The organism is Gloeomargarita sp. SRBZ-1_bins_9 (assembly GCA_039794565.1).
Classification (GTDB): domain Bacteria; phylum Cyanobacteriota; class Cyanobacteriia; order Gloeomargaritales; family Gloeomargaritaceae; genus Gloeomargarita.
Map to the genome: position 1 here is coordinate 112774 of JAUQVX010000004.1, position 57671 is coordinate 170444.

52 protein-coding genes, 1 tRNA gene, 1 pseudogene and 1 riboswitch (2 of these 55 only partly in view) are annotated in these 57671 nt (G+C 59.9%); of the genes and pseudogenes, 33 read left to right on the forward strand and 21 right to left on the reverse strand.

Features of this window, described 5'->3' with window-relative positions; genetic code table 11:
• Both Q6L55_05870 and Q6L55_05875 read right to left on the reverse strand, forming a co-directional pair.
• Window positions 1-619 carry the 5' portion of a hypothetical protein gene (locus Q6L55_05870; GenBank protein ID MEN9258241.1) on the reverse strand. Its footprint begins 296 nt before the window's first position, so the window shows 619 of its 915 coding nt (coding positions 1-619); its start codon is at window positions 617-619; its stop codon lies beyond the left edge, outside the window.
• 44 nt (window positions 620-663) lie between these two features.
• The gene (locus Q6L55_05875) at window positions 664-1947 is read right to left on the reverse strand and encodes a hypothetical protein (protein MEN9258242.1); all 1284 of its coding nucleotides are present in this window, start codon (window positions 1945-1947) and stop codon (window positions 664-666) included.
• Between the two features lie 171 nt (window positions 1948-2118).
• On the opposite strand from Q6L55_05875, the gene Q6L55_05880 reads away from it, so the two are divergent.
• A complete protein-coding gene (locus Q6L55_05880; GenBank protein MEN9258243.1) occupies window positions 2119-2832 on the forward strand; it encodes a hypothetical protein in 714 nt (237 codons plus the stop codon).
• A gap of 2 nt (window positions 2833-2834) precedes the next feature.
• On the opposite strand, the gene Q6L55_05885 is transcribed toward Q6L55_05880, so the two are convergent.
• Window positions 2835-4640, reverse strand: coding sequence for a pyruvate kinase (locus Q6L55_05885; GenBank protein ID MEN9258244.1), 1806 nt, complete (start codon window positions 4638-4640; stop codon window positions 2835-2837).
• Window positions 4641-4742: 102 nt separating this feature from the next.
• Between Q6L55_05885 and Q6L55_05890 the strand changes: the two genes are divergently transcribed.
• Window positions 4743-5126, forward strand: coding sequence for a hypothetical protein (locus Q6L55_05890; protein ID MEN9258245.1), 384 nt, complete (start codon window positions 4743-4745; stop codon window positions 5124-5126).
• Here the strand turns inward: Q6L55_05890 and Q6L55_05895 are convergent.
• Genes Q6L55_05895 through hisD form a run of 3 tightly spaced genes read right to left on the reverse strand, consistent with a single transcriptional unit; the run spans window position 5121 to window position 8342 of the window.
• A complete protein-coding gene (locus tag Q6L55_05895) occupies window positions 5121-6662 on the reverse strand; it encodes an AAA family ATPase (GenBank protein MEN9258246.1) in 1542 nt (513 codons plus the stop codon). The two genes, Q6L55_05890 and Q6L55_05895, sit on opposite strands and share 6 nt — an antisense overlap.
• Entirely contained in the window at window positions 6655-7053 is a 399-nt protein-coding gene (locus Q6L55_05900) for a universal stress protein (GenBank protein MEN9258247.1), read from the reverse strand. The genes Q6L55_05895 and Q6L55_05900 overlap by 8 nt, the downstream gene beginning before the upstream one ends.
• Window positions 7047-8342 carry a histidinol dehydrogenase gene (gene hisD / locus Q6L55_05905; GenBank protein MEN9258248.1) on the reverse strand — a complete coding sequence of 432 codons (1296 nt, stop codon included), beginning with the start codon at window positions 8340-8342 and terminating at the stop codon, window positions 7047-7049. Before hisD ends, Q6L55_05900 begins: the two co-directional genes overlap by 7 nt.
• A 219-nt stretch (window positions 8343-8561) precedes the next feature.
• Between hisD and rpsT the strand changes: the two genes are divergently transcribed.
• From rpsT to murG, 6 genes and pseudogenes are all read left to right on the forward strand, one after another.
• Entirely contained in the window at window positions 8562-8858 is a 297-nt protein-coding gene (gene rpsT / locus Q6L55_05910; protein MEN9258249.1) for a 30S ribosomal protein S20, read from the forward strand.
• Between the two features lies 1 nt (window position 8859).
• Window positions 8860-9651, forward strand: coding sequence for a TatD family hydrolase (locus Q6L55_05915; GenBank protein MEN9258250.1), 792 nt, complete (start codon window positions 8860-8862; stop codon window positions 9649-9651).
• Between the two features lie 28 nt (window positions 9652-9679).
• Window positions 9680-12970 carry a DNA-directed RNA polymerase subunit beta gene (rpoB, locus tag Q6L55_05920; GenBank protein MEN9258251.1) on the forward strand — a complete coding sequence of 1097 codons (3291 nt, stop codon included), beginning with the start codon at window positions 9680-9682 and terminating at the stop codon, window positions 12968-12970.
• A 23-nt stretch (window positions 12971-12993) separates the two neighbouring features.
• Window positions 12994-18813, forward strand: a pseudogene (locus tag Q6L55_05925) (DNA-directed RNA polymerase subunit beta').
• 1 nt (window position 18814) lies between these two features.
• Window positions 18815-19798: an NAD-dependent epimerase/dehydratase family protein gene (locus Q6L55_05930; protein ID MEN9258252.1), complete on the forward strand. Its 984-nt coding sequence runs from the start codon at window positions 18815-18817 to the stop codon at window positions 19796-19798.
• Between the two features lies 1 nt (window position 19799).
• Window positions 19800-20855 carry an undecaprenyldiphospho-muramoylpentapeptide beta-N-acetylglucosaminyltransferase gene (murG, locus tag Q6L55_05935; GenBank protein ID MEN9258253.1) on the forward strand — a complete coding sequence of 352 codons (1056 nt, stop codon included), beginning with the start codon at window positions 19800-19802 and terminating at the stop codon, window positions 20853-20855.
• Here the strand turns inward: murG and Q6L55_05940 are convergent.
• Entirely contained in the window at window positions 20852-22564 is a 1713-nt protein-coding gene (locus tag Q6L55_05940) for a DNA polymerase III subunit gamma/tau (protein ID MEN9258254.1), read from the reverse strand. The two genes, murG and Q6L55_05940, sit on opposite strands and share 4 nt — an antisense overlap.
• Window positions 22565-22599: 35 nt before the next feature.
• On the reverse strand, window positions 22600-23529 hold the full coding sequence (locus tag Q6L55_05945; protein MEN9258255.1) for a DMT family transporter: 930 nt from the start codon (window positions 23527-23529) through the stop codon (window positions 22600-22602).
• A gap of 92 nt (window positions 23530-23621) precedes the next feature.
• Window positions 23622-23771: riboswitch (cobalamin riboswitch) on the forward strand.
• A gap of 105 nt (window positions 23772-23876) precedes the next feature.
• On the opposite strand from Q6L55_05945, the gene Q6L55_05950 reads away from it, so the two are divergent.
• From Q6L55_05950 to ureC, 6 genes are all read left to right on the forward strand, one after another.
• Entirely contained in the window at window positions 23877-24551 is a 675-nt protein-coding gene (locus Q6L55_05950; GenBank protein ID MEN9258256.1) for an energy-coupling factor ABC transporter permease, read from the forward strand.
• A 23-nt stretch (window positions 24552-24574) separates the two neighbouring features.
• Window positions 24575-24856 carry an energy-coupling factor ABC transporter substrate-binding protein gene (locus tag Q6L55_05955; GenBank protein MEN9258257.1) on the forward strand — a complete coding sequence of 94 codons (282 nt, stop codon included), beginning with the start codon at window positions 24575-24577 and terminating at the stop codon, window positions 24854-24856.
• A complete protein-coding gene (gene cbiQ, locus Q6L55_05960; GenBank protein MEN9258258.1) occupies window positions 24857-25648 on the forward strand; it encodes a cobalt ECF transporter T component CbiQ in 792 nt (263 codons plus the stop codon).
• 89 nt (window positions 25649-25737) lie between these two features.
• The gene (gene ureA / locus Q6L55_05965; GenBank protein ID MEN9258259.1) at window positions 25738-26043 is read left to right on the forward strand and encodes an urease subunit gamma; all 306 of its coding nucleotides are present in this window, start codon (window positions 25738-25740) and stop codon (window positions 26041-26043) included.
• Between the two features lie 4 nt (window positions 26044-26047).
• Window positions 26048-26353 carry an urease subunit beta gene (locus Q6L55_05970; protein ID MEN9258260.1) on the forward strand — a complete coding sequence of 102 codons (306 nt, stop codon included), beginning with the start codon at window positions 26048-26050 and terminating at the stop codon, window positions 26351-26353.
• Window positions 26350-28056: an urease subunit alpha gene (gene ureC, locus Q6L55_05975; protein ID MEN9258261.1), complete on the forward strand. Its 1707-nt coding sequence runs from the start codon at window positions 26350-26352 to the stop codon at window positions 28054-28056. The genes Q6L55_05970 and ureC overlap by 4 nt, the downstream gene beginning before the upstream one ends.
• Here ureC and Q6L55_05980 read toward each other — a convergent pair.
• The 3 genes from Q6L55_05980 to ureE are packed head-to-tail and all read right to left on the reverse strand — an operon-like array spanning window position 28024 to window position 30001.
• The gene (locus tag Q6L55_05980) at window positions 28024-28878 is read right to left on the reverse strand and encodes an urease accessory protein UreD (protein ID MEN9258262.1); all 855 of its coding nucleotides are present in this window, start codon (window positions 28876-28878) and stop codon (window positions 28024-28026) included. The genes ureC and Q6L55_05980 overlap by 33 nt on opposite strands.
• Before the next feature lie 2 nt (window positions 28879-28880).
• On the reverse strand, window positions 28881-29543 hold the full coding sequence (locus Q6L55_05985) for an urease accessory protein UreF (GenBank protein MEN9258263.1): 663 nt from the start codon (window positions 29541-29543) through the stop codon (window positions 28881-28883).
• A 5-nt stretch (window positions 29544-29548) separates the two neighbouring features.
• The gene (gene ureE / locus Q6L55_05990) at window positions 29549-30001 is read right to left on the reverse strand and encodes an urease accessory protein UreE (GenBank protein MEN9258264.1); all 453 of its coding nucleotides are present in this window, start codon (window positions 29999-30001) and stop codon (window positions 29549-29551) included.
• 51 nt (window positions 30002-30052) lie between these two features.
• Between ureE and ureG the strand changes: the two genes are divergently transcribed.
• The 8 genes from ureG (at window position 30053) to Q6L55_06030 (ending at window position 37094) form a co-directional block, all read left to right on the forward strand.
• Window positions 30053-30667: an urease accessory protein UreG gene (gene ureG, locus Q6L55_05995; protein ID MEN9258265.1), complete on the forward strand. Its 615-nt coding sequence runs from the start codon at window positions 30053-30055 to the stop codon at window positions 30665-30667.
• A gap of 117 nt (window positions 30668-30784) precedes the next feature.
• On the forward strand, window positions 30785-32044 hold the full coding sequence (gene urtA, locus Q6L55_06000) for an urea ABC transporter substrate-binding protein (GenBank protein MEN9258266.1): 1260 nt from the start codon (window positions 30785-30787) through the stop codon (window positions 32042-32044).
• Window positions 32044-33180 carry a hypothetical protein gene (locus tag Q6L55_06005; GenBank protein MEN9258267.1) on the forward strand — a complete coding sequence of 379 codons (1137 nt, stop codon included), beginning with the start codon at window positions 32044-32046 and terminating at the stop codon, window positions 33178-33180. Before urtA ends, Q6L55_06005 begins: the two co-directional genes overlap by 1 nt.
• A 4-nt stretch (window positions 33181-33184) precedes the next feature.
• Window positions 33185-34342 carry an urea ABC transporter permease subunit UrtC gene (gene urtC / locus Q6L55_06010; protein ID MEN9258268.1) on the forward strand — a complete coding sequence of 386 codons (1158 nt, stop codon included), beginning with the start codon at window positions 33185-33187 and terminating at the stop codon, window positions 34340-34342.
• Complete coding sequence (urtD, locus tag Q6L55_06015) at window positions 34308-35066, forward strand: urea ABC transporter ATP-binding protein UrtD (GenBank protein MEN9258269.1); 759 nt, start codon at window positions 34308-34310, stop codon at window positions 35064-35066. Before urtC ends, urtD begins: the two co-directional genes overlap by 35 nt.
• Window positions 35050-35751: an urea ABC transporter ATP-binding subunit UrtE gene (gene urtE, locus Q6L55_06020; protein MEN9258270.1), complete on the forward strand. Its 702-nt coding sequence runs from the start codon at window positions 35050-35052 to the stop codon at window positions 35749-35751. Before urtD ends, urtE begins: the two co-directional genes overlap by 17 nt.
• 37 nt (window positions 35752-35788) lie before the next feature.
• Window positions 35789-36634, forward strand: a complete 846-nt coding sequence (locus Q6L55_06025; protein ID MEN9258271.1) for an ABC transporter ATP-binding protein — start codon at window positions 35789-35791, stop codon at window positions 36632-36634.
• Window positions 36624-37094 carry a hypothetical protein gene (locus Q6L55_06030; GenBank protein MEN9258272.1) on the forward strand — a complete coding sequence of 157 codons (471 nt, stop codon included), beginning with the start codon at window positions 36624-36626 and terminating at the stop codon, window positions 37092-37094. The genes Q6L55_06025 and Q6L55_06030 overlap by 11 nt, the downstream gene beginning before the upstream one ends.
• Before the next feature lie 14 nt (window positions 37095-37108).
• Here the strand turns inward: Q6L55_06030 and Q6L55_06035 are convergent, their stop codons facing one another.
• The 7 genes from Q6L55_06035 to Q6L55_06065 form a co-directional block, all read right to left on the reverse strand.
• Entirely contained in the window at window positions 37109-38287 is a 1179-nt protein-coding gene (locus tag Q6L55_06035; protein ID MEN9258273.1) for a substrate-binding domain-containing protein, read from the reverse strand.
• Between the two features lie 41 nt (window positions 38288-38328).
• Window positions 38329-39042 carry a hypothetical protein gene (locus Q6L55_06040; GenBank protein MEN9258274.1) on the reverse strand — a complete coding sequence of 238 codons (714 nt, stop codon included), beginning with the start codon at window positions 39040-39042 and terminating at the stop codon, window positions 38329-38331.
• Between the two features lie 288 nt (window positions 39043-39330).
• A tRNA-Lys gene (locus tag Q6L55_06045) sits at window positions 39331-39402 on the reverse strand.
• 45 nt (window positions 39403-39447) lie between these two features.
• The gene (locus Q6L55_06050; GenBank protein ID MEN9258275.1) at window positions 39448-40062 is read right to left on the reverse strand and encodes a rhomboid family intramembrane serine protease; all 615 of its coding nucleotides are present in this window, start codon (window positions 40060-40062) and stop codon (window positions 39448-39450) included.
• Between the two features lie 54 nt (window positions 40063-40116).
• Entirely contained in the window at window positions 40117-41133 is a 1017-nt protein-coding gene (locus Q6L55_06055) for an ABC transporter ATP-binding protein (protein ID MEN9258276.1), read from the reverse strand.
• Window positions 41121-41777 (reverse strand): SEC59/DGK1/VTE5 family protein, encoded by a 657-nt coding sequence (locus tag Q6L55_06060; protein MEN9258277.1) that lies wholly within the window; start codon window positions 41775-41777, stop codon window positions 41121-41123. The genes Q6L55_06055 and Q6L55_06060 overlap by 13 nt, the downstream gene beginning before the upstream one ends.
• A complete protein-coding gene (locus tag Q6L55_06065; GenBank protein MEN9258278.1) occupies window positions 41768-41980 on the reverse strand; it encodes an NAD(P)H-quinone oxidoreductase subunit O in 213 nt (70 codons plus the stop codon). Before Q6L55_06065 ends, Q6L55_06060 begins: the two co-directional genes overlap by 10 nt.
• A 117-nt stretch (window positions 41981-42097) precedes the next feature.
• Between Q6L55_06065 and Q6L55_06070 the strand changes: the two genes are divergently transcribed.
• Genes Q6L55_06070 through Q6L55_06090 form a run of 5 tightly spaced genes read left to right on the forward strand, consistent with a single transcriptional unit; the run spans window position 42098 to window position 49759 of the window.
• Complete coding sequence (locus tag Q6L55_06070; GenBank protein ID MEN9258279.1) at window positions 42098-45238, forward strand: EAL domain-containing protein; 3141 nt, start codon at window positions 42098-42100, stop codon at window positions 45236-45238.
• Window positions 45239-45273: 35 nt separating this feature from the next.
• Entirely contained in the window at window positions 45274-46659 is a 1386-nt protein-coding gene (locus tag Q6L55_06075) for a UDP-glucose/GDP-mannose dehydrogenase family protein (protein MEN9258280.1), read from the forward strand.
• Window positions 46659-47600 (forward strand): SDR family oxidoreductase, encoded by a 942-nt coding sequence (locus Q6L55_06080; protein ID MEN9258281.1) that lies wholly within the window; start codon window positions 46659-46661, stop codon window positions 47598-47600. Before Q6L55_06075 ends, Q6L55_06080 begins: the two co-directional genes overlap by 1 nt.
• Entirely contained in the window at window positions 47588-48565 is a 978-nt protein-coding gene (galE, locus tag Q6L55_06085) for a UDP-glucose 4-epimerase GalE (GenBank protein MEN9258282.1), read from the forward strand. The genes Q6L55_06080 and galE overlap by 13 nt, the downstream gene beginning before the upstream one ends.
• 57 nt (window positions 48566-48622) lie before the next feature.
• Window positions 48623-49759 (forward strand): pentapeptide repeat-containing protein, encoded by a 1137-nt coding sequence (locus tag Q6L55_06090; protein ID MEN9258283.1) that lies wholly within the window; start codon window positions 48623-48625, stop codon window positions 49757-49759.
• On the opposite strand, the gene Q6L55_06095 is transcribed toward Q6L55_06090, so the two are convergent.
• Window positions 49756-51429, reverse strand: coding sequence for an AarF/ABC1/UbiB kinase family protein (locus Q6L55_06095; protein MEN9258284.1), 1674 nt, complete (start codon window positions 51427-51429; stop codon window positions 49756-49758). The two genes, Q6L55_06090 and Q6L55_06095, sit on opposite strands and share 4 nt — an antisense overlap.
• A gap of 19 nt (window positions 51430-51448) precedes the next feature.
• The gene (locus tag Q6L55_06100; protein ID MEN9258285.1) at window positions 51449-51754 is read right to left on the reverse strand and encodes a hypothetical protein; all 306 of its coding nucleotides are present in this window, start codon (window positions 51752-51754) and stop codon (window positions 51449-51451) included.
• A gap of 103 nt (window positions 51755-51857) precedes the next feature.
• On the opposite strand from Q6L55_06100, the gene Q6L55_06105 reads away from it, so the two are divergent.
• The 6 genes from Q6L55_06105 (at window position 51858) to Q6L55_06130 (ending at window position 56713) form a co-directional block, all read left to right on the forward strand.
• Window positions 51858-53729, forward strand: coding sequence for an AMP-binding protein (locus Q6L55_06105; GenBank protein ID MEN9258286.1), 1872 nt, complete (start codon window positions 51858-51860; stop codon window positions 53727-53729).
• A 67-nt stretch (window positions 53730-53796) separates the two neighbouring features.
• Window positions 53797-54966: a GuaB3 family IMP dehydrogenase-related protein gene (locus Q6L55_06110; protein ID MEN9258287.1), complete on the forward strand. Its 1170-nt coding sequence runs from the start codon at window positions 53797-53799 to the stop codon at window positions 54964-54966.
• 257 nt (window positions 54967-55223) lie between these two features.
• Window positions 55224-55547 carry a thioredoxin gene (gene trxA, locus Q6L55_06115; protein MEN9258288.1) on the forward strand — a complete coding sequence of 108 codons (324 nt, stop codon included), beginning with the start codon at window positions 55224-55226 and terminating at the stop codon, window positions 55545-55547.
• Window positions 55548-55562: 15 nt separating this feature from the next.
• On the forward strand, window positions 55563-55799 hold the full coding sequence (gene rpmB, locus Q6L55_06120; protein MEN9258289.1) for a 50S ribosomal protein L28: 237 nt from the start codon (window positions 55563-55565) through the stop codon (window positions 55797-55799).
• Window positions 55796-56287, forward strand: a complete 492-nt coding sequence (gene ispF, locus Q6L55_06125) for a 2-C-methyl-D-erythritol 2,4-cyclodiphosphate synthase (protein ID MEN9258290.1) — start codon at window positions 55796-55798, stop codon at window positions 56285-56287. The genes rpmB and ispF overlap by 4 nt, the downstream gene beginning before the upstream one ends.
• A 129-nt stretch (window positions 56288-56416) precedes the next feature.
• The gene (locus tag Q6L55_06130) at window positions 56417-56713 is read left to right on the forward strand and encodes an HU family DNA-binding protein (GenBank protein MEN9258291.1); all 297 of its coding nucleotides are present in this window, start codon (window positions 56417-56419) and stop codon (window positions 56711-56713) included.
• A 10-nt stretch (window positions 56714-56723) separates the two neighbouring features.
• Here Q6L55_06130 and recJ read toward each other — a convergent pair whose 3' ends face one another.
• Window positions 56724-57671: the final stretch of a single-stranded-DNA-specific exonuclease RecJ gene (recJ, locus tag Q6L55_06135; protein MEN9258292.1), read on the reverse strand. It continues 1308 nt past the right edge of the window; only the last 948 of its 2256 coding nucleotides appear in the window; its start codon lies beyond the right edge, outside the window — the gene reads right to left on this strand; the stop codon is at window positions 56724-56726.

A 57671-nucleotide genomic window follows, 5' to 3' on the forward strand; every position in this document is an offset into this window, starting at 1 on the left:
CTTCCCCTTGGCCTGCCAGCAGCCGTCCGCCAACCAGCAGAGCCGGCCCCAAAGTCATCCCCCCCAAAATGGCGGAACCCAGCGCCATGCCACCACCACCGGCTGCCAAAGCGCCACCACCCAACCACGCCAGGGTCGCACTAGTCGCCGCTGCCCCACTCAGAGAACTGATAGCCGCCCCTGTGCTGGCTGTGCCTATTAATGAAGCCAGGGTAAAGGTGCCCCCTGCAGCAGCGGCAGCCGTACTGACCATGGACCCTAACATGGAGCCAGTTTGGATAACTTGGGCAATTGCTTCAGCCATCTCATCCCACCGGAGCGGCGCAGCTGACGGGCCAGTGATTGGCAGTCCCTGGAGAGTCTGTAGGTCCCGCACGGCCACCTGTTGTTGCAACCGTTTCGCCAAAGCCACAAACCGCTCCACCGTGTCCAGCAGTAGCGCCCGTGTATCCTCTGCACACCGGACCAGTTCCCCCTGTTTTTGCCGATACTGCTTCTCCGCCGCTTCTCTGCAGGCCTGGGCCTCCTCCAGTTTTTGCCAACCCGCCCATGCCTTAGCGGCTCCTTCTAAAGCCGTCCCTAGCGTCACCATCCCCATCACAACCGGCACCAGCACCATCAGGCCATCCCCCTTCGCGCCAACGTCCCCCCCCTAATTTACTATTAGGAAGTTTCAAGCGATGGTTCGCCGGCCAACAACTGCTCAAACTCCTGTTGCAACAAACTCTTTTCCGTGGTGTAAACCACCTGCTCTTCCGCGACAGCCGTCTGGGCAATGGCGAATTGGCGAGCAGCCGCCAACTTTTGTTGCACAGGGGGTTCGTGGAGCAAGCGCGTGCGAGCTTGGCGTATCTGGTTACGGCGACGGATGCGCTGATTAACCCACTGCAACCACAGATAGCGCCCCGCAGGAATCGCCAAGAACAAAATGGCATAGCCCAACAGAAAGCTATAGATGCCCTGGATAAACCCCAGAAAACCCGTCGTTTGAGCTTGCACCACCGGGTCCGCCAACAAAGAACCCAGCACCAGCGAACCCCCCAAATACAACCCCCCCAAACTGGCGGACAAAACATTCGCCCCCAAACCCGCCTCATTGAAGGGCCAATGCTTTTCTTCCAGATAGGGCGCCACGTCCCGTTTGGGGCGTTTAGCAGCCACCCGCTGCAAATCGGGAAAGCGATATACCAGTCCCCCCTGGGGCGTCACCTCAGGATAGCCATTGAATTTGGCCAATACCGGCAGCATGTAATCCTCCGACTCCAAAGCCTCCGGGGACACCTCATCCAAATAAGGCAAAATCTGCTCCCCCACCACCACCCCATCCTGGTTGCGAATCACCTGGGCAATCAAGCGCCAGCGCCGCTCCTCTAAATCCCCATTGGGGTTGCCATCGCCAAACAAAAAGGCAAACACATTTTCCAGGAAGCCCCGCCGGTTTTCCGATGATGACTGAGCGCGCCGGGGTTGGTAGTCATAACTCAGCCAGAACACATCAAAGGGACTGAACCAGAATCCACCCCCAAAACTCATGCCACCGCCATAACTTTCACCCCGGCGACCGTCCCCATCGCGGCCACCACTGCTGCTAATAACCACCAGAGCCACGCCGATGGCAATCAACACCAAGACGATGGAAACCACCAACACAATCCCAAAGGAAATGCGAATCAGGTAAAAGACCAATCGCCAGACTTGTTGCAGGATTCCCCGCACCCGCGCCGCCAAGGACCGCTGCAATAAGATAACCCGCAAATTGGGGCTAAATTTGTAGAGAATCTCCCCGCTTTCGGAAACCACCAAGTGGCCCAGGGTCAAACTGGCTAAATTCGCCAATTCCCGGTTGACAATCGGTAAAGCCAAACCCGTTTCCGCTGCCACATCCGCCACCGTCACCTGGTGATGGAGGTTTTCAACAGCAGCAATGACCCGGGGATCAGGCAGCATCCGTATCATCGTCAAACCCTTCGTTATTTTAACAAATCGGTCCCGGATAGCCCTGGCGACCCTTTGATTTATCCCGAGGGAACCCCCATCGCCGAAGGACGTCTATAGCCGACCAATGACTCCATGGTGGTTTTGCATATGTTGGTATCCAGGCCCCCTAAACCCCCCTTTTTGACCCTCCTGCGTCCCTGGTTAGCTCTGTTGGGGTGGGGACTGATGGGTTTACCGGTGGGGGCGCAAACGGAAGTGCCCGTGGCAATTATCTCCCACCAGATGCGCCGGACCAGTACCGGTTCCATCCTAGTAGTGGGCGAAGTCCGCAATACTTACCCGCAACCCCTGTGTTTTGTACAGGTGGACATTCAGTACCGGGATGCCCAGGGGAGACCGGTGGGGGTGGACCGGTTGACCGCCAAAGAAGCGGGGGTCATGGCCCTCGACCAGGTGATGGCATCCCGTGGCGTGATTCCCCCAGGAGAAACGTCCCCCTTTGTCCGCATCCGAGATGGCCGCAAAATCCAGGGACCCGTCCAGTCCGCCCGCCTGACCGCTAAGGGGTTACGCCTGCGGGGGTCCGTCAATGGGGCGGCCACCATAACCAACCTGCAAATCCAGCGCCAGGGCAACGACTTCCGCCTCCGGGGCACCTACAACGCCACCGGTCGCGCCCCCAACAAAAATCCCGAAGTCATCGCCGCTGGTTACGACGCCCAAGGCCAAATCCAAGTGGTGTCCACCTTAGCCCTGACCGACGACGGCACCTGGCGTGGTCAACCGCTAAAGCAACTGCGCCCCGGTCAACGCCAACCCTTTGATTTCACCCTGAGCAACCCAACTGGCAACGTGACCCAGGTCAAGGTATTTCCCTCCTTTGCCTGCGAATGACCCTAAAGCTGGGCCACCGCCAGAGAACGTAAGCGCGCCCGTTTTTTTGCCTGGTGGGCCGCCATCCGCTCCAGTACATCCACCAAAAAACGGGTTGCCTCCACAATGTAGGGACCCTTGTTGAGCATCACGCACTCAGCCCGCTCGCTCATCACCGCATCCGAGACCTCCGCCCGGGACGGCATCCCCGTTTTGGCCATGGACTCCAGCACCTGAGTCGCCCAGATGACCGGCACATGGGCCGCCTCGCACAGCCAAAGAATTTCCTCCTGCACCTCCGCCAGGCGCTCAAACCCCACCTCCACCGCCAAATCCCCCCGCGCCACCATCACCCCCACCGGCGGTCGCTCCAGACTTGCCAGCAGTAACCACGGCAGGTTCTCGAAGGCCTGGGCATTTTCGATCTTAAGGATGATACCCACGTGGTCCGCCTGCAAACGGGTAAGTTCTTGGGTCAAGGCCTGGACATCCGCCGGCTTGCGCACAAAGGATAACCCCACCAGGTCAATATGGGGCGCCAAAATGGCCAAATTTTCTCGGTCCTGGTCCGTCAGCGCCGGCAACGACAACTCCGTATCCGGTAGATTGATCCCCTTTTCCGGCTTAAGCGCATCGCCGCCCGGGCGCGTGGTGGTGATCTCTAGCCGCAGGCGTTGCCCCTCCTTGGCCAACACCCGCCCCCCCACCTTACCGTCGTCAAACCAAATCCGCTGCCCCGGTTGCACCGCCGCCAACGCCTCCCCCAACGTACAGGGCACCACCGGGGGACGAGCCGTTGGGTCTGCCCTGTCCGTCTCCGGCACCAGGAGCAATTCATCCCCCACCTGCACCGGAATCCCTTCGTAGCGGGGGGGCAAAAAGCCGATTTCCGCCGTGGCCGCCACCGGTTGCCCCTGATGCCAAAGCCGGAGGGACAACCCCGTTTCCAGGTAAACCGTCCGTTGACTGGCGACCTGGAGAGCCTCCGCCTCCTTGGCCACCACCACCAGAGACCGCCGCCGTCCCGCCGCATCCTCCAAGGCAATGGCATCCCCCACCTGGGCCTGGGCCACCAAATCCCCCTTGACGGGCACCACCGTACCGGCTAGGGTAGCCGCATCCGCCCCTTCCGCCACCAACCAAAACCGCGCCGGCGCCAGCACCCGACCCCGCAAATCCCGCTTAGGACGCAGCTTCAGCACCGGCACCCCCGGCCAGGTCCCCGTGCGCAACTTCGGACCAGCCATATCCGCGCATATCCTACAGGGGCGACCGATTTGCCGTTGGGCCTGGCGCAAATGCTCAATCATCCGCAACCAAACCGCCGGTTCATCGTGGGCGCAGTTAATGCGCATAATGTCCATCCCCTCCGCTAAAAGTTGCGCCACCAGGGCCGGTTGCGTAGCTGCTTCCGTCGGCATGGTGACCATGATGTGCCGATGGCGACCGGCAGGCAATTCCCCAAATAACTCCCGGCTGTGGTCCCGCAACAGACGCTGACCCTCCTGGAAATTCACCGGCGGCGTCACCCCCTCCCCCCGATACACCCGGCCCGCCAGACAATGCAAAGCCCGCAAAACCTGTTCCAGCGTGTGGAGCGTATGGGCTTCACAGCGTCCCAGGGAACTCAACCCCAACGCCGCCAGCTCATCTTGCAAAGGCCGGACATCGTGCTGGCGCAGAGCCAAATAATGCAAAAGATTGCGGGCGCTAGGTTGATAGGACGGTGCCACTCGAGCCACCACATCCCGGTAGGTCGTTTCCAAATGCAGAGCGTGGTCCCGCAGTTGGGTCACCTGGTCAATTAAATCGGCCAAAGACGCAGCCATGATTCACTGAACACCATTGCCTTATTCGTTCATTATAGCCCGCCAAATTCGCCTTCCCGCCCCATAAAATTAACAATAAATTTGGTTTTGTGAGTGACTACCATGTCCACAGGAATAGAAACGTTGGTCCAGGGCGTGACAGCCCTCACCATGCTAGGATTAATCGGCCGACCGGGGTTACCGGGACAACCCTTGATGGAGATGTATTTAGCGCTGGCGGGGCGAAAATTGCCACCAGGACTGGAGCTGGGCGCCCTGTATATTGTGTTGTTTTGGTGGTCCCATAATCTGGCGGGTATTCCCCTGGCCTATGGCTTAGGTTTTCGTTTGCTGCCGACCTGGGTTCCCCTATCTTTTGGTGCGTGCTGGGGGGTGACCGTCATCAGTTTTTTTGCCTGGACCTTGGTTTGGTTTACAGTGGGCTATCGCCTTGCCTTCAATGAAGCAGTGAAAAACGGTTATCGTCCCCCGGCGCGCCGTTTATAACCCCTGCAATTGCCGCTGCCAAACCGCCGGCGATTGTCTGGTATCTACCGAGCGCACATAGACCTGCTCCTGTTGGGTAAACGGTTCCCATTCCGCCAGTTGTTGGGGCAACAAATCCGCCGTGGCATCGGCAATATCCCCTGTCCGTTGTTGCAATCGCTCCCGCAGAATTTCCACCGGCGCGTGGGTATGAATAATATACACATCCACCGGCAAGTCTTTGACTGCCTCTAACACTTCCCCCCGGGAGCGCACCCAGTCGTACTTAGCATCCAAGACCACCGACTGGCCCTGGCGCAGCAATTCCACCCCCAAGCGCAATAACTCGCCATAGGTACGTGCCGACATCTCCGACGTGTATATCTCCGGCCCCCCCCGCTGGTACAGGGGCACACCGGCCAAGTGTTTGCGCACCGCATCCGAACGGATGTGAATCGCCCCATAGGTCTGGCCCAGATAGCGCCCCACCGTAGATTTCCCCGACCCCGATAACCCCGTCATCAAAAACAACTTCGGTCGGGTGGGCTGGCTGTAGCCGTAGGCCGCTTGGTAGTAGTCCATGGCCCAGTTTTTCGCCGCTTCCTGTAGGGATGGGGGTGCGCCCGAGTCACTGGCCAAAAAAGAATTCACCTTCGCCCGGACATAGGCCCGCACACTGCAATAAAAAGGCAGCAACCGCACCGCCAGATAATCCCCCGTCTGTTCCACATAGCGGTTCAAGAAAGCATAGGCCAAATCCCGTCGTCCGCGAAACTGCAAATCCATCACCAAAAACGCCACGTCGTAGATCACATCCGTCAGGCGAAATTCATCGTTAAATTCAATGCAGTCAAACACACAAGTCTGCCCCTGGAAAAAACAAATGTTACCTAGGTGCAAATCCCCATGACACTCCCGGATTTTCCCCTGCTGCTGCCGCTCAACAAACCAGTCAGCGTGATCTTGGAGATAGCGGTCTGTAAACGCCTTGGTGGCCTGAAATAGCGGCTCCAAACCCCAACGTTTCACATAGGGCAGCGTGGCCTGATAATTGCCCTCCACCACCCCTTGGATCACCGGGAGTGACCCAAAAGCGGTGATGTAGGCGTTGGTCGCCGCCATCTGATGGAACTGGGCAATTTGGTCCCCTAGTTTCTCTAGGTCCTGCACCGTCAACCGCCCCTGTTCAAAACAGCGCAGCCACAGGTCATCCTGGTCAAACTGACGCATCTTCACCGCATAGTCTATGACCGTGCCGCCGTCGCCCAAATGGTACCGCCCCTGGGCATCAACCGTGATGGGGACCACCTCCAGATAAAGCTGGGGGGCTAGCCGTTGGTTTAACCGCACCTCCTCCTGGCAAAAATGGCGGCGTTTTTCCAGGGTAGTGAAATCCAAAAACCCAAAATTCACCGGCTTTTTCACCTTATAGGCGTAATTCCCTGTCAAAACCACCCAGGAAATGTGGGTTTGCTGCACCTGGATGTCCCGCACCGGGTGGGGATAAAAATCCGGCTGCTGCAGCCGCTGGATCAAGGGGGAAAACGACTCAGCCATGCACCACCAGCACTGAACAGGGGGCGTCGGCCACCACCTGGGCGCTCACCGACCGCTGCAAAATCCGCTCCACCCCCGTCAACCCCCGACTGCCCACCACAATAAGTTGGGCACCGCAGCGGGCTGCCCACCGCACGATTTCACTGGCCGGGTCGCCCACCAGCATTTCCACACTACAAGGGCAAGGGACAACCTGTCGACATTGGTCCAAATAGGTGGTTAAATCCGGTTGGGGCTGGGGGACATCCGCAGGCCGGTCCGGGTCCGGGGGCGGTTGGACATACACCAGATGGACCTGACCGTTGGGGTCCAGGCGCAACCACTGCAACCGCTTGATCACCGCCCTGGCGATTTCCGAACCGTCCACCGCCACCACCACCGTCTTTAGCATTCCGCCTGCAACCGCACCCGCACCGACTCGGCGTGGGAATGAAGCCCCTCCGTCTCCGCTAAGACTATCACAGCTTCGCCCAGTTGCCGTAGGGCCTCCGCCGACGCACAGACAAGACTGCTGGCTTTGAGAAACGTTTCCACCCCCAGGGCTGAACTGTAGCGGGCCGCGCCGCCGGTAGGCAGAGTGTGATTGGGACCGGCCAGGTAATCCCCCAGGGCCTCCGGCGTATGGTGCCCCAAGAAAATGGCCCCCGCATGGCGAATCTGGGGCAACAAATCCCAGGGTTCCGCCACCGCCAACTCCAAATGCTCCGGCGCAAATTCGTTAGCCAAACTCGCCGCCTGCTCCAACGACTCCACCACCACCACCAACCCATAATGGGCGATGGACTTTTCCGTCAACAGACGCCGGGGATGGTGCTCCAGTTGCTCCGCCACCGCCTGCACCACCTGCCGGGCCAAATCAGCATCGGGCGTAAGCAAAATAGCGGCCGCCATCGGGTCGTGTTCCGCTTGGGCCAGTAAATCCGCCGCCACGTGCTGGGGTTGGGCCGTGCTGTCGGCGATGATCAGCACTTCTGATGGCCCTGCCAGGCTGTCAATCCCCACCCGGCCATAGACCTCTTTTTTCGCCAGCGTGACGTAAATGTTGCCCGGACCGGTGATCACATCCACCGCCGGGATGGTCTCCGTGCCAAAAGCCAGCGCCCCAATCGCCTGCGCCCCGCCGATGCGATAGATTTCCTGCACACCGCACTCCTGGGCCGCCACCAGCACCGCCGGATTGACGCTTTTGTCCGGTCCGGGGGGTGTGACCATGGCAATCCGGGAAACCCCCGCCACCTTGGCCGGAATACAGTTCATCAATACCGTACTGGGATAGGCCGCCCGCCCGCCGGGGATATAAATACCGGCCCGCTCCACTGCTGTGTACCGCTTGCCCAGGACCATGCCATCCGGAGCAAAATGCACCCAGGTCTGGGGTACCCGCTGCCGGTGAAATTCCGTAATCCGCTGGTGGGCTAAACGGATGGCCGCCAATAACTCCGGCGAGACCTGCTGGTAGGCCGCATCCAACTCCGAACCGGAGACCAGAAATTCGCCTGGGGTCAGGTCCACCTGGTCAAACTGGCGCGTGTAGTCCACTAGGGCCTGGTCGCCCCGTCGTCGCACTTGGGCCAGAATCTCCCGCACCTGCTCCGCCTGCACCTGGGTGTCCGCCAAGCGTTGACTGATGCGCCCCAATTCGGCTCGGGCTTCGCCCCCGTGGGTGACAACACGTAACATATCGGGCTGACCCCCGCTGCTGCTCTTTTCCCTGTTGTAGCTCAAATGGCCCGCAAAACAGCGGCCTTGGTTAAGTCCTGTTAAAAACTGTCCCAGATCATGCCTTGGCCCTTGACAACCTAGGGTGGTATCGCTTATGTTAATAAAGCGCTTTCGTGCTCCTGACCATGACTGCTAGTGTCATGGCTAGGGGAAGGGGTTGTTAGTGGGGTAACGGGTGTGGCTAACACCAAGTCGGCCATCAAGCGGATCAAAATTGCGGAACGGAATCGCCTGCGCAATAAGGCCTATAAGTCGGCTGTCAAGACCTTGATGAAAAAGTGTTTGTTGGCGATCCAAGCGGGGGATGTGCAGGCGGGGGAGCTGGCGATGCGGGCTGCCTACAGCAAGATTGACAAGGCGGTCAAGCGGGGGGTCCTTCATGCTAACAATGGTGCCCGTAAGAAGGCGCGCTTGGCCCGCCACTTAAAACGGTTGTTGGCGCAACAATCAGAGCAAGCTGCTGCTTCGGCCTAGTATGCCGCCCTTGGTTGATACCCATGTTCACTTGAACTTCCCGGAGCTTGCCGGTGAGTTACTCCCCTTACGGGCGCGCTGGCAGCAGGCGGGGGTGGTGGGGCTGGTGCACTCCTGTGTAACGCCGGAGGAGTTTGGGGCCATTCAGGCGCTAGTGCAGGAGTTACCGGAGTTGGTCTGTGCGGTGGGGTTGCATCCTTTGGAGGCGCACCGGTGGAGTGTCCAGGTGGGACGGGCCATCGAACAGGCCATTTGCTGGGGGGACCGGGTGGTGGCGGTGGGGGAAACGGGGCTGGACTTTTACAAGGCCACGAACCGCCAGGAGCAGGAGCGGGCGTTTTGGGAGCAGTTGTTGCTGGCTCAGGGCCATGACCTGGCGGTGATCATCCACTGTCGGGAGGCGGCGGCGCCGATGCGGGAGTTGCTGGGGCGGTTTTGGGCTTGCCATGGCCCAGTGCGGGGGGTGATGCACTGTTGGAGTGGAACACCGGAGGAGATGCAGTGGTTTTTGGAGCTGGGGTTGTTGATCAGTTTCAGCGGCATTGTCACCTTCAAGAATGCCCGGGCGGTGCAGGCTTGTGTGCCCCTGGTGCCGGCGGACCGCTTGCTGGTGGAGACGGATTGTCCTTTCTTGGCGCCGGTGCCCTACCGGGGTCAGCGCAATGAACCGGCCTACGTCCTGCCAGTGGCAGAAAAGGTGGCGGCCCTGCGGGGTGAATCCCTGGCGCGGGTAGCCCACCAGACGACCGATAACGCCAGTGGGCTGTTTCGGTTACCGGTTGCGGTGGCATAAGGTGGCATAAAAGGTTGTTTCGGGGGAGATGGTGATGAGCGCAAATATGTTCCTGCTGCCGGATTTGATCGAAATCCAACGGGCTAGCTTTCGCTGGTTTTTGGAGGAGGGGCTGATTGAAGAGCTAAAAAACTTCTCGCCTATTACGGATTACACGGGTAAGATTGAGCTGCATTTTCTCGGGGAGCAGTACAAGCTCAAGCGCCCCAAATATGACCCGGAGGAGGCCAAACGCCGGGATGCGTCCTACGCGGTGCAGGTCTATGTGCCGGCCCAATTGCTGAATAAAGAAACGGGGGAAATTATTACCCAGGAGGTGTTCATCGGCGACTTGCCTTTGATGACGGACCGGGGCACGTTTATTATCAATGGGGCGGAGCGGGTGATCGTCAACCAAATCGTCCGCAGCCCGGGGATTTACTACAAGGAGGATAAGGATAAAAATAACCGCCGCACCTACAGCGCCAGCTTGATTCCCAGCCGGGGGGCCTGGCTGAAATTTGAAACGGACAAAAACGACCTGATGTGGGTGCGGATTGATAAGACCCGTAAGTTATCGCTGATGGTGCTCCTGAAGGCGATGGGGTTGTCGGATAGCGAGATTTTTGACAACCTGCGGTATCCCGACTACCTGCGCAAGACGATGGAAAAGGAGGGCAACCCCACGGAGGAGGAGGCGCTGCTGGAGCTGTACCGCAAGTTGCGTCCCGGGGAACCGCCGACGGCTAGTGGGGGGGAACAGTTGCTCTATGCTCGCTTTTTCGACCCGAAGCGCTACGACCTGGGGAAAGTGGGGCGCTACAAGCTCAATAAGAAATTGGAGTTGGCGGTGCCGGAGGATATCCGGGTGCTGACCAAAGACGATATTCTCAAGGCGGTGAACTATCTCATCAACCTGGAGCATGGGATTGGGGAGATCGATGACATTGACCACTTGGGTAACCGGCGGGTGCGCTCGGTGGGAGAGCTGCTGCAAAACCAGGTGCGGGTGGGCCTGAATCGCCTGGAGCGGATTATCAAAGACCGGATGACGACGGCGGAAAGTGAGCGCCTGACGCCGGTGAACCTGGTGAACCCTAAACCCCTGGTGGCGGCAATTAAGGAGTTTTTCGGCTCGTCCCAACTGTCCCAGTTCATGGACCAGACCAATCCCCTGGCGGAGTTGACCCACAAGCGGCGTATCAGTGCCCTGGGGCCGGGGGGCTTGAGTCGGGAACGGGCGGGGTTTGCGGTGCGGGATATTCACCCGTCCCACTATGGCCGGATTTGCCCCATCGAGACGCCGGAGGGTCCCAACGCGGGGTTGATCGGTTCCCTGGCAACCTACGCCCGGGTGAACCAGTATGGGTTTATCGAGACGCCCTTTTACCGGGTGGAGCATGGGCGCATTCGGCGGGATTTGCCTCCGGTGTACATGACGGCGGACCAGGAGGATGAGCGACGGGTGGCGCCGGCGGATATTCGGGCCGATGCGGATGGGAATATTCTGGACCCGATAGTGACGGTGCGCTACAACCGGGCGGTGACCCAGTGCGAGCGCCATGAGGTGGAATTCGTGGCGGTGTCGCCGGTGCAGGTGGTGTCGGTGGCCACATCGCTGATTCCTTTTCTGGAGCACGACGATGCCAACCGGGCCTTGATGGGGTCGAATATGCAGCGCCAGGCGGTGCCCCTGCTCAAACCGGAGCGGCCTTTGGTAGGAACAGGGCTGGAGGCCCAGGCGGCTCGGGACTCGGGGATGGTCGTCGTCAGCCGCACGGACGGGCAAGTGACCTACGTGGATGCGGAGCGGATCCGGGTGCGCACCCCCCAGGGGCAGGAGATTGAATACGAGTTGCAAAAGTACCAGCGCTCCAACCAGGACACCTGCATTAACCAACGGCCCCTGGTGTATGTGGGGGATAGGGTGCAGCGGGGACAGGTGCTGGCGGATGGGGCGGCCACGGAGGGGGGCGAGCTGGCCCTGGGACGGAACGTGCTGGTGGCCTACATGCCCTGGGAGGGCTACAACTACGAGGACGCCATCTTGATTTCCGAGCGCCTGGTGGCGGAGGACGTGTACACCACCATCCACGTGGAGAAGTACGAAATCGAGGCGCGCCAGACGAAATTGGGGCCGGAGGAAATCACCCGGGAAGTTCCCAACGTAGGGGAGGATGCCCTGGCCCAGTTGGACGAAAACGGCATTATCCGGGTGGGCGCCTGGGTGGAAGCGGGGGACATCCTAGTGGGCAAAGTTACCCCCAAAGGGGAGTCGGACCAACCGCCGGAGGAAAAACTCCTACGGGCTATCTTCGGGGAGAAGGCGCGGGATGTGCGGGATAACTCCCTGCGGGTGCCCAACGGGGAAAAGGGCCGCGTGGTGGGGGTGCAGGTCTTTAACAAAGACTTTAAGGACGAGCTGCCCCCGGGGGTGAATATGGTGGTGCGGGTCTATGTGGCCCAGAAGCGCAAGATTCAGGTGGGGGATAAGATGGCGGGGCGCCACGGCAATAAGGGGATCATCTCCCGGATTTTGCCCCGGCAAGACATGCCCTACCTGCCGGATGGGACCCCCATTGACATCGTGCTCAATCCCCTGGGGGTGCCGTCGCGGATGAACGTGGGTCAGGTGTTTGAATGCATGCTGGGGATGGCGGGGCTACACCTGGGGGTGCGGTTTAAGCTGGTGCCCTTTGACGAGATGTACGGCCCGGAGGCCTCCAAGCGGCTGGTGCACCAGAAGTTAAAAGAAGCGGCCCAAAAGACGGGCAAGTCCTGGTTGTTTAACCCGGAACACCCGGGCAAGGTGAAGTTGATCGACGGGCGCACGGGGGAACCCTTCGACCGGCCGGTGACGGTGGGCTGCGCCTATATGCTCAAGCTGGTGCACCTGGTGGACGACAAGATTCACGCCCGCTCCACGGGTCCCTACTCCCTGGTGACGCAGCAGCCCTTGGGGGGGAAAGCCCAGCAGGGGGGCCAGCGCTTTGGGGAGATGGAGGTGTGGGCGTTGGAGGCCTTTGGGGCAGCCCATATCCTGCAGGAGCTGCTCACGGTCAAGTCGGACGACACCCGCGGGCGCAACGAAGCCCTCAACGCCATTGTCAAGGGGCGACCGATTCCCGAGCCGGGTACGCCGGAGTCCTTCAAGGTGTTGATGCGGGAGTTGCAGTCCCTGTGTATTGACATTGCCGCCTACAAAAACATCGAGGACGAGGAGACGGGGGAAACCCGAGTGGTGGAGGTGGATTTGATGAGTGACCCGCCTAGCTCCCGCCGCATTCCCCCCCGCCCGACGGCCTACGAGTCCCTGGGCCAAGACGACGATGAGACCTGATGCCATTGCCTGGAGGTGAACCCATGACACGCGGCGATTCCCATCATTTTGATTTCGTCAAAATTGGCATTGCCTCCCCGGAGCGGATTCGCCAGTGGGGGGAGCGCACCCTGCCCAACGGTCAGGTGGTGGGGGAGGTCACCAAACCGGAAACGATTAATTACCGCACCCTGAAACCGGAGATGGACGGGCTGTTTTGCGAGCGCATCTTCGGCCCGGTGAAGGACTGGGAGTGCCACTGCGGTAAGTACAAGCGGGTGCGCTACCGGGGCATTGTCTGTGAGCGTTGCGGGGTGGAGGTGACGGAATCCCGGGTGCGGCGGCATCGCATGGGCTATATCAAGCTGGCGGCGCCGGTGACCCATGTGTGGTACCTCAAGGGCATCCCCAGCTATATCTCCATCCTGTTGGACATGCCCCTGCGGGATGTGGAGCAGATCGTGTACTTCAATGCCTATGTGGTGCTCAACCCCGGCAATGCGGAGAACCTAACCTACAAGCAATTGCTGACGGAGGACCAACGGCTGGAGATCGAGGAGGAACTCTATCGGGAAGATAGCACCCTGCACGGGGTGGAGATTGGCTTTGGGGCGGAGGCCATCAAGCGCCTGTTGCAGGATTTGGACCGGGAGCAGGACGGGCGGCGGGGGCTGGAAATTGAGGCGGAAAACCTGCGCCAGGAAATTGCCGTCGCCAAGGGTCAGCGCAAACCCAAGCTGATCAAGCGGCTGCGGGTGATTGACAGCTTCATTGCCACCGGCGCCAAACCGGAGTGGATGGTGCTGGATGTGATTCCCGTGATCCCGCCGGAGTTGCGACCGATGGTGCAATTAGACGGGGGCCGTTTTGCCACGTCGGACCTGAACGACCTGTACCGCCGGGTCATTAACCGCAACAACCGCCTGGCGCGTTTGCAAGAAATCATGGCCCCGGAAATCATCATCCGCAACGAAAAACGCATGTTGCAGGAGGCGGTGGATGCCCTGATCGACAACGGGCGGCGGGGTCGGACGGTGGTGGGTCCCAACAACCGCCCCCTGAAATCCCTGTCGGACATCATTGAGGGGAAACAGGGGCGCTTCCGGCAAAACCTGTTGGGGAAACGGGTGGACTACTCGGGGCGGTCGGTGATCGTGGTGGGGCCGAAGCTAAAACTGTATCAGTGCGGCCTGCCCCGGGAGATGGCCATCGAGCTATTCCAGCCCTTTGTCATTCACCGGCTGATCCACCTGGGGATCGTCAATAACATCAAGGCGGCCAAGAAGAAAATCCAGCGGGAGGACCCGGAGGTGTGGGAGATTCTCCAGGAGGTGATTCAGGGTCACCCCATCCTGCTCAACCGGGCGCCGACGCTGCACCGTTTGGGGATTCAGGCCTTTGAACCCATCCTGGTGGAGGGGCGGGCGATCCAGTTGCACCCCCTGGTGTGTCCGGCCTTTAACGCCGACTTCGACGGGGACCAAATGGCGGTGCATGTGCCCCTATCCTTGGAGGCCCAGGCGGAGGCGCGGATTCTGATGCTGGCGTCGGGGAATTTGCTTTCGCCGGCGACGGGGCAGCCCATTGTCGCACCCAGCCAGGATATGGTGTTGGGGGCCTACTACCTTACGGCGGAAAACCCCCAGCCCCAAAAGGGTACCGGTCGGCATTTTGCCAACATGAACGATGTCATCCTAGCCTACGAGCAGAAGCAGGTGGATTTACACGCCTGGATTTGGTTGCGCTATGACGGGGAGGTGGAAATGGAACCGCCGGACAAGAAAAAGGGTATCGGTGAAGAAACCCTGATCCGCACGGAAACCATCAACCGCAGCGACGGCCTGGTGGAAACCTGGGAAATTTACGGCCAGAAGCGCCGGGGCGACCGGATCCACGAGACCCGCAAGATTCGCCGCACCAGCAATGGCTACTCAGTGCAGTACATTCACACCACTCCAGGCCGGGTGATTTTCAACAAAACGATTCAGGATGCGCTCGCCAGTCACATCTAGCACGGAGGTTTGACCATGAATCAGCCCGTACCCCGTCCCCTGTTTCGCAACAAGGTCATTGGCAAAAACCAGTTGAAGGAGCTGATTGGCTGGGCCTACAGTCGTTACGGCACTGCCCGCACAGCCATCATGGCCGATGCCATCAAGGAAATGGGGTTCCGCTACGCCACCCAGGCGGGGGTGTCCATCAGCATTGACGACCTGCGGGTGCCCCCCACCAAGCAAGCGCTGTTGCAACAGGCGGAGGAGGCCATCCAGCAGGCCAAGGAGCGCTACGACCGAGGGGAAATTACCAAGGTGGAGCAGTTTCAAAAGGTGATTGACACCTGGAACGCCACCACTGAGACCCTGAAAGACGATATGATGCGCCACTTTGAGGAAACGGACCCCCTGAACTCGGTGTACATGATGGCCACGTCGGGGGCGCGGGGGAATGTTTCCCAGGTGCGGCAGTTGGTGGGGATGCGGGGGTTGATGGCCGACCCCAACGGGGAAATCATCGAGCAGCCCATCAAGGCCAATTTCCGCGAGGGGTTGACGGTCACGGACTACATCATCTCGTCCTATGGCGCCCGCAAGGGGTTGGTGGATACGGCCCTGCGCACGGCGGACTCGGGGTATCTGACCCGGCGGTTGGTGGACGTGGCCCAGGATTTGATCATCCGGGAGGTGGACTGCGGCACGGAGCGGGGTATCTGGCTGCGGGCGCTGGAGGTGGGGGAAAAACAAATTCCCCTGCAGGAGCGGCTGCTGGGGCGGGTGGCGGCGCGCGATGTGGTGCATCCCCAGACCGGAGAGGTGCTGGTGGCCCGCAACCAGGGCATCAACGCGGAACTGGCCAAGGCAATCGTCCAAGCCGGGATCACGGAGGTGATGGTACGGTCCCCCTTGACCTGCGAGGCCAGCCATTCCATTTGTCAAAAGTGCTACGGGTGGAGCCTGGCCCACGGGCAGATGGTGGACTTGGGGGAAGCGATTGGTATTATTGCTGCCCAGTCCATCGGCGAACCGGGGACCCAGTTGACGATGCGTACCTTCCACACCGGGGGCGTGTTTACGGGGGATGTAGCAGAGGTGGTGAAAGCGCCGGTGGCCGGACGGGTGGAGTTGCCGGCGGAGGTGCCAGCCCGTCCCTACCGCACCCGCCACGGGGATGAGGCCCTGCTGCTGGAGGGGGATGTGACGGTGCGGGTGGTTGGGGAGACGGAGACCCGGGAGTTACCCCTGGCCAAGGGCACGATCCTGCTGGCGTCGCCGGGGGCCACCGTGAAAGCAGGCCAAGCGGTCGCGGAAAAGCCCACCACCAGTCGAGTGCGCCGCACCACCGAGAAAGCCACCAAGGATGTGTCCGCCGATATTCCGGGGGAAATTTACTGCGTGGATTTGGCCACCGAGGACAAGCAGGACCGGCAGGGGGGCGGCGATGGAGCGACGATCCGCATGGTGCAGCGCTCGGGCCTGATCTGGGTGCTGGCCGGGGAGGTCTATAACCTGCCGCCGGGGGCGCAACCGGTGGTGCAACCGGGCCAAGTGATCGAGGCGGAAACGGTGCTATCCCAAATGGACCTGGTGAGTGAACATGGGGGTTTGGTGCGCCTCAGCCTAGGGGAAAACCACCGGGGCAGCCGGGAAATTAAGATTATTACGGCGTCGGTGCTGCTGGACCAAGCCAAGGTGGTCAAGGAAACCAAGCAGGGCAGCGAGCACTATGTGTTGGAGACCCGCACCGGCCAGCGGTTTGCCCTGAAGGTCAGCCCCGGCAGTAAGGTGGCCAATGGGGCGGTGGTGGCGGAATTGGAGGACAACCGCTATCGCACCCAGACCGGTGGGTTGGTGCGCTACAGTGCCGGCTTGGAGACGGTGCGCCGGGGTCGGGCCAAGCAGGGGTACGAGGTGGTGCGGGGCGGCACGTTGCTCTGGATCCCTGAGGAAACCCATGAAGTCAACAAGGACATTTCCCTCTTGCTGGTACAACCCGGCGAGTACGTAGAACCGGGTACGGAGGTGGTCAAGGATGTCTTTTGCCAGAACGCTGGCGTGGTGGAGGTGGTGGAGAAAAACGACATCCTGCGGGAGGTGATCATCAAGCCGGGGCAGGTGTTTCTGGTGGACGACCCCAACCTGGCCATCCAACGGGACCAGACCTTCGCCCATCCGGGGGAAACGGTGCTGCCGGGCTTAACGGTCAACGAACTGACCTACCTGGAGTATGTGGAAAATACGCCCCAAGGTCCCATCCTGCTGTTGCGGCCGGTGGTGGAGTACACCATCCCCGATGAGCCGCCGGTGCCCAGTCAAGAGGCCACCCACCAGGCCGGCGCCGGGATTCGCCTGCGGGCGGTCCAGCGGTTGAGCTACAAGGATGGGGAGCGGGTCAAGGCCAAGGACGGGGTGGAACTGTTGCGCACCCAATTGGTGTTGGAAATCGGCGAGAATGCCCCCCAACTGGCCGCCGACATTGAATTTGTCCCCGACAGCCGTGATCCCTCCATCAACCGGTTGCAGTTGGTGATCCTGGAAACGCTGGTGGTGCGGGCCGATGAAGAAGCCGACCAGTTACAAGGGCGCACCTACACCCAAATCCTGGTGCAGGATGGGGAAAAAATTGGCCCGGGAGCGGCGGTGGCCCGCACGGTGATGCTCAGCCGTACGCCGGGGTACGTAGGGCGGATTGTCCAGGAGAGCGGTTCTACCCGCAAGCTGGTGGTGGTGACGGCGGAGGACCAGTTTGCGGTTGCCCTCCACGGCCAGACTCCCCGGGTGCAGGTGGGACAAATGGTGCGGGCAGGGGACGAACTGGCCCCAGGTATCACCACTCCCGAATCGGGGCAGGTGTTGCGGCTGGACAACGACCAGGTGACCTTACGGCTGGCCCGGCCCTATCTGGTGTCGGCGGGGGCGACGGTGCATGTGGCCCACGGTGACTTGGTGCAGCGCAACGAACGCCTGTTCACCCTGGTATTTGAGCGGGTGAAAAACAGCGACATCATCCAGGGGTTGCCGCGGATTGAGGAATTGCTGGAGGCCCGCAAGCCCAAGGATGCCTGCTGTCTGGCCCGGCGACCGGGGGTGGTATCGGTGACCCGCAACGAGGACGAGACCTTTACCCTGAAACTGACGGCCCAGGATGGCAGCGTCACGGAAATCCGCACCGAGCCGGGGCAAAACCTGCTGGTCAGCGATGGGGAAGCGGTGGAAGCCGGACAACCCCTGACCGATGGGCCGGTGGACCCCCACGACCTGTTGGAGTTGTTCTACGAACTCTACCGGGAGACGGAATCCCCCTACGAGGCCTGTCGCCGCAGCTTGGAAAAGGTACAGACCTACCTGGTTAACGAGGTGCAGGGGGTGTACCGCAACCAGGGGATTGAAATTGCCGACAAGCACATTGAAGTCATCGTGCGCCAGATGACCTCCAAGGTGGTCATTGAAGATGGGGGCGATACGATGCGCTTGCCCGGCGAGATGATGACCCTGCGGGAAATCGAAAGCCTGAACAATACCGTACCCGGTGCGCCTGCTCAATACCGGCCCAAGCTGATGGGGATTACCAAGGCAGCCCTAAACACCGACAGCTTCATCTCGGCGGCCAGTTTCCAGGAGACTACTAAAGTCCTAACGGAGGCGGCCATCGAGGGGCGGGTGGACTACCTGCGGGGTCTCAAAGAAAACGTGATCATCGGGCGGCTGATTCCGGCGGGTACGGGCTTTTTTGCCGAGACGGCCAGCGCCTATCGCCCCCGGGCGGTGGAGTTGCCCGATGCCCAGGAGGATGCCCACGTGCTCAAGGAGGACATGGTGGATGATTCCACCGACCCCCGCCAGGTGCTGATGGATAGCGACGACGCGTAACTTGGCGCAGGTCTTTGTCACCGGGGCTACGGGGTTTGTGGGGGCGAATCTGGTGCGCCTGCTCCTGGCCCAAGGACATCGGGTGCGGGTCCTGGTGCGCCCCCAAAGTCACGCGGCCAGCCTGGAGGGTTTGCCGGTAGAGCAGGTCGTGGGAGACCTGTTCAGTCCTGAGCTGCCGGACTACCTGGCCGGATGTGAGGGGTTGTTCCATGTGGCGGCCCATTATTCCCTGTGGCGGCGGGACCGGGAGCTGCTCTACCGGGTGAATGTGCTGGGGACGCGGCAGGTGTTGGCAGCGGCGCGCCAGGCAGGGGTGCCCCGGGTGGTCTATACCAGTTCGGTGGCGGCCATGGGAGTGGGCAAACGGGGCGAAGTGGTGGACGAAACCCACCAAAGTCCAGTAGGGCAGCTGGTGGGCCACTACAAAAAGTCCAAGTACTGGGCGGAGCAGGAGGCCTTCCAGGCGGTGGCCCAAGGGCAAGACGTGGTAATTGTCAACCCAACCACCCCCATCGGCCCCTGGGACAGCAAACCCACCCCCACCGGTGAGATCATCCTGCGGTTTTTGCGCCGCCAGATGCCGGCCTATGTGAATACGGGGTTAAACTTCATTCCCGTGCAGGATGTGGCCTGGGGACATCTTTTGGCCTGGCAGAGGGGGCAAACCGGACGCCGTTACATCCTGGGACACACCAACTTGTCTTTGCGGGCGTTTTTCCAGCGATTGGCGCGGGTGACCGGTCTGCCTGCTCCCCGTTTTTCCATCCCCTTAGCAATTCCCCTGGCGGCGGCCTGGCTGGATGAAATGGTGCTGAGCCGTTTAGGGAAAACTCCCAGTTTGGCATTCGACAGCGTGCGCATGGCCGGGCAGACCATGTACTACGACTCCCGGCGGGCGATCCAGGAGCTGGGGTTGCCCCAGTCGGATTTGGACCAGGCGCTCCGGGAGGCGGTAAACTGGTTTCGGCAGCACGGTAAGGTGTGAGATGCCCAAAATCCTGGTGGCGGCCAGTGGCACGGGGGGGCATATTTTCCCGGCGTTGGCGGTGGCCCAGGCGTTGCCCCCGGATTGGCAAGTGGAGTGGTTGGGGGTGCCCGACCGCCTGGAGAACGAATGGGTACCGGCCCATTACCCCCTGCATCGGGTGCAACTGTCGGGTTGGCCCCAGGGATGGTCTTGGCAAACGGCGCGGGTGCTGGCAGAGTTGGCGCAGGCGACCTGGCAGGTCCGGCAATTGTTGCGCCAGGGGGGATTTGACCGGGTGTTCACTACAGGGGGTTACATTGCGGCACCAGCGATTGCGGCAGCTCGGTCCCTGGGGCTTCCCGTCATCCTCCATGAATCCAATGCCTTGCCCGGTAAGGTTACGCGCTGGCTGGGGCGCTGGTGTACGGTGGTGGCCTTGGGGTTCGCCCCCGCCCAAAAATATCTCCCCCATTGCCGGACGGTGGTGGTAGGAACCCCGGCCCGCCCCGATTTTTGGGCGACTCCCCCTGCGCCGGTGACCGCGGTGCCTCCGGAAGCGTTGGTGGTGCTGGTGACCGGTGGCAGCCAGGGAGCGGTGAGTTTGAACCGGGTGGTACGGGCCTGTGTCCCGGCGTGGCTGGAACGGGGCTGGTGGGTGGTGCACCAAACGGGGGACCAGGACCCGGAGCAAGGCCAGTGGCCGCACCCCCGTTATATAGAACGGGCGTTTTTCCCGGATATGGCGACCTGGATGGCGCGGGCGCAACTGGTGATAGCACGGGCCGGAGCTGGTACCCTAACGGAATTGGCGCTCCTGGGAAAACCGGCTATTCTGGTGCCTTACCCTTGGGCGGCCGATGACCATCAACGCCACAACGCCGCCATCTTTGCCCAGCAGGGGGCCGCCGTAGTCATCCCCCAAGCGGAACTGACGCCCGAGGTCCTTGCCCAGACGGTCGCCCAGTTGGCAGCGCAACCGGAACGGTTGGCCCGGATGAGCCAGCAGATGCGCCAGTTGGCCGTACCCGATAGCGCCCAACGGGTTACCCAACTGTTACGGACGTTGCAGGTTTAAAAATCGTCCTCCTCATCACCGCTCGGGTCAATCACTTCGCCGTTGAAAAAGTCGGCCAGGCGTTGGGCGGCTAAACGCACCTGGTCCGGGGGCACGGCGACTGAAGCGCTCGGCGGTGGTGATCCAGGGGAGTCAATGGCCGGTGGGGCGGGGGGAGCAACCGCAGGGGAACAGGGCGACGTCGGCGATGGTGGCGGGCTGACCAACCGTACCTGAACAGGTCGGTGCAACACCCGCTTGAAGGCCGCTTGCAGGTCCTTGAGTTTGCCCTCGGCGATTTTTAATAGGGGTTCAGGATGCACCGCCACCTGGGCCTGGGTGTCGTTCAGGGCCACCAGCCGCCCATTTTGCTCAAACAAGGCCCGGGTCGCCTTGAGCCGGATTCCCGCCACCACCTGAGACCAAAGAGCTGCCAGGTCAACCGTATCCCCAGAAGCGCTAGGGATCCCAGCGGAGGGTGTCCCTACTTTCTCCCCATCTGTGGCCGGTGGAGGGGATGGTTCCTTGGGGATTGCTGGGGCTGCCGCAGGGGGCATAACCGTCTTGGGCTGCTCGGGTTCGGCCATTTTGGGACGCAGGGGCACGACCTGGGAAGACTCCCCTTGCGGTAACCCTAGACCCTGGGCGCGCTGCCACCACCCCAGCAGGATCACCTCCAGCCACAAATGGGGTTGCGAGGTTTGCCGCAGTTGGGGTTCACTCTGGCGGAGATAGTCCTGGGCCTGCAACAGGGCTTCCACCCCCAGGCGTTGGCTCCAGTCCCGCAGAGCAGACCAGGTATCCCCCATCAGACTGGTCAAGTGGGCTTGTTCGGGCGCGGTGCAGGCAATCAGGGCATCCCGCACCAAGCCCACCAACTGCTGGTACAGGGGCAACGGTTCCCACCCCCGATCGATCAACGCCCGTCCCCGCTCCAGCACCGTCACCAGGTTGTCCCCGTAGATGGCCTGCATCAGGTCGAATAAATCCCGCTCCGGCACCCGTCCGGCCAACTGCCACACCTGTTCCGGCTGAATCGGTGGGGGCAACAGGCTCAACTGGTCCAGCAAACTCTCCGCATCCCGCATCCCCCCCTGGGCCAGTTGGGTCACCACCGCTAGGGCTGCCGGTGTAATGGCAATTCCTTCCCGCTCGGCAATCTGCTGTAAATGGGCTTGCATCTCCGCTGCGGGAATGCGCCGGAAATCAAAACGTTGACAGCGGGATAGGATGGTGGCCGGTACGCGCTGGGGGTCGGTGGTGGCCAGGACAAATACCACCCGTTCTGGGGGTTCCTCCAGGGTTTTGAGCAGGGCATTGAAGGCGGCCCCTGACAACATGTGGCATTCATCAATAATGAAAACCTTGTAGCGCGCTTGCAGGGGAGCCAGTTGCGCCCGGTCAATCATCTCCCGTACGTTGTCCACCCCCGTATGGCTGGCGGCGTCAATTTCGATGATGTCGAGGGCATTACCCTGGCTGATGGCCCGACAGAGGGCACACACCCCACAGGGTTCCGGCGTGGGGACATCGCTACCCAGGCAGTTGAGGGCCTTAGCCAAAATCCGGGCGGAGGAGGTTTTCCCGGTCCCCCTTGGTCCGCTGAACAGGTAGGCTGGGGCGATGCGACCCGTGCGCACAGCATTGGTCAGGGCGGTGCGAATCGCATCCTGACCCACCAATTGTGCAAAGGTTTGGGGGCGGTACTTCTGGTACAGGGGGATATACACGCCTCTTTACAGCCGACCCGCTACCTTCCAGTATCTCAAGGCCGGGATTCCGCGGACACCGGAACAGGGACAGGTTCCGCTACCGGTGTTGGCTGCAACCGGTGTCGCTGGTTAATCAAGGTGATGCTCACCAGCGTTAAAATCACGCCCACCCACTGCCACGTCGTGAGTTGTTCCCCCAGAAACAAAGCCCCAAAGGTTAAGGCAAACACCGGCGTTAGGAAAGTCAGCGCGCTGAGACTGGTGAGATTCCCCTTGGCCGCCAGATAGAAAAACAACCCATAGGAAGCCGCACTCCCCAACACGGTGGTGTAGGCCAGCCCCAGCCAATCCCAGCCGGTCAAGTGCTGCCAGACCGGTCCCTCCTGCATCACTGACAGCACCAACAGCGGTACACCCCCCAGCACCATGTGCCAGCCCGTCGCCACCAAGGGGTCCGCCCAACGACTCAACCAGCGCATCATCACCGTGCCCACGGCCATCGCCAACGCCGCCAGTAACATCCACCATTCCCCATGACCCCACCAGTTGACCCCCTGCAGCCATTCCTGGGGCGACAGGGCAATCAGGGCAATGCCCGTGACCCCCAACACTAACCCGATCCAACCCCACAGCCCAATCACCTCGCCATAGAGTAGCCAGGCCAGCAGGGCCACCGCCAAGGGCTGGGAATCAATCATCACCGAACCCAAACCCGCCTGGGTACGCGCCAAGCCGGTGACCAAAAACCCTTGAAACAGGGCGCCATCCACCAGAGCAAACAGGAGAATGCCTAGCCAAGCCAGCCATGTCCGGGGCTGAGGTCGCCCTAAAACTAGGGCTGCCGTTAGCACCAAAACCCCCGCCGGTATCAGCCGAAAGGCCCCCACAAACCACGGCCCCGTTTCCGGCAGCAGGGCCTTCATCACAATCATCGCCGTGCCCCAGAAGAAAAACGGACTGACCAACCCCAACAAACGCAGCATGGCCGTGAAGATCATTTACGGTTTGTTGGCTCTATGGTAACGCAATGTGAATTTTCGCAACGGGATGGAGTGGGGGAACGGGGAGTGCTATGCTGAGGGATCATGGCATCGGTTCTGGTGGGGGCCAGCCATCAGACGCAAGGGGGAAAGTCCGGTGCAAATCCGGCGCTGTCCCGCAACTGTGATGCCCATCCCCTAAGGATGGCTCAGTCAGGATGCCCGCCGATGCGTTTCACCAACCAGTCTGCGAGGTACGGACAATGGTGCGTTGGACAAGATTGCGTCTAGTATTAGCCGCCGCTGTGGGTTTGGGTCTGGTCCTGAGTCAGGCCTTGCCAGCCCAAGCAATGCATATTGCGGAAGGGTTTTTGCCAACCCGGTGGGTGCTGCTGTGGTGGCTGGTATTTTTGCCCTTTTTCCTAGTGGGGTTGCGTGCTTTAGGGCAGGTCACCCAGCGGGCGCCGGAAACCAAATTGCTGCTGGCGTTGGCCGGGGCGTTCACGTTTGTGCTGTCGGCGCTGAAGTTGCCTTCGGTGACTGGGAGTTGCTCTCACCCCACCGGCACGGGTTTGGGGGCGGTTCTGTTTGGCCCTGGCGTCATGACGGTGCTGGGTAGTTTGGTGCTGTTGTTTCAGGCTCTGTTGTTAGCCCATGGGGGGTTGACAACCCTGGGCGCTAATGGATTTTCCATGGCGGTGGTGGGGCCGTGGGTGGCCTATGCCGTTTTTTACTTGGTCTGGAAAGGGACGGGACGGCAAGGGATAGCGGTGTTTTTGGCCGCAGCCCTGGGGAATTTGGCGACGTACGTGGTGACGTCGATGCAACTGGCGCTGGCGTTTCCGGCAGAGGTGGGTGGATTTGGTGCAGCATTGGCCAAATTTGCCGCAATTTTTGCCGTGACCCAGATTCCTTTGGCCATTAGCGAGGGTTTTTTGACGGCCCTGGTATGGAATTGGCTGCAAACCTATGGCCGGGAAGAGCTGGCGGTGCTGCGGCTGGTGCCGGAGGAGGGGGCGTCATGAGTGGTTCTCCATCGGCTAAGTCGATGCCCTGGCGGGTCAATGGGTTACTGTTGCTGGGGGTCGTAGCCCTGACGGTTATGCCCCTGCTGCTGCGGCGCGACGCGGCGTTTGAGGGGGCCGATGCCCAAGCACCCCAGGCGGTCAAGGAACTGAGGCCTGATTACGAACCCTGGGTGCAACCGCTATTTGAGCCGGCCAGTGGTGAAATTGAATCCCTGTTGTTTGCGCTGCAGGCCGGGTTGGGGGCGGGGGTACTGGGCTACGTGCTCGGGCGATACCACGGTCGCAGCCAGAAGCAGCGCTAAGTGCATCATTACCTGGAGAGCTACGCCTACCGCAATGCCCTGCGGTCGGTGTCTCCCACAGCCAAGGCGGGGTTGGCCTTAGGGTTACTGGTGCTGGCGTTGGTGGCCCAACCCCTGACCCAGGGGATTATCGTCGTGTGGTTGGCGCGGTGGACTGTGAGTCATGCCCGAATTCCTTGGCGGGTGTATGGGGGATGGCTGGGGGTACTCGTGCTGTTTTGGCTGCTGAGCCTGCCGGCACTGGTGATTCAGGTGGTCCCTCCGCTGGTCGCCTTCCCCGTAGAGGATGTCTGGCTGGTTGTTGATGTGGGCGATTGGCAGGTCTTTCTCAGCCACCGGGGGGTTTACACCGCTTTGACCACAGGGTTACGCTCCCTGGCCTGTAGCAGTTGCTTACTCTTCCTGTTGTTTACCACCCCCTTTAGTGACCTGCTCCAGGTGCTGCGCTGCTGCCGGTTACCCCCCCTCCTGCTGGATGTGCTGCTATTGATGTATCGCTTGATCTTTCTCCTTTTGGGGGAGGTTGCCATAATGTACACAGCTCAACAGGCACGGGGGGGCTACCGGAACTGGCCTCAGGCATTGGTGAGTTTGGGGCTGCTAACCGGGCAACTGTGGCTGCGCACGCTACGCCGTTACGAACAACTGGCCCTGGGATTGGCGGCGCGGGGTTGGCAGGGCCATGGGCGCGTATCTTTACCAGTGACCTCGCACCTGCCCCGGCGGTATGTTGTCGAAGCCCTCGTAGGCGGGTTGGGACTCCTGGCACTCGAAGGGGTACTCCGCCAGTGAATACCGCGTTTCCTGAGAAAAGTCCGTATCAATTGCTACAGCAATCTCACAGGGTAGCACTGGATATTGGACTGGGTGAGAGGGAGGCCATGCACCTGACACCCCAGGAGAAGGACAAGTTGTTAATTTTTACGGCGGCCCTGGTGGCGGAGCGGCGCAAGCAACGGGGCCTCAAACTCAACTATCCTGAGGCGGTTGCCCTGATTACGGCAGCGATTCTGGAGGGGGCGCGGGAGGGGAAAACGGTAGCCCAACTTATGCACGAAGGCACCCAAATCCTAAAAAAATCCGAGGTCATGGAGGGGGTGGCCGAGATGATTCCGGAGGTGCAAGTGGAGGCCACCTTCCCCGATGGCACCAAACTGGTCACCGTTCACCAACCCATTCGCGATTAGTCCTATGATTCCTGGTGAAATCATTACCCCTGATGAGGAGATTGAACTCAATGCTGGTAAACCCACCCTCACCATTACCGTGTCCAACCGAGGCGACCGCCCCATCCAAGTGGGTTCCCACTATCACTTCTACGAAGTAAATGGCTTTCTGGAATTTGACCGGGAACCTACCAAAGGAATGCGGTTAGATATTCCTGCCGGAACGGCTATTCGTTTTGAACCCGGGGACACCAAGCAAGTTAGATTAATTCCCTACGGCGGCAGCCGGGAAGTCTACGGCTTCAACGCCCGGGTGGAGGGCAAGTTATGAGCTATCGCATGAGCCGCCGCGCCTATGCCCAAACCTACGGCCCTACCGTGGGTGACCGAGTTCGACTGGCGGATACCGAGCTATTTATCGAGGTGGAAAAAGACTTCACCCTCTACGGGGAAGAGGTGAAATTCGGTGGGGGCAAGGTCATCCGCGATGGCATGGGTCAGTCCCCCATTGCCCGGGGAGCAGGGGCCGTGGATACGGTGATCACCAACGCCCTCATCCTGGACTGGTGGGGTATTGTCAAAGCCGATGTGGGCATCAAAGACGGTAAGATTGCTGCCATTGGCAAAGCCGGCAATCCCTACACCCAGGATGGGGTGACGATCATTATTGGGCCGGGAACAGAAATTATTGCCGGTGAGGGCCTGATCCTGACGGCGGGGGGCATTGACACCCACATTCACTTTATTTGTCCCCAGCAGATCGAGGTGGCCTTGGCCGCGGGCGTCACCACCCTGATTGGCGGCGGCACCGGACCTGCCACCGGCACTTGCGCCACCACCTGCACACCCGGACCCTGGCATATTCATCGCATGCTCGAGGCCGCCGAGGGCTTTCCCGTCAACTTAGGTTTCTTGGGCAAGGGCAACAGCGCCAAACCGGAAGGCCTACGGGAGCAAATCCGCGCCGGCGCCATTGGTCTCAAGCTCCACGAAGACTGGGGAACGACACCAGCAGCCATTGATGTCTGTCTGAGTGTGGCCGAGGAATTCGACGTGCAGGTAGCTATCCATACCGATACTTTAAATGAATCCGGTTTTGTGGAGGACACCATTCGTGCCTTCAAAGGGCGAGTCATTCACACCTACCATACAGAGGGAGCCGGTGGTGGCCATGCCCCCGACATCATCAAAGTCTGCGGCGAGCCGAATGTTTTACCCTCCTCCACCAATCCCACCCGCCCCTACACCGTCAACACCCTAGAGGAGCACCTGGACATGTTGATGGTGTGCCATCACCTAGACCCCAATATTCCTGAAGACGTGGCCTTTGCCGAATCTCGCATCCGCCGGGAGACCATCGCCGCCGAAGACATCCTACACGACATGGGCGCCCTGAGCATACTTTCTTCCGACTCCCAGGCCATGGGGCGGGTGGGGGAGGTCATTATTCGCACCTGGCAGACGGCTCACAAGATGAAATGCCAGCGCGGCCCCCTACCCGAAGACGACAAGGCGGACAACTTTCGCGTGCGCCGCTACATCGCCAAATACACCATTAACCCTGCCATTGCCCATGGCATTGCCCGCTACGTAGGGTCGGTGGAGGTGGGCAAATTTGCCGACTTGTGTCTATGGAAACCTGCCTTTTTTGGTGTCAAACCAGAGATGGTGCTCAAGGCCGGTGCAATCGTTTGGAGCCAAATGGGAGATGCCAACGCCAGCATTCCCACGCCAGAGCCGATCCACATGCGCCCCATGTTTGCCAGCTTTGGTCGCTGCACCTACAGCACGTCTTTCACCTTCGTATCCAAAGTGGCCCTTGAGGAAGGCATCCCCCAGCAGTTGGGGTTGCAAAAGCGGGTATTGCCGGTGGAAAACATTCGCCGTCTCAGCAAGAAAGACCTCAAGCTCAACGATGCCCTTCCCCACATCGAAGTGGACCCAGAAACCTACATAGTGCGGGCCAATGGCGAGGTGCTCCTGTGTGAGCCGGCCCCGGTTTTACCCATGGCCCAACGCTACTTCCTGTTCTAGCTGCCACACCCGCGGCAGACAGGGGGGTCGCTGGGCGTACAGAGGGCGCAAAAGGTGCCACAGCGTGAGAAACCAGCGCCGACACTCCGCCGTGGAGGGTCCGCGATAGCGCCCCACCAGCCCCCCCATCAGTCGGGTCAACCCCATCTCACCAGTCCCCGGCGGCAAGGCAGCCCGTAGGCGCTCAATCAGCTCCGGACTCACCTCCTGGCCCACCAACCAAAACGTCCCCAAAACCGGTTGCCCCGCCAGACCATTGGGGCTGTCTAAAAACTCCGGTGTTCCCTGCAGAAACTGTCGGTCAATCCACAAAGGTTGACCCTGGCACCAGATTTCGGTGGCGTTGCGCCAGGTGCCTCCCCAGAAGCGTTCCCCCCGGGCCGTGCGGCCAAAGCGGTACATCTCCCAGCCACAACACCAAGCTCTAGGATGCAACTCAATCACCAGCGTCTGCTGCCAGTGCGCCTGGGCAAAAAGAATGGTCTCCTGGGGAAACAGCTCCAAAATTGCCTGGGACTCCACCTGCCAGTGACTGGAACTGACCTGGGGCAACTGTGGTGAAAGGCTGCGGTACACCTTGTTTGCCGTCGCCGTCGTTAGCAACAGTTTGGCTCCCGCCTGGAGATGGCCCCGGCAGACCAGCTCGTCACCCCCGACCATCCCTCCCCCCAACTGCAGGGTAACCGTATGGCACCATTCCGGACCCTCCGGGTAAAACGGGCGCTGGAGTTGCCAGGGCGTCGTCACATAGGCTGAAGCCAGCCGGGTCACACCTTCTTTCTGACACCAGGTAGCGACCAACTCCCCTCGCCAATGCCCCACCCCTAGCTCCGAAACAAACGACTGTACTGGGTTTCATGGTACATGCTGGCTAAGCCCAGCCCGACCGAGCAGCTGTAGAAAGGCGGTGTCGTTTCAGCCAAGAGCGCCTGGGTTTGCTGGTGGATGAGCCCATGCAGGCCAAACAGCAGCTTCTGGCCCTCCGTTGGACCTATGGGAATAGCGCGGACGCCGGCACTGACCAAGTTAGCAGCCCAGCTAAATAGGTAAGCTACCAGTGCCTCTGGCAGCGTCAGACCCCACTGATAGGCCGTCAGGGCAAAGGCCACCCCATAGTTACACGGCGTCAAAGCAACCGTGACCCAGTCAGGAAATAGCCCCATGTCTTGAAGTAATCGCAGCAGCGCCTGCCCCATTTGCCAACTCTGGTGGCGCAGTTCCTCGGTCTCCCGTTGAGCCGACAACCAGCGATTCCAGTAATCCAGTTGGGCATTATCCGCCTGGGCGATGGCCCCATATAACACCCGCAGCACCTGCCCCTCCACCTGCACCGCCCCATATTGCAACTCCTGGCGCAACCAGCGTTCTAGGTCAGCGCTACTGCGCAGCACACCCCGTTCCACTAGCCACTCAATCCCCTCCGAGTAGCTGTAGGCCCCCACCGGCAGCGCCGGGCTAGCCAACTGGAGCAGAGCCAGTAGCGACATCCCCCTCAATGGTGGTGATAGGCCCCCATCTCCGGATAGAAACACGCCATCTCCTCGGTGACGGTCAGCCCCATCTCCCGCAACAGGTCAGCCAAAACCCCATCTGCCGCTAGCCGTAGCCACTCTGGTGTGATTTGCAAAGGGACATGGCGATTCCCCAAATGGTAAGCGGCCCGCAGGAGCAATAGGGGTTGAGAAGCCCGCACCGTCAGGACCGGTTCAGGGCGCGCCGCCACTGTCAGCACCCAATCCCGCGCCGGTACATGCAGCACATCCTCATCCTGGAGCACCACCCCCCGCGGCAATTCCAAATACACCGTTTCCCCCTCAGACGTTTGCCAGGGCAAGAGACGTTTGCGCCGCTCCTCCGCCGTTAGGGAAAGGACCCCCGTAACTGGTCTTGCCGTTCCTTTGGCCAGTACGACCGCCGCGTAGGTAGCCATTTTGACAAATGCCATTGCCGCCCCCTCCTTACAGTGGCATTATAGGGCGTTGGGGGATGGAGAAGCGTGGCTGCTTTACATGTTGGCATTGCTGGTCCTGTGGGGTCAGGCAAAACCGCCCTAGTCGAAGCCCTCTGTAAATCCCTGCGGGAGCGCTACAGCATTGCCGTGGTCACCAACGACATCTACACCAAAGAGGACGCCCTGATACTCACCCGAGTCCAAGCCCTTAGCCCCGACCGCATTGAAGGGGTGGAAACAGGGGGCTGTCCCCACACGGCCATTCGGGATGACGTCTCCATCAACTTAGCGGCCATTCAGCGGCTGGAGCAACGGTTTCCCGACCTGGACCTGCTATTGGTCGAAAGCGGCGGCGACAACCTTTCGGCCACCTTTAGCCCGGAACTGGTAGACATCACCATCTTTGTCATTGACGTGGCCGCTGGCGACAAGATTCCCCGCAAAGGAGGTCCTGGCATCACCAAATCCGACCTGCTAGTGATCAACAAAATTGACCTGGCACCCTACGTGGGGGCTGATTTGGGGGTGATGGAGCGGGATGCCCGGCGCATGCGCGGTGATAAACCCTTCGTTTTCACCAACCTGAAAACCCGCGAAGGCTTGTCCCAGGTCATCGACTTTCTATCCCCCTTTCTCCCCTTGAAAGTTTCTACATCCTAGACCTGTTTTTGTATCGGTTGATACAGTTCCCATTAACTCTCTAGCCCATGATGAGCGATAGTCCAAAATTGCTTTGCTGATGCTAAAAATGCGTGAGGAGGCAGGCTATTCATGACAATGATGAAGCGTCGTCGCTTTTTGGTGTCCAGTTCCTTATTTGTGGGGACCAGTGTGTTGATCAAGGCCTGTGGAACTCCTGGAGGAACGGGTGCAGGGGACACGATTAAAGTGGGTGTTCTCCATTCCCTTAGCGGTACCATGGCCATTAGTGAAAAGAGTGTGGTGGATGCCGAATTGTTGGCTATTGAGGAAATCAATGCTGCTGGTGGTGTGCTGGGTAAAAAGATTGAGCCGGTGATCGAAGACGGCGCTTCTGACTGGCCCACCTTTGCCGAAAAAGCAAAAAAACTGATTGATCAAGACAAGGTGGCTACGGTCTTTGGCTGCTGGACGTCCGCCAGTCGTAAAGCGGTTTTACCAGTGTTTGAAGAGAAGCAACACATGCTCTGGTACCCCGTGCAGTATGAGGGGCAAGAGTGCTCCAAAAATATCTTCTACACGGGTGCGGCGCCTAACCAGCAAATTGAACCTTCAGTGGATTGGTTACTCCAAAATAAGGGCAAGGAGTTTTTCCTGATTGGTTCGGATTACGTTTTTCCCCGCACGGCCAATACCATCATCAAGGCCCAGTTGGCGGCCAAAGGGGGCAAGGTGGTGGGGGAAGATTACGTGCCTTTGGGGAGTACGGAGGTGGCACCCATCATTGCCAAAATCCGCGCTGCCTTGCCCAATGGGGGAGTTATTTACAACACGCTGAATGGGGATAGCAATGTGGCCTTCTTTAAGCAATTGAAGGGGGCAGGTCTGGGGCCCGATAAGTATCCTTCCATGTCGGTCAGTATCGCTGAGGAGGAAGTGAGGGCCATTGGGGTGGAGTTTCTCAAGGGGCATTACGCAGCCTGGAATTACTTCCAAACGGTGGATACGCCGGCGAGTAAGAAATTTGTAGAGTCTTTCAAGGCTAAATACGGAGCAGACCGGGTGGTCAATGACCCCATGGAGGCGGCTTACATCGCGGTTTATCTGTGGAAACAGGCGGTGGAAAAGGCAGGGACCTTTGAGGACCTGGAAAAGGTACGCCAGGCCGCCTATGGTTTGACTTTTGACGCCCCAGAGGGACAGGTGCGGATGAATAGCAATCATCACTTGTCCAAGTTTGTGCGGATTGGTCAGGTGCGGGATGATGGGTTGTTTGATATTGTGTTTGCCACGGATAAACCGGTAGACCCGGTGCCCTGGAACCAATACGTGGCTGAAACTAAAGGATTTGCCTGTGATTGGTCGGACCCGGCGAAAGGAGGGAAGTACCGCATCTGATGGAATTCCTAGACGCATTGGTCAATGGCATTGCGACGGGGGCTGTGCTTTTGCTGGCGGCTCTGGGGCTGGCGATCACCTTCGGCCTGATGGGGGTCATTAACATGGCCCAGGGGGAGCTGATGATGCTGGGGGCCTACACCACGTTTGTCATCCAGCAGGGGCTGCGGGGGTGGGAGGGTTATGTGTTGGTGGCGTTGGTGGGGGCTTTTGTGGTCACAGCCCTGTTTGGGTTGGCCCTGGAACGGGCGGTGATCCGTTTTCTCTACGACCGGCCGTTGGAAACGCTGCTGGCGACATGGGGAGTGAGCTTGATTCTGCAGCAGTTGGTGCGCAGTGTGAATTGGGCTTTGGTGGCGGGTGTGGGGGTTTTTGCCCTGCTGTTTTGGGGGGCGTTGGGGGTTTTACGCTGGCAGCGGCGATGCTTGCCGGTTTGGGGCCGGGGCCTGCTGGCTGCTTTGGCGGCGGGGATTGGTCTGACGACCATAGCGCTGGTGAGTCAACGGTTGGGGCTGGCGGCCCGTAAGCCGTGGTTTGGGGCGCAGAATGTGGATGTGACGGCGCCGGCTTGGTTGCGTACAGGATGGCGGTTGACGGAGACGCTGCAGATACCCTATACCCGTTTGTTCATCCTGGGGCTGGCGGTGGTGTGCTTGCTGGGGATGGGGTTGTTCCTGTACCGCTCACCTTGGGGGTTGCGCATCCGGGCGGTGACCCAGAATCGGGCGATGAGTGCCTGTTTGGGTATCAATACGGACGCGGTGGATGCCTTGACTTTTGCCCTGGGGTCGGGACTGGCGGGTATTGCCGGTTGTGGGGTCAGTTTTTTGGGGTCGGTGGGGCCAAATACGGGACAGAACTACATCGTGGATATGTTTATGGTGGTGGTGTTGGGGGGGGTGGGGAATTTGTGGGGGACGGTCCTGGCGGCGTTGGGGATTGGCACGCTCAATTACTTGCTGGGGTCGGGGAAGTTGGCGGCTTGGGTACAACCGGTTCCCGGACTGGCGGATTTCCTGGGGTTCTTTTCCACCACCAGCATGGCCAAGGTTTTGCTCTTTATCCTGATTGTTGCTTTTTTGCAATACCGTCCGGCGGGTTTATTCCCCCAAAAGGGCCGTATGGTGGAGAGCTAGGGCGATGGGCCAAAGGCAGCGGTTGTTGTGGCTGGAAATTGGGGTGGTTGTGGGCACGGCGCTGGCGCTGGTTTTTGTCATACCCCCTATTTTGGTGGGTCTGGGCCAGGGATTTCGGGTGAATCTGCTGGGGCGTTTTTTGGCGCTGGCGATTGCAGGCTTGGCTATTGATTTGATTTGGGGCTATACGGGGCTGTTGAGTTTGGGGCATGGGGTGTTTTTTGGGCTGGGGGGCTATGCTCTGGCAATGCATCTGAAGTTGCAATTTCCGCCGGATACACAGGTAAGACTGCCTTCGTTTATGCCCCTGTATGGTGTGACGGAGTTGCCCTGGTTGTGGCGGCCTTTTTTCTCGTTTCCTTTTACCTTGGTGGCAATTATTTTGGTGCCGGCGCTTTTGGGGGCGCTCATCGGCTATCTGATTTTTCGTAACCGGATCCGTGGGGTTTACTTTTCCATCCTGACCCAGGCGCTCACCATCATTTTCTTTAATTTTTTCAATGGTCAACAAAAATTACTCAATGGCACCAATGGGTTGACGGATTTTCAAACAATCTTTGGTTATCGGGTGAGCGACCCGCAAACTCAAGGGGTTTTCTATGGGCTGACGGTGTTGGCTTTGGCGGCTAGTTATGGTCTGTGCCGCTGGTTGACCAGTGGGCGATTTGGCTGTTTGCTGGTGGCGATTCGGGATGATGAACCTCGGGTCCGTATGCTGGGCTATAATCCTACTGTGGTGAAGGTTTTTGTTTTTGCAATTTCTGCGGCTTTGGCGGGTTTAGCGGGCGCTTTGTACACGCCACAAACGGGTATCATCTCGCCTAGGGTGATGGACATTGCTTTTTCTATCGAAATGGTGATTTGGGTGGCCGTTGGGGGACGGGCATCTTTGGTAGGAGCGGTGGTGGGGACGTTGGTAGTCAATTTTGCCAAGAGTCTTTTGAGTGAGAGTTTTCCCCAGGTCTGGTTGTTTTTCTTGGGGGGGTTGTTCCTGGCGGTGGTCCTGTTGTTGCCGGAGGGCATCGTGGGGTGGTTGCGGACCACCGGCTGGGAATGGTGGCAAAAAACTACGGGTCAACGGCGGTTGTCAACCTACCCCAAACTTGAGCTGGAGATGGACGCAGACTATGAACATCTTGGAGACCAAAGACCTAACGGTTAGTTTTGATGGCTTTCAGGCCCTAAATAGCTTGAACTTCCGCATGGCTGCTGGGGAGTTGCGGACGATTATTGGCCCTAATGGGGCTGGCAAAACTACCTTTTTGGATGTGATTACGGGTAAGGTGAAGCCCACAAGGGGGCGGGTATATTTCAAGGGCCAAGATATTACGGCCTACCCGGAGTTTGTGATCGCTCGACTGGGGATGGGGCGCAAGTTTCAAACTCCCCGCGTGTATCTCAAGTTGTCGGTGCGGGAGAATTTGGAGCTGGCCAGTAATCGCCGCAAGGGGCTGTGGCATACCTTACTGGGACGGCCCAAAAGTTCGGAAAAACGCGCGGTGAGTGAACTCTTGGCTTTTATTGGCTTGGCGAAAAAGCAACATTGGCCGGCCGGTTTACTGTCCCATGGGGAAAAACAGTGGCTGGAAATCGGTATGTTGGTGGCGCAATCGCCGGATTTGTTGCTGGTGGATGAACCAGTGGCCGGCCTGACGGATGAGGAAACGGAAAAAACGGGTAATTTACTGCTATCTCTGGCGGGGGAGCACTCGATTATCGTTATCGAACATGACATGGAGTTTGTGCGGCAAATTGCCCAGAAGGTGACGGTGCTGCACCAAGGGACTGTGTTGTGTGAAGGCACGATTGAGGAGATTCAAGCGAACCCGCAGGTGATCGCGGTTTACTTGGGAAGTCAGGAGCCAAACCATGCTGCGCATCACTAATTTGGATGTTTTCTACGGCGAGAGCCATATTCTGCGGCAGGTGGATTTGCAGGTGAAGCCGGGGGAAATGGTCTGCTTGATCGGCCGCAACGGGGTAGGTAAAACAACCCTGCTGAAAAGCATTATGGGTCTGTTGAGGCCGCGGCAGGGAGATATTCGGTTTGAGGAGCGCTCGCTGCTGCCGTTGCCCCCCTATGCACGGGCTCGCTTGGGCATCGGTTATGTGCCCCAGGGGCGCGAAATTCTGCCCCGTTTGACGGTGCGGGAAAATTTGTTGCTGGGGTTGGAGGCGCATCCAGAAATGGGGGCTAAGCGGGAACAGGCCCTGGCGGAGGTGTTTGCGCTTTTTCCGGTACTGGAGCGTATGCAGCACCGCTTAGGGGGAAATCTGAGTGGGGGTCAACAGCAACAGTTGGCCATTGCCAGGGCTTTGCTTGGCCGCCCGCGCTTACTTTTGCTGGATGAGCCGACGGAGGGGATTCAACCATCAATCGTTTTGGAAATTGAGGCCGCCGTTCGCCGCATTGTGCATTGCTGGGGTATTGGGGTGCTTCTGGTGGAGCAGCATCTGCACTTTGTGAAACAGGCCGACTTCTACTACGCCATGCAAAAGGGGGGGATCGTGGCTGCCGGCCCCACCAGTGAGTTAACAGCGGAGGTCATCCAGCGCTACCTGTCGGTGTAGGCAGGGCTCCGGGTGCGGGTGAGCTATGATGCCATCCATGGCAACTAACAACGCCCTAGAGGGATTGACGTTCCAGCAGGTGAGCTACACCTATCCCGGTGCGCTGGAACCGGCGGTTGTGGAACTGAATCTGACGATTCCGCAGGGCTACAAGACAGTGATTCTCGGGCGCAATGGCAGTGGCAAATCCACCGTACTGCTCCTGGCGGCCGGTCTCTATCGGGGCTATCGGGGGGTGATCACCTGGCGGGGGGAGCCATTGCAACACCATTGGTCCTGGCGACGACGGATTGGTTTGACGTTTCAGGACCCGGAGCACCAGTTGGTGGGGACGACTGTGGCCGAGGACATTGCCTATGGATTGAATAATTTGTCCCTGTCCCGGTCGGCCATGACCGAGCGTTTGACGCAAATTTTGCAGGATTTTGACTTGGTTTCCTTAGCGGATGTCCCCCTGCATGACCTGAGCCTGGGCCAAAAACGGCGGGTAGCCTTGGCGGGGGTGATGGCCTTGCAACCGGAGCTGCTCCTTTTGGATGAACCTACGACGTACCTGGACCTTCAACAAACCCAAGGGTTCCTGGGGCTGCTGCACCGGATTCACCAGCAAGGTACGACGTTGGTTATGGCCACCCACGATATAGACCTGGCCTACGCTTGGGCGGATTGGGTAGTGTGGCTAGAGGGGGGACGCCTGCGGGTCGCAGGTTGGGCTGACCACGTCTGGAGCTATAGGGAGTTGTTGAATGACCTGGGAACACCGACCTTACAAGCGGCCTGGCAAGCCCTACCGGCTAGCTGGCGTGGTCCTCACCCTGCCCCGAAAACCCTGGCGGCCTGGCAGACGTATTGGCACTGGTGGTTGAATGTAGATGGAGCTTAAAAATTGGTGTATCGAATGGTTTGTGTTGCGGCATTTGGAATTGCTATTGACCGGTCTAGGGCTATTGGTCATCCTGCTGATTGGCGGACTGGCGGCCCGGTTGGGGGCAGATGTCTGGGTGGTCACGGCGATAACGGCAACGGTAGTCGGGACCCTGCATGGCCTATTGTTTTGGCTGGTGCGACGGCGGCAACGACTAGTCCGGCAACAGGCCATCCGCCAAATACGGGAAATGCTCAAGGACCTGGTCAACAATCGGCTACAGGGCATCAAGATGCTGGTTTACTTGACTCAATCCCCCCATGCCACTCCCGACAAGATTGCGGCTCGTTTAGACCAGGTACAGGACCTAGTGAAAGACATTAGGGCCATCATTGACCATATTTCCGATGAATCCCTACAGCAGTGGCGGTCTTACTACCAAACTGTCGTTGACCATATCCAAACCCGCGGGGAATAGACCCAATCGGGGCACTAACGCAACGGTGCAAAACCGGCTTCTTTGATCAATCGCTGGCCCTCGTCGCTGAGAAACATATTGGCGTAGGCCACGCTGGCTTTTTCATCCAACGTGCCATCCCGTTTGATGATGAGAAAGAGCCGCCGGGTAATGGGATAGGTGCCGTTGGTCAGGGCCTCCAGATTGATCTCGCGACCATTGATGTCCGGGGCCACGTAAGGGCTGCCGGCTTCCTTGGCGATGGGGACAATGCGTACCATGCTCTGGTTGACCACTTCCGAAATCGTGGCATAGCCCACCCCACCGGGGGTTGCTCCGACTTTGCGCAGAGAATCGGTGGTGTCCCGGGGTTCGCGGACATTCGGCCCCAGCGCTGCTCCCCCCAACACCATTTCCTTAAAAAAGTCCACCGTCCCCCCCGCTTGCAAATTGCGGCTAAAGGGTACCACCGGCAGATTGGGACCGCCCACCTGTTGCCAATTGGTCACCCTGCCTGTGAAGATGTCCCGCACCTGGGCCACCGTAAGACCGGGGATTTGCACCTGGGGATGGACGTAGATGGCAATGGCGTCATTGGCAATGGGCACTTGTTCCAACCGAAAGCCCCGCCGTTGCGCTCGCTCGTATTCCTCATCCTTGAGAGGGCGGGACGACTGGGCAATAGAAAGCTGACCGTCAATGAGCATTTCAATGCCGGCTCCGGAACCCGGTTTGCCCCCCGGCGGTTCGACGTAGCGCAAGCGAAATTGGGGATGGGCCTGGTAAATCACCTGGTTGATCCGTTCTGACCGCAGGGGAGCAAACGTGGTCGAACCCCCGTAGTTAAAGGTGCCACTGGGAACATCCGGTACATCGGCAATGCGCGCAACGATGGTGATGCCCGCTGTTTGCGTTGCTGGTGCCACGGGAGCTGATGTCGCACCAAAGTCCGGTGATGATGCAGGCCCGCTAAGGTTGGGGTCTGGCGAAGACGTGACTGCTGCTGGCTTCTGCTGGACCATCCGACTGAGCAACCAAAATCCCCCACCCCCCAGAACCGCCACACCCACCAGCGTTGCCAGAATCGGCACCAGGGGCCATCCCTTTTTCAGCCGGTAGCCGCAAATCTCGCATTTGGCTGCCCCTATGGGATTCCGTTCATAGCCACACTGGGGGCATTTGACGTAGCTGTAATCGTTGTAGTCCTGGGTCATGTCCCGCACCAGAACTGGTTTGTTTGTATTGTAGCCGCTACTCAACGCAACGATGCAAAACCGGCTGCCTGCACCAATTGTTGCCCCTCATCACTCAAGAACAAATTGGCGTAGGCCACGTTGGCTTTTTCATCCAACGTACCATCCCACCTGATGATGACAAACAAGTGTCGGGTGATGGGGTACGTGCCGTTACTAATGACCGCCAAATTCACCTTTTGACCGTTGATGTCCGAAGTGACATAGGGGCTACCCGCCTCCTTGGCAATGGGGACAATGCACACCATGCTCTGGTTAACCTGGGAAACCGTGGCATAGCCCACCCCCAGCAGGAGTCGTCCCGAGTTTCGCGGACATGGGGTCCACCGTCTTGCAGATTGCGACTCAAGGGCAGCACCGGCAGATTGGGACCGCCCACCTGTTGCCCATTGGTCACCCTGCCCGTGAAAATATCTCGCACTTGGGCCACTGTCAGCCCTCGAATCTTTACCTAGGGCAATGGGCATTTGTTCCAGCAGGCGACAGCCCCGTATTTGGGCGCGCTGGAACTCCTTGTCCTTGAAGGGTCGGGACGACTGGGCAATCACCAGTTGGCCGTTAATCAACCTTTCAATCCCCGCTCCCGAACCCGGTTTGCCCCCCGGCGGTTCGACAGAGCGCAAACGAAATTGGGGATGGTTAATCCGGTCCGAGCGCAAAGGGGCAAACGTGGTCGAACCCCCGTCGTTAAACAGGCCACCAGGGATACCAGCCATTTGCCCTGCTGGGGCGACCGCTTGGGGGTTGGTATCTGTATCCCAACTACTGGGCAAAGGTGGGTAAGAACCAGAAATCCGCGCTGCCTAGGACCAGTACACCCGCCAGTGTTGCCAGCATAGGAACCCGGGACACTCCCTACGGCGGCCACAGATTGCGCACCTAGCAGCGGTCAGGGGATTTCGGTCGTAGCCACAGCGGGGGCAGGTGAGATAACCACCAGCAGAGTTGTATTCCTGGATTATACCTACACTCTCACCATACCCCGGCAGAACCTGCTACCACAGTGGGTCGGCTGGGGATCGAACCCAGGACCAATCGGTTAAAAGCCGAGTGCTCTACCGCTGAGCTACCGACCCAGACCCAGGCATTTAGTCTAACACAGTTTTACAGACTACCGTCCCTTACCTGGGAGATGGGGAACGCCCCAGGACATAAGCTGTCCCGATACCCAGGACAAACCCGATCAGATGTCCCCACCAGGCCACATAGGGTTCCCGGGGCAAAACCCCCCAGACCAACCCCCCATAGTTCACCAGCACCAGCACCGAAATCAGCAGAGAAACCAGACGCTTCTCCTGCCAGCCAATCCACAACAGATAGCCAAAGAGGGTATAAATCACGCCACTCATGCCGTGTACCGGGCGCGGTCCCAGCAACCAGCAACCTAGCCCGCCGCCCAGCCAGCCCACCAGCAACGTGATCCCATAGCGGCGATAGCTCTGGAGCAAAATCAACCAACTGAAGATGAGAAAGGGGATGGAGTTGGCCAAGAGATGGGCAAAGTCCGCGTGGGAGAAAACAGCAAACACAATACCCGGTAAGCCCCGGATTTGTCGGGGAATGATCGGGATGTTCCAGCGCCCTTGAAACACCACCTGGTCCACCATTTGCTGCCCCCAGGCCGGGAGCAGGAAGTAAAAGGGTAACCCAAAAGCTCGCCGGATTTCCTGCATCACTGAAGTCTGGCTGGTGCCCGGCAAAGCCGAGGAAGGGGGGTTAGGTTTCCGCACGGTCACCCGTTCCCTAAGCGCTTGCTCCTAATTGTGCCATGCACCCCCAGGGTTGAATAACTATGCCCGAGTCAACACCTGACAAGCCCCCGTCGCCTTATCGAAGTAATAGCGGGCCTGGGCAGGAATGACCAATCCCACCGTTTCCCCTACCGTCGGCTGCTGCCCTGTTTTGACCCACAGCAACAGGTCTGGGCCAACCTCCACCTGCACCAGATTCACATCCCCCAACGGTTCCACCAGGACCACCCGCCCCTGCAAATCCCCCTTTTCCGGTGACGTCAGGGCTATGGTTTCCGGTCGGACCCCCACCTCCACCGTCGGCGGCACCGCCGGAAAGCAATGGGCCGGCAGGATGTTCATGGGAGGATGGCCCAAAAAAAGCGCCACCGTCTTGTTGGCCGGGTGCCGGTAGAGGTGTTGGGGGGAACCGATTTGTTGAATCCGTCCCTGGTGCATGACCACAAGTTGATCCGCCAAGGTCATGGCCTCCGTCTGGTCATGGGTGACATAGAGCGTGGTGATGGGCAATTGCTGGTGCAGGCGTTTGAGTTCGGTGCGGGTCTGGTCCCGTAAACGGGTGTCCAGGTTCGACAGAGGTTCATCCAGTAAAAACACCTGGGGTTGCCGCACCATCGCTCGCCCCAAAGCCACCCGCTGTTGTTGGCCGCCAGATAACTGCCCCGGTTTTTGCTGGAGCAACTCCGTTAAGCCCAAAAGTTCCGCCACCCAGCGCACCCGCCGCTGCCGTTCCTGGGGAGGGACACCCCGCATTTTCAGTCCGAACGCCAAGTTTTCCGCCACGGTCATGTGGGGATAGAGAGCATAGTTTTGAAACACCATGGCCACATCCCGCTCCCGCGCCGGCACCTGGTTGACACAGCGCTCCCCCAACCAGATGCGCCCCTGTTGCACCGGCAACAACCCCGCCACCGTACGCAAAATGGTGGACTTGCCGCACCCCGACGGCCCCATCAACACCCAAAACTCCCCATCCGGGATGTGCAAAGAGACATCCGCCACCGCCACCTGCCGGCCAAACTTCTGCGTCACCTGTTCCAGGATCAACCGGGCCATAGCTGCTGCCACCAAAACGCTACCGCCGCCGTTGCCAAGGGGACCGTCAAATTGTCCACCCCATAGTAGGAAAACACCTCTAAAACGGCTGCCACCAGGGCCACCACCGGCACCAGGGGTGTCCACCCCAGCACCCACCCCGTCAACACCCCTGCTACCCCCGCCATCGTTAGCGACCCCTCCCAGGTTTTACAAATGCCCGCCAGTCGGTAGGGATGTTTACCCCAATAGCGCCCCACCACCCCGGCCAACCCATCGCCCCAGCCCATCACCAGCACTCCCAAAACGGCGTATTTGTACTGCAAGCGCGGCCAAAACCAGGCCATCAGCACCCCGATACTCACCGCATAAAAAAATGTCCCCCAACTGCGGCGATTCACGCTGTCAATCACGGACAACAGGGGCACCCAGTGGGAAATAAAGGTGACCAGGGCCGCTACGATGGCCGCACCAATACCGATCCAAGTAGGGACCTGCCACCACCAGGCCAATAGGATCACATTCCCCGTGCCGATATGGACGATCTTGCGTAGCGTCTCCGCATCCGCCTTGGTTGTGCGTTGGACCACCAGGGCGAGGCTCAGCACCAGAAAGAGCCAGAGCGTTACCCCCGCTACTGCACCCCAGGGGATGGTCAGGCCCATTCCTCCACCTGGTCCAGGCGTAACCAAACGGGTGGCGTCGGTACACGGAACTTCAACTGCACGTAGTCTCCCCGGATGTCCAGCACTTCCGCCGGCGACTCAAAGACATAGGCCGACCAGCGGGTGTCATTGGCTTGGGCCTCCAGGCTGTTTTCCAGGCGTTCCCGCTGCACCCGCACCAAGCTACCCTTTTTGATAGCCATCGTTTGCCTAGCTCACTGCATCTTTGAATATTATGGCAGCGACCGGACGCGAGGGGGGGGAAGGAATTTGTTAGGCTGGGTCATGGCAAGGGCCACACCGTAAACCCGCAGCTCAACATGGACCAGGCCCGATGGCAGCAACTGCTCCAGGTTTTGCCCTATCCTGTCCTGTGGGTGGAACGAGAGGCTACGGGACAGTACGTATGGCGGGAGTTGGCTAACGACCCTCGTCGAGATGATTGGATATGGGAACCGCTACGCTCCCTCGCTATTGCTTGCCTGCAACAGCAACGCCCCCGGCGCCAGCGGTTGACCGTTGGCAACAGAACCTATGTGGTGGAGTTAACACCCCTATCGGATAACCAGGCCCTGGGTATTGCTATACCGGCGGAGGAATTGGCCCAACTGGCGGAAGCGGCACCGGTGCTGCTCTGGCTGGCGGATAGACAGGGGTTGGTCACCTACGTCAACCAGCAGTGGACGGTTGTGACCCAAGAGCCGATGGCTGCCGCCCTGGGGGAGGGGTGGTGGCGTCGCGTACATCCCCAAGACCAGGCTCCCTTGCGCCGCTTGTTTCAGCAGGCCATCGCCAGCGGTCAACCCTACCAAGCCGAATTCCGTTTACAGAATGCCCAGGGGCAATACATCTGGTTAGCCTGCCAGGGCCAGCCCCGCTACCATGCCCAGGGGGAATGGGTCGGTTTCTTGGGTGCTGCTGTGGACATCACTGCCCGCCGTCAGGCAGAACAGACCACCTGCCGCCAAGGGGAATATAACCAATTTTTGGTCCAGCTCAGTGCAAACATCCTGCAATCGTTTGACCTAGACGGACTGATGCAGTGTGCGGTGGACCGTCTGCAGGCCCTGCTGCGAGCAGACCGGGTGGCCATTGCGCCGGTGACCCCCGATGGGAAGGTGGCTTTTCGGGTTGAGGCCGTTGCCGAGGACCGCTGGCGCCTGTTGCACACGCAAATCTATGACCCCTGTTTTGACGAACGCTACTTGGCGGCCTATCGGCAGGGGCGGGTGTGTGTGATTGACGATGTAGATCGGGCAACGCTGCAACCCTGCCATCGGGCTTTATTGCAACAGTTCCACGTGCAGGCCAATCTAGTGGTGCCAATTCGTCACCGGGATCATTTCTGGGGGTTGCTGATTCTGCATCACTGTCAACAGCCCCACCTCTGGGACCAGGCAGAAATCCAGTTGGTGCAACAGGTGGCCAATTACCTGGGGTTGGCGTTGCACCGGGGAGAACTCTATGAACGCCTGCGGCAAGAAGAAGCCCGTTACCGCCAAATTGTGGAACAGCAAACCGAACTCATTTGCCGCCACACCCCCCAAAACCAAATCACCTTTGTCAACAGCGCCTTTTGCCGCTATGTGGGCCAAACAGCCAGTGAAGTGCTCCAGCAACCGGCGACGGCTTTTGGTCTAGCGCCTGGAGAACAGCCCCTGGGGCGGGGGGATGGCAGTTGGGGGTGGGTGCAATGGCAGGGGCAACCCATTACCAACGACCAAGGGGAAATCGTGGAATGGCAGTGGGTCGGGCGGGATGTGACGGCAACCCACCAGGCCCAAGAGCAGTTGAAGCTGATGGAATCGGTGGTGGTCTGTGCCAATGATGGGATAGTGATCACCCGCCGGGGCCAGGTGATCTACGCCAACCCCACCTTTTTGGCCATGACCGGTTATTCGCTAGCGGAGCTGCAGGAACGGGGGTTAGGGGAACTGTGCGGCCCCAAAACGGACCTGACCCAGTGGGAGTACCTGCAAAACTCCATGGGCCAGGGGGCTTCGGTGCGGGTGGAGCTGGTGCAGTACAGCAGGGACCAGCGGGATTTTTGGGTGGAATTGACTGTGCTTTCCCTGGGGGCACCGGATCGGGGCGAATGGGTGTGGGTGTACCGGGACATTACCGGACAAAAACAGATGGAAGCCCGCCTGCTCTACGAAGCCACCCACGATGCCCTGACGGGTCTGCCCAACCGTAACTTTCTCATGGATTGTCTGCATCAGGCCCACCAGCGCTGTCAACCCCAGCAGGGACGGTACTATGCGGTGCTGTTTACCGACCTGGACCGGTTCAAGCTGGTCAACGACAGCCTGGGCCACACCATCGGCGATGAAATGTTGCAGGAAGTAGCCCGGCGGTTGCAGCAACACCTACGCCCCGGCGACACCCTAGCGCGCATTGGCGGCGATGAGTTTGTCGTGCTCCTGGAGCCGGTGACGGGGGTAGCGGAGGCGGTGGCGATGGCCGAGCAGTTCTTGCAGGTGTTGCAGCAACCCTTTGTGCTCCAGGGGCAGGAGGTGGTGCTCAGCAGCAGCATCGGTATCTGTCTCAACGACGACCCGGATTACGGCCCGGCGGACATCCTGCGCAATGCCGACATCGCCATGTACCAAGCCAAATTGGCAGGCCGCTGCGGGGTGCAGGTATTTCAACCGGGTATGCATGCCCAAGTGATGGGACAACTGGCGCTAGAGACGGCCCTGCGGCAGGGACTGGCCCAAGAAGAATTTGTCCTGTACTACCAGCCGGTGGTGCATCTGCAAACGGGAGCTATCGTGGGCTTTGAGGCCCTACTGCGTTGGCAACAACCCCAGGGACGTTTGGTGATGCCGGGGGCGTTTATCCCCGCAGCCGAGGAGTCCGGGTTAATCCATCCCCTAAGTGAGTGGGTGCTAGAGCAGGTCTGCCAGCAATTGGCCCATTGGCACCAGCTACGACCCGACGTGACGGTGGCGGTCAATCTCTCGGGACGCCTGTTCCGACGGACACCTGCCCTGGTGGCCCAAATTTTGACCGCCTTAGACCGCTGGCAACTGCCACCCCGGTCCCTAGTGCTGGAGGTGACCGAGGGCATCCTGATGGCCGACCCCCAGACCGTGAGTCAGGCCCTAAGTGAATTGCGGCGCCACGGGGTGCAGGTGAGCATTGACGACTTCGGCACCGGCTATTCTTCCCTGGCACGGCTGCAACATCTGCCGGTGGACTGCCTAAAAATCGACCGGTTGTTTATCCAGCAGATGACCCAGCGGGGGGCGTTGGTCAAGGCCATCATCACCCTGGCGCTGACCTTGGAAAAGGATGTGATTGCGGAAGGTATCGAAACCACGGAGCAGTTGGCCCTCCTGCACAGCTTTAGCCCAGCTGACCGGATTTACGGGCAGGGGTATTGGTTTGCCCCTCCTTTACCGGCAGCAGCGGCCACCGAACTCCTGCAGTCACGTCCCTGTTGGCCCAGGGAGTAAATCGCTCCCCAAAACCAGTATATTTAGTTGAGGAAGTGCAGCAGCGGTCTAATAACTATCAGGTGCAAGTCGCAATTATTGGCATGGGCTATGTGGGCCTGACGACGGGGGTGGCCCTGGCCTACTTGGGGCATCAAGTGGTGGGGTTAGACGTGGATGCCCGGAAAATTGCCCGACTCCAAGGGGGGGAAATCCCCATCTACGAACCCTATTTGGCCGAACTCCTGCAATTGGTTCGTTCCCACATCACCTTCACTACGGACTACGCCACGGCCATTGCCCCAGCCCAGGTGGTGTTCATCGCCGTGGGCACCCCGTCCCTGCCGGATGGCAATCCCGATTTGACCTATGTGCGCCAGGCGGCCCAGGGGATTGGGCTGCACCTGGCCCAGCCGTTTACGGTGATTGTCAATAAATCCACGGTTCCCATTGGCAGCGGCAACTGGGTGGAGACGTTGATCGAGGAAGCACTGCGGCAACGACCGACCCCCGCCCCCCGCTTTGCCGTGGCCTCCAATCCCGAATTTTTGCGGGAGGGGTCGGCGCTCCATGACACCTTTTACCCTGACCGGGTGGTGTTGGGCACCCAGGACCCCCAGGCGTTGGAAATCCTGCACCAGCTTTATCAACCCATCCTGGAGCAGAGCTTTACGCCCCCCAGTTTTTTGCCCCGACCGGAGAGCCTGGCAGCGGTGCCCCTGGTGACGGCGGATTTGGCCTCTGCCGAACTGATTAAGTACGCAGCCAATGCGTTTCTGGCCTTGAAGATCAGCTTCATCAACGAAATTGCCCAATTGGCGGAGCGGGTCGGGGCGGATGTGACCCAAATTGCCCGGGGAATTGGGTTGGACAAGCGCATCGGCAGCCAGTTTTTACAAGCGGGCATTGGCTGGGGTGGTTCTTGCTTTGGGAAAGATACGGCAGCCCTGATTGCCACGGCGCGGGACTACGGCTTGGGAATGCCCATCGTCCAGGCCAGCCGCTTGGTGAATGCCCAGCAACGCCAATTAGTGGTGGATAAGCTCCTACAGACGCTGAAAATTCTCAAAGGGCGGCGAGTGGGATTGCTGGGCCTGGCCTTTAAGCCCCACACGGATGACCTGCGGGATGCCCCGGCCTACGACATTGCCCAGCAGTTGCTCGAGCGGGGAGTGGCGGTGCGGGTGCATGACCCGGTGGCTCTGGAACGGGCACAGCGGGAGTGGTCCAAGTTGGCGGTGCAGTATTGCGACGACGTGCTGGCCCTGGCCCGGGATGCAGATGCGCTCGTGCTGGTGACCGACTGGCCCCACTACCAAGAATTGCCCTGGGAGACCCTGACGCGGGTGATGCGCCAGCCCCTGCTGATTGACGGGCGCAATTGCCTAGACCGGGAGCGACTGCGGCAGGCGGGGTTTACCTATCTGGGAGTGGGGCGCTAATGGGGGGGACGGTTCTGCTGACGGGGGCGGCGGGGTTCGTGGGGAGCCATCTCACCGACCGCTTACTGCAGGAGGGCTACCGGGTGATCGCGGTGGACAATTGCTGCACGGGGTCCTGGGAGAACCTGGCCCATTTGGTTGACCACCCTCACCTGCAGCGCCTGGAACACGATGTGACTGCCCCCCTAGAGGTCAGCGAGCCCCTGGACTGGGTGATGCATTTTGCCAGCCCAGCCTCGCCCCCTAAGTACCTGGCCATGCCGGTAGCCACCCTGCGGGTCAATGGCGAGGGGACATATCACCTATTGGAGTTGGCCCGGCGACAGGGGGCGCGGTTTTTTTTGGCCAGTACCAGCGAGGTCTACGGCGACCCCCAGGAGCACCCCCAGCGGGAGGACTATTGGGGCCATGTCAACTGCATTGGTCCCCGGGGGGTTTATGACGAGGCCAAACGCTATGCTGAAGCCCTAACCCTGGCGTTTCACCGGCAATACGGGCTGGGGGTGCGCATCGTGCGTATCTTTAATACCTATGGCCCCCGCATGGACCTGTACGACGGGCGGGTGGTGACCAACTTCATCCGCCAGGCGCTGCGGGGAGAGCCTTTAACGGTGTACGGGGATGGCCAGCAAACGCGCAGTTTTCAGTACATTGATGACCTGATTGAGGGGATTGTGCGGCTGATGGGGGTGGATTACCCGCATCCGGTGAACTTAGGCAACCCCCAGGAAACGACGGTGATGGCATTGGCCCACCTGGTGCAAGAATTAACAGGAACCCAGGCTGGGATCACCTTTGCCCCTTTGCCCCAGGATGACCCCAAACAACGCTGCCCGGACATCACCCTGGCCCAGACCAAACTCCAGTGGTCGCCCCAGGTGGACCTGCGCACGGGTTTGCAACGCACGATTGCGGAGATACGGCAACGATGGCGGTGTTAGTGACAGGGGGCGCGGGGTACATCGGCAGTCACACCTGCAAGGCCCTGGCCCAGGCGGGTTATCAGCCGGTGGTGCTGGATAACTTTAGTACGGGCCACCCCTGGGCAGTGCGCTGGGGACCCTGGGTAAGGGCGGATTTGGCTGACCGGGACAAACTCCTCGAGGTGCTGCACCAACACGACATCCAGGCGGTGATGCACTTTGCGGCCAATGCCTACGTAGGGGAATCCATGGCGCAGCCGGCCAAGTACTACCGCAACAATCTGGTCCACACCTTGAACCTGCTGGAGGCGATGGTGGCGGTGGGCGTGCGGACCATCGTGTTTTCGTCCACCTGTGCTACCTATGGCATACCCCAGTGGTTGCCCTTGACGGAGGACCATCCCCAACAGCCGGTGAATCCCTATGGGGAGACCAAACGGGCCATCGAACAAGCGTTGCACTGGTTTAGCCAGGCCTATGGGTTGCGCTATGCAGCCCTGCGCTACTTTAATGCGGCGGGAGCTGACCCGGAGGGAGAACTGGGGGAATGCCACGACCCGGAAACCCACTTGATTCCCCGGTTGTTGCTGTCTCTACTGGGGGGGGAACCGGTCACGATTTTTGGCACCGATTACCCAACCCCCGACGGTACGCCAGTGCGGGATTATATTCATGTAACGGATTTGGCAGCAGCCCATGTGCAGGCATTGGACTATATCCAGACCCACGACACCAATCTCATCCTGAATCTGGGCACGGGCCGGGGCTATTCGGTGCGGCAGGTCATCGAAACGGTGGAGCAGGTGACGGGGCAAAAGTTGGCCATGCAGGCCGGCCCCCGACGTCCGGGCGATCCCCCCATCCTGGTGGCGGATGTCACACGAGCGCAGCGAGTCTTGGGCTGGCAACCCCGCTATTCCGACCTGCCCACCATCATCGCCACGGCCTGGCGCTGGCATCAGCAACACCGCCCTAACGTATGATGGGTGATGCCATCGTTAGTAGAGTGCAAAGACGACCCTGCTGACCCTGGGCGAGCAATGGCGGCCATGAAGGTTCCCTGGCGGCGCTGGTTACGGCAGCTACAAGCAGTGGTGGTGTTAGGACTGCTAGGGCTGTTGCTGCTGGCGGTGGCCACCGGTTGGCATGCCCTAGCCGGTGGGGTGACCCTATTGGCCCTGGCGGTGGCTTTGGTGTCCTGGTGGGAACCCTTGCAGCGGCTGTTTCAGGAAATCCCGCCAGAACAAGCATCCCTGCTGTGGGGGGGCATCGCCGGTTTAATCGGTTTGATTGGCCTGGGCGTGTGGGTGTGGGGCCAGCGGGGGTTGCCCATCAATTGGGATGCGGTTTCTGCCCTGGGGGAAAGCCTGGGGTCGGTCGGGCAAATCCTGGTGGCGGTGGTGGCCGCTGTCATCTCCTGGCAGCAGTACGTGATTTCTAAAGTGCTCACGGAGCAGCAAAACCGCATTACCCAGCAACAGACGATTGATGCCTATTTCCAGGGCATTTCTGATCTGGCCTTGGATAACCAGGGGTTGCTGGAGGACTGGCCCCAGGAGCGCATGATTGCCGAGGGCCGCACCGCCGCTTTGCTTAGCAGTGTCAATGCCGAGGGCAAGGCCAAGGTGGTGCGCTTTTTGTCCATGGCGAAACTACTGACGCCCCTGAAGCGGGACCAGCGTCTGGGTCGCCCCATCCTCGACGGCAACGGCCTGTACCAGGAGGACCGGGAAAACGGGGAACGGGTGATCAACCTGGGCAGTATGTTGGCGGGGGCGGACCTGGCCGGCACCGACCTGCGACGGGTGGATTTCAGCGGCGCGGATTTGAGCGGCACCGATTTTAGCCGTTGCAACCTCAGTCGCGCCAACTTCGCCATGAGCAATCTCCAGGGGGCCAAATTTGTGGGGGCCAATCTCCAGGGGGCCATTTTTTACTACGGCGACCCAGAGCAGTTGGACCAAGCCAGCCCCCACCAGCCCTGGGCCCAAGGTCGTCGCCCCAATCTGCAAACCGGCGCCTACACCGGGGCCATCGTAGAGGATGCCGATTTCACTGGTGCCATGCACCTATCCGAAGCGCAACGCTTTTATCTGTGTGCCTGGGGCGGCCCGCGTACCCGCAGTACTATTCCTGGCGGTTGTCACGGCATCCCCGACAAGCGCTACAGCGGCTAGAACATGCGTTCAATGCGCTCGTGCCGTTGCCAAGCCCGCCAGCCCCGCCAGCCGGTCACCCCCGCCCCCAGCAACGCCAAGCCCGCCAGCCAGCCGTAGCCGTGCACCAGTAAAATCGTCGCGCAAATCAGCAGGCTACCTGTGAGGACGTGATAGTTCCCTGAAGCTTGTTGAGCGCTCAAGCGCCGGACCAGACGTTCCAGTTCCAGGGAGCGCGTGCGCAGCACCAAGTCCCCCCGCTCCAGGTGGGTCAAGGTCGTTTCCAGGCGTCGGGGCAAACTCAGGGCCGAATTGCCCATCTGGGCCGCCTGCCGTCCCAATTCCCCCAACAAATCCAAATCCCCCTGGCGATTGCGGTTATCCATCAGTTGTAGTGCGTAGGGCGCCGCCACCGTAAAAAACTGGAAATTTTCATCCAGCCCCCGCCCCACCCCCTCCAGCGTAGAAAACGCCCGCAGTACAAACGTAAACGTCGCCGGAAAGCGGAAAGGCTGATCATAGGCTAGCGCATACAGGTCCTCGCTGATGGCCGCCACCGACTGCAGCTCCAGGGGTTTGTCCAACAAGTTATCCAGAATGTATTGCAACGAGCGGCGCACCGGTCCCATGTCCCCCTGGGGCACCAAGGCCTTGAGGTCCACCAGTGCCTGGATCACCCCCTCCGCATCCCGGTTAACGATACTCATGAGCGTTTGCACCAGCTTTTCTTTCGTCCGGGGGTGAATCCGCCCCATCATGCCGAAGTCGTAGAAAATCAAACTGCCGTCCGGGTCCACGGCGATATTGCCCGGGTGGGGGTCAGCGTGGAAAAAGCCATGGTTGAGCACCTGCTCCAGGTAAGCCCGCGCATTTAATTCCGCCAAGCGTTTGCGGTCCAGGCCCGCCGCCTCCAGGGCGCTGTAGTGGCTAATTTTGATCCCCGGCAAATACTCCAGCGTCAGCACCCGCAGCGAGCAGTAGCGCCAATAGACCCGGGGCACTTTGACCCAGTCCACCCCCCGGAAATTGCGCCGAAATTCATCGGCATTGCGCCCCTCGTTCAAGTAATCAATTTCCTCATACAAAATACGACGGCATTCTTCGTAAATCCCCAGCCAGTCCCGGCCCGGCCCCCATTTAGGGTGATTTTGGAAATAGCGGGCAATGTCTTTGAGAATCGCCAGGTCAATTTGAAACAACTGGCGCAGGCCGGGCCGTTGCACCTTGACCACCACCTGTTCCCCCGTTGGCAACTCCGCGCGGTGCACTTGTCCCAGACTGGCCGCTGCTAGGGGGGTCGGCTCAAAGTGAAGAAACAACTTTTCAATCGGTTTCCCCAAATCGGTCTCGATGATTTTGGCCACCTGGTCCATGCCAAAAGCCGGCACCTGGTCCTGGAGTTGGGCCAGTTCCTCGACATATTCCGCCGGGAAAATATCCGCCCGGGTGGAAAACAACTGCCCTACCTTAATAAACGTCGGCCCCAAATCCAGCAGACTTTCCCGCACCCAAACAGCAATCCGGCGTCGCCGGGCCGCCCGTTTTTCCGGCGTTGGTCCCCCCGGATAGCTCCAGCTTTTCTCATACCACCACTGGGCTGCCAGGAAGCGCAGGACAAACAGCCAAATATCCACAGTCCGTCGCCAGCGGGAGTAGTGTTCCCGGTTCCAACGGTACTGCCTGGTGCGCACCTGGAGGACCACCCTAGTTCTACTGGCGATAACGCTTCCGCTTCAGTTCCGCACGTAAACGGGCGATTTCGGCACGCAACTCATCCAGGGCCGTTTGCAAATCGGGCGGCTGGGCTGGGGCTGGTGCAGTACGGGTACGCCCTTGGGCTGCTTTCTGCTCCTCCTGGGCTGCCCGCTCCAAAATCATCTGAATCTGTTGCCGCAGGGCCTCCCGCTGTTGGGCATCCCACCGCCCGACACCCGCCAACAATTCCCCAAACAGATGACCCACCTGTTCCGTCAAGGCCTGGGCCAAGGCTCGACCCACAAAAAATGCCCGCACCACGATACTGATCCCTCCCCTTCCGCCCAAATTATAACGCTTTACTCCCGGCAATGGCGTTTATCCGGGTTACTCTAGGAATAGTTCCTCTCTTGCGCCCCTACCTATGGCTGCCCCATCCCATCTGCCCGCCATGTGGCCCGAGTTAGCCCGTCGCTTCCCCACCCTGATTGCGTTGGAAGAACCCCATCGGCAGCCCCCCGTGCGCCTCACCTATCCCGAAGTAGCCCAGCAAATCCAGGAATTTGCCCAAGGATTGCAGGCGCTGGGGTTACAGCCGGGGGAACGGGTAGCCCTGTTTGCCGACAACAGTTCCCGCTGGCTGATTGCCGACCAAGGGATTATGTTGGCAGGGGGGGTGGACGTGGTGCGCGGGGCTCTCGCTCCGGTGGACGAACTGGACTACATCTATCGCCACAGTGACAGCCATTTTTTGGTGGTGGACACCCCGGAACTGCTCCAGCGGTTGGCCCCCCATCTGCCCGACTGGCAACCGCGCGCCACCATCCTGCTGTGGGGGGAAGGCCGCGACGGTGTCCTGAGTTTTGACCAGGTGAGGCAACGCGGAGCCAATCATTCCTTCCAAGCCCCCCATCTCCGGCCTGACTCCCTGGCCACCCTGATTTACACCTCCGGCACCACCGGCCAACCCAAAGGGGTCATGCTCAGCCATGGCAATTTGTTGCACCAATTGCACAACCTCCACGTCGTCTTTACCCCCCGCCCTGGCCACATCGCCCTGAGTTTGCTCCCCACCTGGCACAGTTACGGACGCGCTTGCGAGTACTTCCTGCTATCGCGGGGCATTCACCAGATTTACAGCACCCTGCGCCATTTCAAACAGGATTTGACCCGCTTTCGCCCCCATCACATTGTCGGCGTGCCCCGCCTATGGGAGTCCATCTACGATGGGATCGAGCGGGAATTGCGAAAACAACCCCCCAACAAGCAACGGCTGGCGCAACGTCTGCTAGGGCTGAGCAAACGCTATATCTACGCCAAGCGGGTCTACCAGAACCTATCCCTGGACCCCCTGTACCCCTCCTTTCGGCAACGGCTGGTGCATGGCCTAATGGCCCTGGCACTCTGGCCGGTGCATCGTCTGGCCGACCGACTGGTGTACCGCAAAATCCGCCAAGCGGTGGGGGGACGCCTGCGGGAGGGAGCTAGCGGTGGCGGCGCCCTCGCTCGTTTCCTAGACGACTTTTACGAAGTGGTGGGGATCACGATTGTGGTGGGCTATGGGTTAACGGAAACCTCCCCAGTCTTGACGGCCCGGCGGGTGACCCACAACCTGCGCTACTCCGCCGGATTACCCCTGCCCCAAACCGAAATCAAAATCGTGGACCCGGAAACCCGCCAACCCTTGCCCGTGGCCCACAAAGGACTGGTGCTGGCCCGGGGACCCCAGGTGATGCAGGGCTATTACCGCAACCCAGAGGCCACCGCCCGTGTGCTGGATGACCAAGGCTGGCTGGACACGGGGGATTTGGGCTGGTTAACGCCCCAGGGGGATTTGGTGCTCACCGGTCGCCTCAAAGACACCATCGTGCTCAGCAGCGGCGAGAATATCGAACCCCAACCCATTGAAGACGCCTGCCTACAAAGCCCCTACATCAGCCAAATCATGTTGGTGGGCCAAGACGCTCGGCAACTGGGGTGTTTGATTGTCCCTAACGAATCCGCCTTGCAGGCGTGGGCCGAAGCCCAGGGGCACCAACTGCGCCTGACCCACGAACCGCCGGTTCCCGGGGTTTACACCCTTGCCAGCCCCGAAGTCCTGGAACTGTACCGCCGCGAACTCCAGGTTTATTCCCAAAACCGCCCTAGCGTGCGTCCCTTTGAGCAAATTGGCCCCTTTCGGTTGCTAGCCGAACCCTTTAGCATCGACAACGGCCTCCTGACCCAGACCCTGAAAATCAAACGCAACGTGGTCATGGAACGCTACCGGGACCTCATTGACCAGATGTATGCCTAAGCAGGACTGCTTTTGACAGAATCGGCGGCCATTTGTTAACTTAAATAAAATTTAAGGAACAGCGGCTATGGAGGCATTGATCCCGATTGGACGGGGCAAGCAGGCGCGGCGGGCCTACGGGATTGACGAAATTGCCCTAGTTCCCGGTACAGCCACCCTTGACCCGGCATTGACCGATACCCATTGGACGATTGGGGGCATTTCCCGGGAAATTCCCATCATCGCCAGCGCCATGGACGGGGTTGTGGATGTCCGCATGGCGATACGCCTGACGGAATTGGGGGCGCTGGGGGTGTTGAACCTGGAGGGCCTGCAAACCCGCTATGAGGACCCCGACCCCCTACTGGCGCGTATCGCTCAGGTGGGCAATGAAGAATTCGTGGGCCTGATGCAGCAGCTTTACCAGGAACCTATCAAACCGGCGTTGGTGACGGCCCGGATTCAGGAAATCAAACGCCAGGGGGGGATTGCAGCTGTCAGTTGTACCCCCGGCCGGGCCAGTTGGTTAGGTCCCTTGGCGGCAGAGGCGGGGGCCGATTTGTTTTTCGTCCAGGCGACGGTGGTTTCCCCCACCCACTGGGCCGCACCGGGAACCGAAGCCCTCAACCTGGAGCGTTTTTGCCAGGAGATGCCCATGCCGGTGGTGCTGGGGAATTGCGTGACCTATGAGGTGGCCTTGAACCTCATGCGGGCGGGGGCAGCGGCAGTGCTGGTGGGGATCGGCCCAGGGGCAGCCTGTACTTCCCGGGGAGTGTTGGGGGTCGGTGTACCCCAGGCGACGGCCATTGCTGATTGTGCGGCGGCGCGGGAGGACTACCAGACAGAAACGGGGCGCTATGTGCCGGTGATTGCCGATGGGGGTTTGGTCACTGGGGGTGATATTTGCAAAGCCATTGCCTGCGGGGCCGATGGGGTGATGATCGGCTCACCTTTAGCCCGGGCGCAGGAAGCTCCGGGACGGGGGTACCACTGGGGGATGGCCACCCCGAGTCCGGTCTTACCCCGGGGCACCCGGATTCGCGTGGGAACAACAGGGACGCTGGAGCAAATCCTGCGGGGACCGGCGCTGCTAGATGACGGCACCCACAACCTCCTTGGGGCGCTCAAAACCAGCATGGCTACGGTGGGGGCCAAGAACCTGCGGGAGATGCAAAAGGTGGAGGTGGTGATTGCACCGTCGCTACTGACGGAGGGCAAGGTCTATCAGCGGGCGCAGAAGCTGGGCATGGGCAAGTGATGGTACTGCTCCCTCCACCCAGTCATGGCCGACCTACCGGGCCGCATACCCAAATTTTTAAGACCTCTGTACGTTGTCTTCCCCGACTCCCTAAAACTTTGTTTATAATAAGGTAGTGCGGAGACGCAAGTTTCCGTTCACTCCTCACACCACACTCTGGCCTAAGCTGGTGCTTAGGTCTTTTTTTTGCGCCAAGATGGGTGATCACCGGTTTTGTGGTAAGATAGACGGTGCGAATCGAGAAAGGATGGACATCTATGTCTGAAGCAGCCGCAGTTACCGATGCGACCTTTGAGCAGGAGGTGCTCAAGAGTCCGATTCCTGTGCTGGTTGACTTCTGGGCGCCCTGGTGTGGTCCCTGTCGCATGGTGGCTCCGGTCGTGGATGAGGTGGCACGGGAATTCGCGGGCCGGGTCAAGGTGGTCAAGCTCAACACGGACGAAAATCCCCGCACGGCTAATGAGTATGGTATTCGCAGCATCCCCACCCTGATGATTTTCAAAGGGGGCCAAAAGGTGGATGTGGTGATGGGGGCGGTTCCGAAAACGACGTTAGTGAAGGCTTTGGAACAGCATTTGTAAGCAGGGGGACTGGTCATGGCGCGACGTTGTCAACTGACCGGTAAACGGGCCAATAATGCTTTTGCGGTGTCCCACTCCCACCGGCGCACCAAACGCCTGCAGGAGGTGAATTTGCAGTGGAAGCGGGTCTGGTGGCCGGAGGGGCGCAAGTGGGTGCGGTTGCGGTTGTCCACCCAGGCGCTGCGCACGCTCCAACGGCGGGGTTTGGCGGCAGTGGCCCGAGAGCAGGGGATTAACCTGCACGCCCTGTGAATCCTCCTTTCCGTATCGGTAATGGCTACGACATCCACCGACTGGTGCCGGACCGTCCCTTGATCCTAGGGGGGGTACAAATTCCCTATCCATTGGGTTTATTAGGGCACAGCGATGCCGATGTGCTGACCCATGCCGTTATGGATGCCCTGCTGGGGGCTTTGAGTCTGGGGGATATTGGGCACTACTTTCCCCCGGGGGACCCGCAATGGGCCGGCGCTAATAGCATTCGGTTGTTGCAGCAGGTCCGGCAACTGGTGGTGGAGCGGGGATGGCAGGTGGCCAATGTGGATGCGGTGGTGATTGCTGAGCGCCCCAAGCTCAAACCCCATTTGCCGGCGATGCGCCAGCGGTTGGCGGCTGCCTTGGTGGTCACCCCCGACCAGGTGGGGATCAAGGCCACCACGAATGAGGGCCTGGGACCCATTGGCCAGGAGGAAGGCATTGCCGCCTATGCTGTGGCGTTACTGATGCCCCATAGCAGTTGACGGATTCGCGAAACTTTGATTAAGCTTGGAAGCGTCAAACCTTGGTTTTACCGCTGTTCACGGCCTTGTTTTTTAACCAAGGATGAGCGCTCAGCCGGTTTCATGTGTAGATTAGGTGAGGCGTAACCTATGAACAAAGAAGAGTTGGTCACAGAGGTGGCCTCCAAGGTCGGTACGACCAAAAAAGTGGCGGAGTCGGTCCTAGACGCCATGCTGGAAGCAATTATCAATTCGGTCGCTGCGGGTCAGAAGGTGACCCTGGTGGGCTTTGGCTCCTTTGAGGCCCGCAAACGCCAAGCCCGCGAAGGGCGCAACCCCGGCACCGGTCAACCGTTGCATATTCCGGCCAAAACGGTACCCACCTTCTCCGCCGGCAAATTGTTCCGGGAACGGGTGGCCAACGGTGCTGCCAAGCAGCAGTCTTAGAAGCTATCCTTTAGAGCTGCAGGTGGGCGGTGAGCTGATGCCAGGGGGTGCGGTACCAGGTTGCCAACCGTGCTAGCTCGGCTGCCAGGGAGTCGGTGGCCGGCCAATCAGGTGCGTCATAGCCCAATAGGCGTAACCCGGCCACCCATACCGCCGGACTCACCCAGTACTGCTGTCCGATTGCCAGCAGGTTCCAGGGGGTACCGTGGGCTTGAGTGAGGGTAGTCTCAATCCAGCGCAGGACTTGGTCGGCGGCAGGCACTGGAGGACGATGGGGGGCTAGGTAAATCGCTTGGGGTTTGGTTTTGGCTACTAACCAGCGCAGGTGCAGGGGGTCGGGGGGCAAGGTCCATAGGATGAGAACGTCATGCTCACCCGTGGGCCGGTCATAGGTGAGATGGGGATAGCCCCTTAGGGTCGGCCGCCGGTAGCCGTACAGCAAAAACCGGGTGGTGGGTTGGGCCGCGACAAGGTCCTCTAGGTGGGTTAAAGGCTGGCAGGTAGGCATCTGGGCCACCGATGGCGGCAAGGGTATCTCTAGTTGGGGTAAGGGACGGCGGGCGCCCAGGAGTTCCAATTGCACCTCCTCTCGCCCCTGAAACTCGTTGCGCCGCAGGGTGTAGGCAATGTCCAGGCAATCCGGCAGGGGTAGATGTTCGGCCCAGCCCCAGGCTACTACCTCCTTTTCGCCGGTGCGGTCGCGTACTTTGAACTTGGCGTGACGTCGGTCTTTGCCAACAGTGGCCTGCTCGACCAGCCGCACCCGTGCACTCCAGAACTGGGGAGTTGGGTTGTCAATGCCGTAGGGTTGCAGGCGTTGCAGTTCGTCATAAAAGGCCGGTGTCAGTTCCCCCAACTGGGCCTGGGCGTGTACCTGCAATAGAGGTTGTAGGTGATGGGGTTGCAAGCAGCGACGACCAAAAGCCTGCAGGGCTGCTTTCCACTGGGAGAAATGGGC

Excerpts from the sequence above, each read along its gene's own strand:
- Q6L55_05915 (MEN9258250.1), top strand. The coding sequence starts at position 8,860 with ATGCCGCCCTTGGTTGATACCCATGTTCACTTGAACTTCCCGGAGCTT.
- Q6L55_06130 (MEN9258291.1), top strand. The coding sequence starts at position 56,417 with ATGAACAAAGAAGAGTTGGTCACAGAGGTGGCCTCCAAGGTCGGTACG.
- Q6L55_06065 (MEN9258278.1), bottom strand. The coding sequence starts at position 41,980 with ATGGCTATCAAAAAGGGTAGCTTGGTGCGGGTGCAGCGGGAACGCCTG.
- Q6L55_06070 (MEN9258279.1), top strand. The coding sequence starts at position 42,098 with ATGGACCAGGCCCGATGGCAGCAACTGCTCCAGGTTTTGCCCTATCCT.
- galE (MEN9258282.1), top strand. The coding sequence starts at position 47,588 with ATGGCGGTGTTAGTGACAGGGGGCGCGGGGTACATCGGCAGTCACACC.
- ureE (MEN9258264.1), bottom strand. The coding sequence starts at position 30,001 with ATGGCATTTGTCAAAATGGCTACCTACGCGGCGGTCGTACTGGCCAAA.
- Q6L55_06040 (MEN9258274.1), bottom strand. The coding sequence starts at position 39,042 with ATGGCTGGTATCCCTGGTGGCCTGTTTAACGACGGGGGTTCGACCACG.
- Q6L55_06030 (MEN9258272.1), top strand. The coding sequence starts at position 36,624 with ATGGAGCTTAAAAATTGGTGTATCGAATGGTTTGTGTTGCGGCATTTG.
- Q6L55_05895 (MEN9258246.1), bottom strand. The coding sequence starts at position 6,662 with ATGGCTGAGTCGTTTTCCCCCTTGATCCAGCGGCTGCAGCAGCCGGAT.
- trxA (MEN9258288.1), top strand. The coding sequence starts at position 55,224 with ATGTCTGAAGCAGCCGCAGTTACCGATGCGACCTTTGAGCAGGAGGTG.
- Q6L55_05955 (MEN9258257.1), top strand. The coding sequence starts at position 24,575 with ATGCCCTGGCGGGTCAATGGGTTACTGTTGCTGGGGGTCGTAGCCCTG.
- Q6L55_05970 (MEN9258260.1), top strand. The coding sequence starts at position 26,048 with ATGATTCCTGGTGAAATCATTACCCCTGATGAGGAGATTGAACTCAAT.
- ureA (MEN9258259.1), top strand. The coding sequence starts at position 25,738 with ATGCACCTGACACCCCAGGAGAAGGACAAGTTGTTAATTTTTACGGCG.
- Q6L55_06060 (MEN9258277.1), bottom strand. The coding sequence starts at position 41,777 with ATGGGCCTGACCATCCCCTGGGGTGCAGTAGCGGGGGTAACGCTCTGG.
- urtE (MEN9258270.1), top strand. The coding sequence starts at position 35,050 with ATGCTGCGCATCACTAATTTGGATGTTTTCTACGGCGAGAGCCATATT.
- urtA (MEN9258266.1), top strand. The coding sequence starts at position 30,785 with ATGATGAAGCGTCGTCGCTTTTTGGTGTCCAGTTCCTTATTTGTGGGG.
- hisD (MEN9258248.1), bottom strand. The coding sequence starts at position 8,342 with ATGTTACGTGTTGTCACCCACGGGGGCGAAGCCCGAGCCGAATTGGGG.
- Q6L55_06055 (MEN9258276.1), bottom strand. The coding sequence starts at position 41,133 with ATGGCCCGGTTGATCCTGGAACAGGTGACGCAGAAGTTTGGCCGGCAG.
- Q6L55_06025 (MEN9258271.1), top strand. The coding sequence starts at position 35,789 with ATGGCAACTAACAACGCCCTAGAGGGATTGACGTTCCAGCAGGTGAGC.
- ureC (MEN9258261.1), top strand. The coding sequence starts at position 26,350 with ATGAGCTATCGCATGAGCCGCCGCGCCTATGCCCAAACCTACGGCCCT.
- Q6L55_06105 (MEN9258286.1), top strand. The coding sequence starts at position 51,858 with ATGGCTGCCCCATCCCATCTGCCCGCCATGTGGCCCGAGTTAGCCCGT.
- Q6L55_05875 (MEN9258242.1), bottom strand. The coding sequence starts at position 1,947 with ATGCTGCCTGATCCCCGGGTCATTGCTGCTGTTGAAAACCTCCATCAC.
- Q6L55_05885 (MEN9258244.1), bottom strand. The coding sequence starts at position 4,640 with ATGGCTGCGTCTTTGGCCGATTTAATTGACCAGGTGACCCAACTGCGG.
- urtC (MEN9258268.1), top strand. The coding sequence starts at position 33,185 with ATGGGCCAAAGGCAGCGGTTGTTGTGGCTGGAAATTGGGGTGGTTGTG.
- rpmB (MEN9258289.1), top strand. The coding sequence starts at position 55,563 with ATGGCGCGACGTTGTCAACTGACCGGTAAACGGGCCAATAATGCTTTT.
- Q6L55_05900 (MEN9258247.1), bottom strand. The coding sequence starts at position 7,053 with ATGCTAAAGACGGTGGTGGTGGCGGTGGACGGTTCGGAAATCGCCAGG.
- murG (MEN9258253.1), top strand. The coding sequence starts at position 19,800 with ATGCCCAAAATCCTGGTGGCGGCCAGTGGCACGGGGGGGCATATTTTC.
- Q6L55_05985 (MEN9258263.1), bottom strand. The coding sequence starts at position 29,543 with ATGTCGCTACTGGCTCTGCTCCAGTTGGCTAGCCCGGCGCTGCCGGTG.
- Q6L55_05945 (MEN9258255.1), bottom strand. The coding sequence starts at position 23,529 with ATGCTGCGTTTGTTGGGGTTGGTCAGTCCGTTTTTCTTCTGGGGCACG.
- Q6L55_05950 (MEN9258256.1), top strand. The coding sequence starts at position 23,877 with ATGCATATTGCGGAAGGGTTTTTGCCAACCCGGTGGGTGCTGCTGTGG.
- Q6L55_06035 (MEN9258273.1), bottom strand. The coding sequence starts at position 38,287 with ATGACCCAGGACTACAACGATTACAGCTACGTCAAATGCCCCCAGTGT.
- rpoB (MEN9258251.1), top strand. The coding sequence starts at position 9,680 with ATGGTGATGAGCGCAAATATGTTCCTGCTGCCGGATTTGATCGAAATC.
- Q6L55_06110 (MEN9258287.1), top strand. The coding sequence starts at position 53,797 with ATGGAGGCATTGATCCCGATTGGACGGGGCAAGCAGGCGCGGCGGGCC.
- Q6L55_05890 (MEN9258245.1), top strand. The coding sequence starts at position 4,743 with ATGTCCACAGGAATAGAAACGTTGGTCCAGGGCGTGACAGCCCTCACC.
- Q6L55_06090 (MEN9258283.1), top strand. The coding sequence starts at position 48,623 with ATGGCGGCCATGAAGGTTCCCTGGCGGCGCTGGTTACGGCAGCTACAA.
- Q6L55_06005 (MEN9258267.1), top strand. The coding sequence starts at position 32,044 with ATGGAATTCCTAGACGCATTGGTCAATGGCATTGCGACGGGGGCTGTG.
- urtD (MEN9258269.1), top strand. The coding sequence starts at position 34,308 with ATGAACATCTTGGAGACCAAAGACCTAACGGTTAGTTTTGATGGCTTT.
- Q6L55_06080 (MEN9258281.1), top strand. The coding sequence starts at position 46,659 with ATGGGGGGGACGGTTCTGCTGACGGGGGCGGCGGGGTTCGTGGGGAGC.